The sequence below is a fragment of the Aeromonas sp. 5HA1 genome (genome assembly GCF_029237245.1).
Classification (GTDB): Bacteria; Pseudomonadota; Gammaproteobacteria; order Enterobacterales; family Aeromonadaceae; genus Aeromonas; species Aeromonas salmonicida.
This window is the reverse complement of the sequence record NZ_JAACFW010000001.1, coordinates 458,752-502,785: the sequence shown is the minus strand read 5'-3', so window position 1 is coordinate 502,785 and position 44,034 is coordinate 458,752. Positions and strand designations below refer to the sequence as shown.

Here is a 44,034-nt window from a genome sequence, read left to right as displayed (position 1 = left end):
GACCACCCAGGTCGTGACGCTGGGCACTGGCCAGCTGGGCTTTAGCACCAGTACCACCGCCGACAAACTGGTGGGTGGCAGCAGCGTGAAAGCCGAGATCAGCGTGACGGACGCGGCGGGCAACAGCGCCACCGCGACCGACAGCGAAGGCTACGGGGTCGACACCACGGCCACCGGCGCACCGACCGTCGTCATAGTGGATGACTCCAACAACGACCAGCTGCTGACCAAAGGAGAGATCGGCAATGATCAGATCCAGGTGCGGGCCGAGGTCAGCAATGGTGACCTGGTTGCGGGTGGCAAGGTCACCTTGACCATCAACAATGGTGGCACCGAGAGTACGGTCGAGCTGAAGCTGGTCAATGGTGTGCTGATGTTGGCAAGCGGGCAGCCGGCAAACGGCTTTGTTTACAACAATGGCACCATTGGCTGGACGGAGACGACCCCGGCCAATGGCAAGGCGTTGTCGGTGACAGCGACCCAGACCGACAAGGCCGGCAATGAATCCCTGCCGGGCAGCGACATGGCAACCATTTTGAATGAAGCCCCTGAGACGGCGGACATGCAAGCCAGTGGTCTGGAGGATGCTGTCAGCATCGCCATACCTGCGCTCTCTGGCAGTGACATCGATGGTACTGTCGTGAGCTTTACCATCAAGAACTTGCCGGCCAATGGTGTCTTGCTGCTTGATGGCGTGCCAGTGACGGAAAATCAGAGTGTTCAGGCTGTGGATGCCGGCAAACTGACCTTTGTACCGAGTGCCGACTGGAATGGTGACACCAGCTTCAGTTATGTGGCCGTTGACAATGAAGGGCTGGCCGACGCAACTCCCGCCACCGTGACCATCAGGGTAGAGGCGGTCAACGATCTGCCGACTCTGGGGATTTCCAATGGTGCGATTGTGTCCGAAGAGGGCTTGCCCAACGGGATCATCGACACCAACGGCAACCCGGATACCACGGATGCCAAGAGCATGTCCGGTACCATTTCAGTGGGTGATGTGGACAGCAGCACGCTGACTGTGTCACTGGATGGACCTGCAGGGCTGACCTCCGGTGGCTCCGAAGTCAAGTGGAGCTGGGATGCCGGCAGCAAGACGCTGGTTGGTTATACCGGCACTCTGGGAAGCGACGGCTACAAGGCTGTGGTCGAGGTCAAGCTCACTGCACCGAATGCCAGCGGCAAGGGTGATTGGGCCTATGATTTGACCCTCAAGGCGCCGCTCGACCATCCCGTCAAGGATCAGGAGGATTCCCTGTCGTTCCAACTGGACGTCAAGGTCTCCGATGGCAAGGGCACAACCACTGGCAAACTGGATGTCACCGTTGAGGATGACGCGCCAGTGGCGGGTGATGCTGCTGCCGTCTCCGTTACCAAGACAAATATTCCAGATGTGTTGACCGGGGTATTTGATCTGACCAAGTTCAGTGGCAACAAGGCCCTGGTGGATTTGGCTGGCTTTACCATCACAGCCAAGGGGTTCACCTCTGCATCCAACTCAACTCTGATTGATGCCAGTGTCAATGGTTCCAATGCAGGGCTGGGGGTGTCCAGCGTGGCCGGACCGTACCACAACATTGCCAACGAGATAGACTTCCGTCACTTCGCGAACGGAACCTCTGCCTCCGAGCAGTTAATTGTGAAGCTGGATCCGGGCACGGTTGCCTATGGTGCCAACATCAAGTTCAGCCAGATGTTCGGTGGTGAGCTGGAAAGTGGCGTGGTCGAGTTCTACCGTGCTGGTGTGCTGATCGGTACCCAGACTTTCAGCTCCAATGCGACCAGTGGCGACTACGCCGAGAACTTCCAGGTACAGCAAGGCGGCTTCGACACCATGGTGATCAAGGCTACCAATAACGGCAACACCAATACCTCGGACAACAGCGACCTGACGGTGAAGAGCATAGAGTTCATCGGCTCCTCTACCGCCCAGGCTATCGCTTACGGTTCAGGCACGGTGACACCGCAGTGGGGGGCTGATGGCAAGGGCCATATGCAGCTGCTCGGCTCCAACGAAACCGGGCTGACCACGGCAACCGGCAAGCTGATCACCACCTCCATGGAATCGGCCAATACCTTGATAGGTAAAGCCAGTGATGGCTCCCTGGTGTTCCGTCTGGAATTTACCCCGGCCACCGGCAAGTGGGAGTTCTTCCAGTACCAGAACATGTCCAGACCGCTTGGCGACGGTGATATCGACTTCCAGATCAAGGTAGTAGATGCGGATGGTGATTCCAGCCTGGGATCCTTTGCAACCAAGCCACTGGTGACGCCAGTCGTACAATCTGTCTCGAGCGGCAGCGCGGAGGAAGGCGGCAATCTCTCTCATACGGTGACCCTGTCTGACCAGACCCATGAGGCGACCCAGTATGACTTCGCCATTCAGGGCAGCGGTGCCAATCCGGCATCCAGCTATGATTGGGGAATTGCACAATTTAGCAACGGGGTGACCTACAACAGCGCCACAGGCAAGATCACTGTGCCTGCCGGGGTATCCGGCTTTACCGTGACGCTGCCGACCGTGAACGATCGACTGGTTGAAACGACCGAGACGCTGACGGTGACAGTGGGCGGTCAGAACGGCACGGGCACCATCATCGACAACGACCGCGCGCCTGTGACCACGGGTGGGCACGGTGTCGGGACGGAAGATACGCCACTGGTACTGAAGTGGTCCCAGTTTGGTGCCAGCGATGATCAGGCTGCGTCTGATCTGAGCGTCGTGATCGGCACGCTGCCACAAAATGGCAAGCTGGAGTATCTCAATGCCGCGGGTCAGTGGATTGCCGTCAAGGTTGGTGACCTCGTCTCTTACGATGACATCAATACTGGCCATCTGCGCTTTGTGCCAGGGCTCAACGAGTCCAGCACCAGTGCCGCCAATGGCAACGGCACGTCCATGGGCAACCAGCAAGGGGACTACGCCAGCTTCGGCTACCAGATCAGCGACGGTGCCAACCTGAGCAACTCAGGCAAGCTGGTGATCGACATCGCTGCCGTGGCTGACAAGCCGGTGGTGGATATCAGCCTGACCGGCAATGGCATACCGCTTTATACCCAGTACCCGTCGTCCGGCATCTCGACCGGCGCGTTCCAGAGCGGCAACTTCAACAAGGGCAGCTTCGGGATCACCAACAGCCTGACCGACAGCACTACCAGTCAGGACTCTGTGGTGGGCGGCAATGGCAACGACTACATCGTCAGCATGAAGGGCGGCGGCGACTATTTCGTCGGCGGTCTGGGCAATGACGTGCTGGTCGGTGGCAATTCTGTCTCGGGCGATACCCTCGACGGCGGCGTAGGTAACGACATTCTGGTTGCCGGACTGGGTGGTGACACCCTGTATGGTGGCGCAGGTACAGACCTTGCCGTGCTGATGGGGTCGCGTGCCAACTATGTCATCGAGCGCAGAAGTGATGGCGGCTTCAACTTCCTGGTGAAGGAGAATGGCACCACCATCAGCAAGTCGCTGTACGACATTGAACTGGTTCAGTTTGATGACGGCATCTACCAGTTCAATCAGACTGACGGAACCTTGACGGCGGTACCGCCCAGTGTGGTGGACTACCCCCTCGAGATCAGTGCATCCCTTACCGACAGGGATGGCAGTGAACAGCTAGACAGCCTGGAGCTGAGCGGCATGCCGAGTGGTGCGACCCTGTATCAGGGCGGTACAGTGCTGGGAACCGCAGGTGCCGATGGCAAGCTGACCCTCAGTGGCCTCTGGAACCAGGGCGCGCTGGACGTCAAGCTGACCGATCTGACCCTGCGGGTGCCGGGCAGCAATGCCGGTCAGTTCGACCTCAAGGTAGAGGCCATCGCCAAGGAGGTGGTGACCGACCAGACCAGTAGCGCATCGGATCAGGATTCGATCCGCATGAGCTACTTCCTCTCCACCGAAGGGGAGCCGGGTGATCAAAACCGCACCTACGGCAGCGAACACAATATAGTGGTGGGCGATCTCGACGGCAGCGTGGTATTGCCTGGCCAGAACTATAACCTCGCCTTTATGGTCGACAGCTCTGGCAGTATTGGTACCACGGCCATGAATACCATCAAGAGCCAGCTGGCACAGGTCTTTAATAGTCTCAAGACCAGCGCTGGCACCGATGGGGCCGGCAAGGTGAATGTCTTCCTGGTGGACTTCGACACCCTGGCCAACAAGTCGGTCAGCGTGAACCTGAAAGACAGCAATGCCCTTAGCCAGTTGCAGGCGATTCTCGACAGCATGGATGGCAGCTCGAACAACGGCGGCGGTACCAACTACGAAGACGTGTTCAAGACCACGGCCAACTGGTTCAACGGTTCGACCGCTCAGAGCAACACCAATGCCAAGAACCTGACCTACTTCATCACTGATGGTAAGCCGACTTACTATCTGGGCAGTGAAGGTAGCAACCCACTGATTGATGACTATCCGAACGATTCTCGTGATGTCTATCTCAATCAGCTGTTGCAGAACGGCTATGTTCCTGGTCAGGTTTACAAGAGCAGCGGATATACCATTATCGATGCTCAGGGTGTGGTTTATAAAGTTGATACAAAGGGGGATTCCTCCAAGATTGGCTACATGCGTCCTGATGGTCTGGGTGGTTACACCTATTCCACCTTGGCAGGTAACGGACAGGACTCCACGTCTACGACCATCAGTAATGCTGTGGCAGGTTTTGCCTTGCTGACTGGCATGGGCGTGACGGTGGAGGCGATCGGCCTGGGAGCCAACATCTCCTACAACGATCTCAAGTCCTATGATTCTGACGGTGTCATCATGACGGGCGTCAATGCCAACGATCTGGCCGGCGCCATTCTGGGGACCTCCATCAACAACAAGCCGGGCAGTGACCGGATCGATGGCGGTGCCGGCGACGATATCCTGTTCGGCGATGCGGTTCACTTCGCCGGTATCAACGGGGAAGGCTACGCGGCCGTCAAGCAGTATGTAGCCGGTAAGTTGGGTGCAGGTTCGGTGACGGATGCCCAGGTCCATGACTACATCAGCAGTCATGCCAGCGAGTTCGATCAATCCTCCGCCAACGACAAGGGCGATGTGCTGATCGGCGGGGAAGGCAACGACATACTGTTCGGTCAGGGTGGTGACGACTTCCTGTTCGGTGGTGCCGGCAACGACATACTGTTCGGCGGTAGTGGCAACGATATGCTGTATGGCGAGAGCGGCAATGATACCTTGTACGGCGGTAGCGGCAACGACACCCTGTATGGCGGTGCCGGCAACGACACCCTGAGCGGCGGTCTGGGCAATGACATTCTGGTCGGTGGCCTGGGCAACGATATCCTCAAGGGGGATGCCGGGGCTGACACCTTTACCTGGCTGCAGGGTGACACCACTGGCGGCACCATCGCCAAGGATTATGTGGTCGACTTCTCCAGGGCTGAAGGTGACAAGCTGGATCTGAGCGATCTGCTGGATCACGATAGTTCTCACAACCAGAACGATCTGAAGGGCTTGCTCTCTGTGTTCCAGGACAGCGAAGGGGTTCACTTGCAGGTCAAGGAGAACAGTTCGGCGTCCGTGACTCAGGAGATAGTGCTGATGAACCACACGTTCGACAGCCTCACCGGCAGCGCGGCGTCCACCTCTTCCCAGGTGATCGACTACATGCTGAGCAACAACATGCTGGATATCGACAAGTAATCCGGTTTGAAGTCAGTAAAAAGCGGCAGAGCAATCTGCCGCTTTTTTTATGTCTGGCCAACGGAAAGTGCATCCACTGGCGGTAATGGCAGGGGATTTGGCTGTGCATCGTAAAAGTCTGGCCCACACCCGAGGCCGAAAGGGCTGCGGGTCAGCCATTTGGCTGCTGACAAGTGTGAGGAGAGACCGGCTTTGGGCCGATTCTCGATTTTTTTCATCAAGTTCCGTCATCATCTGGCCGACATAGGATAAGAATACGGGTCGTGTTGGGATTCTGACCCTTCTATACTATGGCGAGACTCGGGCAACGGACGTAAGGGCTTTATATGGCGAGCATATTGGATTCAGTGGATCAACGTACCCAGCTGGTAGGGGAGAACCGTCTGGAGTTGTTGATGTTCCGTTTGGGATCCCGACAACTGTTTGCTATCAACGTCTTCAAGGTGAGGGAAGTGGTCAAGCTGCCCCATCTCAACAAAATGCCGGGGGCGCACCACAACATCAGCGGGGTGGCCAACATCCGTGGCACCTCTATCCCCGTGATCAATCTGCGCAGCGCCATTGGCATGCGCGCCATGCCCATCGACAGCGAGTCGAACCTCATCATCACCGAATACAACCGCACCATTCAGGGCTTTCTGGTGGGGCAGGTAGCCCACATCGTCAACATGACCTGGAAGGATATTTTGCCCCCCCCGCGCTCCGCCGGGCGGGCGAACTATCTGACGGCCATTACCCGGGTTCCCGAAGATGGCGTCGACCAGATTGTCGAGATCATCGATGTGGAGAAGGTGCTGGCCGAGATCATCACCTACGACATCCGCATCTCGGAAGAGGTGCTGGACCTGGCCATATTGCCGCAGATGAATGGTCGCAAGGTGCTCATCGTCGATGACTCCAGCACGGCCCGCAATCTGGTGCGTGAAACCCTGGCCCAGCTGGGCCTGGAGGTAATCGAATGCCAGGATGGCCTGGAGGCGCTCAATCTGCTCAAGGGCTGGTGCGATGCGGGCAAGAAGGTGACTGACGAAATCTTGCTGATGATCACGGATGCCGAGATGCCGGAGATGGATGGCTATCGCCTGACCCACGAGATCCGCAGCGATGCCCGCATGTCGGATCTCTTCATCACGCTCAATACCTCCCTGAGCGGCAATTTCAACGAGGCCATGGTCAAGAAGGTGGGGTGTGACCGCTTCATCTCCAAATTCCAGCCGGACCTGCTGGTCGGAGTGGCACAGGAGCGGCTGCGCCAGATACTGGAACGCTGATGGTCATGGAAACAAAGATCCCGCTTCGGCGGGATCTTTGTTTTGGGCCGACAGGGCCTGATAGTGCGTATAGGGGGATACTGGGGGCATTATTGGGTCAAGAGGGGCTCGATAAAGCTGGCCACACGGTCGCGGATCAGCGGCTGCGCCGCCGCCGTGGGGTGGATGCCATCGTTCATCATGAGTTCAGGGCGCAACGCAATATCATCCATGAAGAAGGGCATCAGTGGCAGCGCATTGGCGGCGGCCAGCTCCGGAAAGATCTGCTCGAACTGGCGCAGGTAGCGGGCCCCGTAATTGCGGGGCAGCTGGATTTGGGTCAGTACTGTCTTGACCTGCAGCTCCTTGGTCAAGGCCACCATCCTGGCCAGATTGTCACGGGTGATGGCGGGGGCGAACCCTCGCAAACCGTCGTTGCCACCCAGTTCAATCAGTACCCAGTCCGGTTTATGCTCCTTGAGCAGAGCGGGCAGGCGGGCCAGGGCACCTTGCGTTGTTTCACCACTGATGCTGGCATTGATAAGCTGATGCTCGCCCCCTTGCTGCTGCCATTTCTGGTTGAGCAGGGCAGGCCAGCTCTGGTCCGCCGGCATCTGATAACCTGCACTCAGGCTGTCACCCAATACCATCAGGGTCTGTGCCTGTACCGATGAAACCAGGCAACATAAGGCGAACAGGAAACGCGTCATGAATTCAACTCCCATTATTGTCGTCAAGGGCCTGGGCAAAACCGTTAGCCTGGGCCAGGAAAGCCTCACCATCCTTGAAGGGATCGACCTGCAAGTCAATACCGGCGAGACACTGGCGCTGGTCGGCGCCTCAGGCTCGGGCAAGTCTACCCTGCTGGGGCTGCTGGCCGGCCTGGATCTGCCGAGCGAGGGGGATATCGAGATCCTCGGGCAGTCGCTGGTGCAACTGGACGAGGAGGGCCGTGCCCGCCTGCGTGCCGAGCAGGTCGGCTTCATCTTCCAGTCCTTCCTGCTGTTGCCTACCCTGAGTGCGCTTGAGAATGTCATGTTGCCAGCCGAATTGCGTGGAGAGACCCGCTGCGAGCCCAGAGCCCGCGAGCTGCTGGCGGCGGTGGGGCTCAGCGAGCGTCTCCACCATCTGCCACCGCGCCTCTCCGGCGGTGAGCAGCAGCGGGTTGCCATAGCGCGCGCCTTCATGACCCGTCCCAGCCTGCTGCTGGCGGATGAACCGACCGGCAATCTCGACAGCAAGACCGGCGAGACAGTGATCGAACTCTTGTTCCAGCTCAATCGTGAATATGGCACCACCCTAGTGGTGGTCACCCATGATCACGACTTGGCCCAGCGTTGCCAGCGGCAACTGGTGATGGCGGCAGGACGACTGGAGGTCGAACAACATGAGGTGCAGCGTGCATAAGAGAATGCCTGGATATGACTGCAAGGTTGGCCGATTGAACGGGAGTGGTGACGCATGATGCAGTGGCGATTGGGATTGCGCCTGTTGCGGCGAGAAGGCTTCAACGGCGAGTTGCGCTGGTTCGTGCTGGCGCTGGCGCTGAGTGTGGCCTGCGTGCTGAGCGTGGCCCTGGTGGCGGACAGACTGGATGCCGGACTCAAGGCATCGGGGCGCGACTTTATCGGTGCCGACCGGGCGCTGCGCTCGGCCACACCTGCGCCAGCTGACTGGCTCAAGCAGGCAGAAAAAGCGGGCCTCTCCGTGCAGACGACGGTAAGCTTCAACAGCATGCTGTTTCATGGCGATGCGCTGCAGCTGGCCTCCATTCGCGCCGTGCCGAGCGAGTTTCCCTTCTATGGCAAGCTGGAGCTGACTCCCCAGCGAGCACCGGCCCCGGGCGAGATCTGGCTCTCGGCCCGGGTGATGCAATTGCTGGAGGCAAAAATTGGGGATGAGCTTGAGGTGGGCAATACCCACCTCAAGGTGGCAGGAGTGCTGGGTCAGGAGCCGGATCAGGGCTTCAGCCCCTTCCTGCTGGCGCCAAGGGCGCTGATCCACAGTGATGATATCGAGGCGACCGGCGCCCTGCTGCCGGGCAGCCGCCAGCAGTGGCGTTACCTGTTCAAAGGCGCGCGCGAGGACGTAGCCAGCTATGAGCGCTGGCTCAAACCCAAACTGAAAGCGGGACAAAAACTGATCAAGCCGGACGATCAGGGTTCCCAGGTGGGTCGCTCACTGGCCAATGCCGAGCGCTTTTTCCGGCTCGCCTCCCTGGCAGGGGTGCTGCTGGGGGCGCTGGCCATGGGCATAGCGGTGCGCCACTTCGCCGAGCGGCAGACCAATATGGTGGCACTGCTCAAGACGCTGGGGGCGTCCCGTCGTACGCTCTGGCAACTGATGGGCTCGCTGCTGCTGTCACTGACCCTGGTCGGTGCCCTGCTCGGTCTGGTGGCGGGCAGTGCCATGCAGTGGCTGACCCTGCATCTGCTGGGCAATCTGCTGCCGGCCGATCTGCCACCGCCGTCCTGGCGACCCTTTGCCCTCGGTCTGGCGGTCGCCTTCTTCATCACACTGCTGCTGGCCTTCGTGCCCTTCCTGCGCCTGCTGAAGGTACCGCCGCTGCGGGTGCTGCGTCGTGAGCTGGAGGCTGGGATCCCGCCTTGGCTGGCGTTGCCGGTCGGTTTGCTGGGGCTGTTTGGTCTGGTGTGGGGCTTTACCGCGGATGAGACCCTGGCGTTGGGGCTGATCGGTGGCATGGGCCTGCTGATGGGGCTGCTGGCGCTGATCGCTTCCCTGTTGCTGCGGCTTGGTCGTCGGGTCAAGGGGCCTCATGCGCTGCGCCTTGCCATCAATCACCTTTCCCGCGAGCGTGGCAGCGGCCTGTTCCAGCTGGCTGGCTTTGCGCTGGCGCTCATGCTGTTTGGTCTGCTGTGGGCGGCACGGGTCGACCTGCTCGACGAGTTTTCCGCCCGCTTGCCGGTGGATGCACCCAACCGCTTCCTGGTCAACGTGGCCGATCACGAGCGGGAGGGGATCCTCACCGAGTTGCGCCAGGCGGGTGCCCTGACCTCGGATTTCTATCCCATAGTACGGGGCCGGCTGGTCAGCATCGCCAGCGAGGCGGTGCGAGACAACGACGAGGATGGGCGGGAAGGGGTGAACCGTGAACTCAACTTCACCACCACGGCCAGCCTGCCGCCAGACAATCGTCTGACCGATGGACGCTGGCTGGATGGGCCCGGCCAGGTGTCGGTGGACCAGGACCTGGCCAAGCGACTCGACATAGCGCTCGGCGATACTCTGGGCTTCACCATAGAGGGGCGCAGCTTCAAGGCGCAGGTCACCAGTTTGCGGGCCATCAAGTGGGACAACATGCGGCCCAATTTCTACATGATCTTCTCCCCTGACATGCTGGCCTCTTTCTCCCAGACCTGGCTTGGCAGCTATCGGCTGCCGGAGCAGGGCAGAGCGGCAGAGGTGGAGATCATCCGTCGTCATCCCACCGTGAGTCTCATCGATGTAGACGATCTGATAGTGCGGCTGACGGCTGTGTCTGATCAGGTGAGCCGGGCGCTCGGTCTGATGCTGGGTCTGGTGACGGTGGCTGCCCTGCTGGTGTTGCTGACCCAGACCCAGGCCAGCATGGCCCACCGCCGTCGCGAGCTGTTGCTGATGCGCACCCTGGGGGCCAGCAGCGACCTGCTCAAGAAGATGCTGCGCTGGGAACTGGTTGCCAGTGGCCTGTTGGCGGGGCTGTGCGCCGCCATGGTGGTCGAGCTCTGCTCCTTTGGCCTGCAATGGTGGTGGTTTGAGGGGCAGTGGCAGTTCCACTGGGCCATCTGGGGCGGCTTGCCCTTGCTGGGCGCCCTGCTGGTGACGTTGGCGGGGCAGGGAATGCAGCGTCAATTGCTGGCGGGCACCCTGAGCGATCGTCTGCGCGGGCTCGGTCAGGGGCTGCTCTAGTCTCTTGCTTTTTGCGCAAAAATAACAAGCCCGGCCACATGGCCGGGCTTGTTATTTTCGGCAATCGTCTTGCCGGAACAGGTTCAGCGTGGCCGGTGCAGCAGGTTGGTGAGGGCCTGGGGCAGTTCGGGAAAGGTGAAGTGAAAACCGGCTTCTAGCAGGCGGGCCGGCAGCACTTTCTGGCCGGTGAGCAGCAGGTCGGCCGCCTCTCCCATCAGCAGTCGCAGCGCCAGTGCGGGGACGAAGAAAAGATGCGGTCGGTGCAGAGTAGTTGCAAGGGTTTGGCTGAACTCGCGATTGCTGACGGGGTGGGGGGCCGTACCATTGAAGATGCCGTCATACTCGTCGTGCTCCAGCAGGAACAGCATGGCGCGTACCAGATCCTGAATGTGGATCCAGCTCATGACCTGCTGGCCGGATCCCATGGGGCCGCCGAGGCCGAGCTGATAGGGGGGCAGCATCTTGGGCAGGGCGCCACCATCGGCGCCGAGCACCAGGCCGATACGCACTATGCAGACCCGGGTGTGGGCGCTGCGAGCCTCTTGCGCCAGGGTTTCCCATTGCTGACAGAGTTGATGGTTAAATTCGTCGTGGGGAGTCTTGCACTCTTCATCCAGCGGCGTCTCCCCCTGCCGCCCATACCAGCCGATGGCGGAGGCATTGATCAATACCTTGGGCGGCGTGCTGGAGAGCTTGATGAGGTCGACCAGTTGTTCGGTCAGCAGCCAGCGGCTGTCACACAGCAGCTGTTTGCGTTGCTCGCTCCAGCGCCCGGCGGCGATGGGCTCCCCCGCCAGATTGATAACCGCATCCACGTCGTTGAGGTCGTCGAGCCGATCCAGACTGTCGAGCAGCTTGATGTCATGGCCGAGCAGGTCGTAGGCGCGGCTGCCCTGACGGGTCAACACCACTACCTCATGCTGCACCTTGAGATGTGCCACCAGGCGGCGGCCGATAAAGCCGGTTCCTCCCGTGATCAATATTTTCATATCCATACTCCCTGACTCTGTTGGCTCTACTCTAGTGGGCCAGCACAACATGAACAAGCAACTGTTTTTGCAAAGATTATAATCGTCACACCCGCTCTGGTTGCCGAGGCATCAGCTGGTTCGATATGAGCCAGGGCCAGATTGGGGGGGATTGGGTGCGCTCCGGCCCGGATGCCTTGCAAGATGTGGCTGCGAGCCCTGTTTTGTTGGCGTATGGTGTCAATCAGGCCAAACCTGATTGCAGCCAATCGTATCAGAAGGGCTTGCTAGGTGAGCAGAGACCAGTAGACTTGCCCGCTTTTTTGTCGTTGCCGTGAGGATGATTATGCCTTTTCGTCGTTTGAGGTTGCGCCAGTTCTATACAAGGCTGGGAGTGTCCCTGCTGGCAGGCTTTCTGTCTGTGTTGCTGGGGGTGTTGATCATCTCATGGCAGACGTTTTCGGGGGTGAAGCAGGATGCCGAGGAGCGTCTCTTGCATGCACGACACATGTTTGATCGCACCCTGGACAATGCCCAGCAGGCGGCGTCCATGGTGCGAAGCAGCATGGATCGGCCTTGCGACGAAGTGGTGCAGGGGCTGCGGGATCAGGTGGCGACCGTGCCGGACATACGTACCGTCAACCTGGCCAGGGGGGAGCATATTTACTGCACCTCCCTCTACGGTTCCTACAGCGGTCTCTTCTCTCTGGCCGATTACGCAGAGGGTCAGCTCGACTTGCTGAGAGGCAACCCTGTGACGCCGGATCGCCCCCTTGTTGTCTATCGGCAGGCGGTGGGCGATAACAGCGTGCTGGTCGGGGTAGACGGCTACTATCTGCACAACATTCTCGACATGCTGAGTCGCAACTCGCCGCTGGCGCTGGTCATCGGCAGCCGGACCATGCAGGCCAACGGCCAGGTCAGCGAGGAGGTGCCACCCCGCACTGGCGGCTATCTGGAACAGGTGTCCTCGAAGTATCCATTCAGGGTGGTCACCGATCTGTCCCACAATGAGTACGGCAGCCATGTCTGGAGTTACTCCAGGGCCAGCCTCATCATCTATCCCTTGCTGGGCATATTGGTGGGGGTTGGCGTGTTCTGGCTGACGGGCCGCTCTACCTCTCCTTCACAAGAATTGCGGCGGGCGCTGGCCCAGCGGGAATTCATACCCTATCTGCAACCCGTGGTGACGGGGGACGATGGACACTGGTGTGGCTGCGAGGTGCTGATGCGCTGGCAGCATCCCCGTCAGGGCATGATATCGCCGGATCGCTTCATTCCGCTGGCGGAAGACAGCGGCCTCATAGTCCCCATGACCCGTCTGCTGATGGCGCAGGTGCGGGATCAGTTTGCCGGCAAGGCCCATACCCTGCCGAGGGGATTTCACTTTGGCTTCAACATCTGCGCCAGCCACTGCAAGGATCTGAGCCTGGTGGAGGATTGTCGCGACTTCATCGATGGGTTCAAGGCCAACCCCATCAAGCTGGTGCTGGAGCTGACCGAGCGGGAGCTGATAGTGGCGGATGAGGTGACCGACCGCTTGTTCGCCGAGCTGCACCAGCTCGGGGTCTTCATCGCCATCGACGATTTTGGTACCGGCCACTCCAGCCTGACCTACTTGCAGCAGTTCCAGGTGGATTTTCTCAAGATTGACCAGAGCTTCGTCGGCATGATCGGCTCGGATGCGCTCTCCAGTCATATCGTCGAGAACGTCATCGATCTGGCGACCCGGCTCGGCCTGATGCTGGTTGCCGAAGGGGTGGAAAACGAGGTTCAGGCCGCCTATCTGAGGGCGCGTCAGGTGACCTTCCTGCAGGGCTATTTCTATGGCAGGCCCATGCCGATGAAGGAGTTCGCCAAGCAACTGGCAGCCTGACAGGCCCGGTTTCTCCTGCGTGAGGAATAAAAAAACCAGCGACCTGGACAGATCGCTGGTTTTTCTTTATTCAGGCGGCAGCGCTGTCAGAGCATGCGGGCCAGGGCGCGGGTCAAGCGTTTGACCCCTTCCTCTATGGTAGCTTCATCCACGCAGGAGAAGCTCAGCCGCAAGGTGTTCTTGATCTCGGGGCGCACATAGAAGGGGGCGCCGGGTACGAAGGCGACCTTCTCCTTGATGGCTTCCTCGAACAGTGCCATGGCGCTGACACTGGCAGGCAGGGTCAGCCAGAGGAACATGCCCCCTTCCGGTCTGGTGTAGCTCACGCCGGGCGGGCAGTGACGAGCCAGTGCAGCCTCCATGGCGGCGCGCTGGCGGCCATAGACCTCCTTGATCTTCTCCAGATGGGCATCCAGCGAGTTGTCGATCAGGAAGCGGTGCAGCACCTGCTGGCTGAAGGCGTTGCTGTGCAGGTCGGTGGCCTGCTTGGCGATGGTGACCTTCTGGCGCAGCCAGTCCGGCACCAGCATCCAGCCCAGACGGAAGGCGGGCACCACCGTCTTGGAGAAGGAGCCGAGCAGCACAGTATTGTTCGGAGCCAGCTTGGCGATGGGTGGCAGGTGCTCCCCTTCGAAGCGCAGCTCGCCATAGGGGTCGTCTTCCACCATCAGCAGTTCGTGGCTGACCAGTCGCTCGGCCAGTGCTTCACGGTTGGCGCGGCTGTAGGAGATACCGCTCGGGTTCTGGAAGTTGGGCACGCCGTAGAGCAGTTTTGCGTTGGAGCCGCTGGCCAGCAGCGCATCCAGCGCCACCAGATCCAGACCCTCTTCCCCCAGCGTAATGGGCTGGAATGCCGGTTGATAGACGGAGAACGCCTGAATGGCGCCAAGGTAGCCCGGCTCTTCAATGATGAGATCCTGCCCCTCGTCGATCAGCACTTTGCCCAGCAGATCCAGCGCCTGCTGGGAGCCGCTGGTGATGAGGATATTGTCCGGGTTGACGCTCATGCCATGGCGCGCCAGATAGCGGTCTGCAATGTACTGGCGCAGCGGGGCGAAGCCCTCGGTGGCGGCATATTGCAGGGCGGCGGCGCCTTGCTCGCGCAGCACGTCCTGGCAGGCCTGATCGATGGCCTTGACCGGAAACAGGTGCGGATTGGGCAGGCCACCGGCAAAGGAGATGATCTCGGGATTGGCCGCGACCTTGAGGATCTCGCGGATAAATGAAGGCTCTACCTTCTCGAAGCGCTGGGCAAAAAACGGTTGCATAGGGTTCTCTCTGGCATGGTGAGCGGTCGCTCCATTCGACCGCCAAGTTATCCGTTTGTATCAGATTTAAAAAATGAGGCAATGGCTGCAACAAAAATCGATAAAAAAGGGCAGGTTTGGCACCTGCCCGAATTTTATCGGCCGGGGGCAGCCGTTGAGCGTAAAAAGCCCTGAATTGGTCCCTGGCCAGCGCGCGTCATTGACGGCTTGTTGGCGTTACAGACCCGGCTCCTTGAGGAAGCGGATCATCAGATCCGTGTTGGCGCTGAGCTGCTGCTCCACCCGGTCCGGGAACAGCTCGGCCATCTTGTCGAGACGGTCGTACTGGGTATGCCAGATCTTGCCCCACTGGGTCTCGCTGTCCCGGTCGCAGGCGCTCTTGGTAGCATCGTCGTAGCAGTCCCACAGCGCCGGGTTGGTGGTCTGGGAGTAGCCGTCATAGCCATCTGCCCCGTTGATGGTGAAGTTGGTGGCCTCCACGTAGGCGATGGGCACCCCCAGGCAGGCGAAGGGGGCGTGATCCGACCAACTGCCGGTCTCCCCTTCCGGATAGCCGGCGTAGCTGGGGTGGATGGCGAACGGGGTATCAGTCTGTTTGGAGATGGCCAGCAGACGGTCACGGATCTTGGGATCGAAGCTGTAGCGGCTTGGCTCGGCACAGTTGTATTCGGCCACATCCGAGTGAGCAGAGTGAACATAGACAATGTCGCCGCCAGCTATGGTGTCGTAGTTCACCATAGCCACCAATTGGGCGATGGCGGCGCTGTCGAGGCTGGCGACATAGGCCTTGGAGCCGTTGAGGCCGTTCTCCTCCGCGCCGAAGAAGGCGAAGCGTACCGTGTAGGGCAGGGTCTGCCCCTTGAGTGCCTCGGCGACCGCCAGCAGCGCCGCGACACCGGCGCCGTTGTCGGTGGCGCCTTCAGAGCCATGCTTGTCACCCGTGCTGTCGTAGTGGGCGCCGATCAGGATCACCTTGTCGCTCTGGCCCTTCAGCTCGGCGACAAGATTCTGGGAGGCCTTGTCGACCCCGCTCTTGGTGTAGGTGAACGGCTGCTTCTGCACACCGTAACCCCAGCCTGTCAGATGATCCTGGATCCAGGCTGCGGCGCGGGTCTCGGCCTCCGTACCCGTGGGTCTGGCCCCTATCCCCTCGGCGCTCGAGCTCAGTTGCACCAGATACTCATAGGCTTGCTCGGCGGCGCTGGGCGCCTGTGAATCATTGCTGGAGGTGTTGCACCCGGCCAGCAGGGCTGCGATGGCAAACGCCAATGCTTTGTGTTTCATACTGCAATCCTTTGTTGTGTATGGTTTTATTTTCGCAGGCAAGCATGCGCCCGACCCCACGCAGATTCTGTGAAGGGGGTGGCATTTGTCAATCGTGGTGGCGGAATTGGTCAGTGACGGGGGATTTGTTTCGCGAAACACTTGCGCCTTGGGCCTATCTTGGGATAATTCGCTACCCTGTTTCGCGGATTGATGAAATAACGCGCCATTCATCCATGTGATCCGTGACCCCGGGCAATGAAATAACGAGTAATCCATTCATGTCGTCTGTGACCCAGACCGATGCAATAACGAGCAATTTGATTATGTCTGTGACCCAAGATGTATTTAACGAAGACGGCAAGTTCATGCGCAAGATCCGCAGCTTTGTCCGTCGCGAAGGCCGCCTGACCAAAGGGCAGGAGAAGGCCCTGGAAGAACTCTGGCCGGTCATGGGTATCGATTTCGCGCCAGCACCGCTCGATCTGGTCGCCCTGTTTGGCCGCGAGGCTCCTGTGGTGCTGGAAATCGGCTTTGGCATGGGCGCCTCCCTGGTGGAGATGGCCAGGAATGCCCCCGAGAAAAATTTCATCGGCATAGAGGTACACTCACCGGGCGTGGGTGCCTGCCTCGGCACCGCCCAAGAAGCGGGCGTCACCAATCTCAAGGTCATCTGCCACGATGCGGTCGAGGTGCTGGAGCACATGATCCCGAACGGTTCGCTGGCCTGCCTGCAACTCTTCTTCCCGGATCCCTGGCACAAAAGTCGTCACCACAAACGCCGCATCGTGCAGCCGGCATTTGCCCAGGATATCCGCCAGAAGCTGGCCATAGGTGGCGTGTTCCACATGGCCACTGACTGGGAAAACTATGCCGAACACATGCTGGAAGTGATGAGCGTCGCCGAGGGTTACGAGAACACCTCCACCACCGGCAACTGGGTGCCTCGTCCCGACTGGCGTCCGCTGACCAAATTCGAACAACGGGGCCATCGTCTGGGCCACGGGGTTTGGGATCTGATTTTCAAACGCGTTAACTAATTTAACGAGTCAACTAACCTAAGGAGCTATCATGGCCAATCGTAGCCGCCGTCTGCGTAAGAAACTGCGAGTCGACGAATTCCAGGAAATGGGATTCGACATCAGTTTCAATTTCCCGGTCGGCACTGCCGAAGAGACCATCGATGCGGTAGTCGATGCGATGATCGATGAGGTTGTTGAACCCCGTAGACTGGCGTTCGCCGGTTCAGGCCACCTGGCCTGGGAAGGGATGATCTGCACTCAGCAACTGGGCAAATGTACCGAAGAAGACCGCGCCGTTCTCAAATCCTGGCTGGAAGGCAAGGGGATGGAAGCCGTGGTGGTCACCGAACTGTTTGACCTCTGGTACGGTGAACCGGCCTGATAACCGCTTGCCTGTTGTGGGCGACCTGTTACGGGTACCCTGTGTCGGGTACATAGACAAATCCCGCCATTGGCGGGATTTTTGTCAGTGGGGATGGGATCTCCACAGCCCCTAGTTATGGAATCGCTTATGGTGTTGTCATCCGAATTACTGGCCAGCATTCTGGCCGAGGTGCGCCCGCTGCTCGGGCAGGGCAAGGTGGCCGACTATATTCCGGCCCTGGCCCGGGTGCCGGCCGATCGGCTCGGCATGGCGGTCTGTACCGTGGAGGGGGAGCTGTTCACCGCCGGTGACGCCTTCGAGCCCTTCTCCATCCAGAGTATCTCCAAGGCCCTGAGCCTGACGCTGGCGCTCACCCTCTATCAGGAGGAGGAGATTTGGGCCCGGGTGGGCAAGGAGCCCTCCGGCCAGCCTTTCAACTCGCTGGTGCAGCTGGAGTTCGAGCAGGGCATACCACGCAATCCCTTTATCAACGCCGGTGCCCTAGTGGTGAGCGATCTGCTTGAGACCCGGCTCACGGCCCCGCGCCAACGTACTCTGGAGCTGGTGCGTCGCCTCAGTGGCAACCCTGCCATCATGGCGGATCAGGTGGTGGCCCGCTCCGAATATCAGCACTCCGCCCGCAACGCCGCCATCGCCTATCTGATGAAGGCTTATGGCAACTTCGAAAACGAAGTGGACAAGGTGCTGCAAAGCTACTTCAATGCCTGCGCCATCCGCATGAGCTGTGTCGATCTGGCGCGGGCATTCATCTATCTGGCCAACCGCGGCGTGCCGCTGGGGGCCGGTGAGCCGCTGCTGCCGGCCCGCACCACCAAGCAGGTCAATGCCCTGCTCGCCACCTGTGGTCTCTACGACGAGGCCGGTGATTTTGCCTATCGGGTCGGTATGCCGGGCAAATCCGGTGTCGGAGGGGGTATCATGGCGCTGATCCCAGGTGAGCTCTGTGTGTGTGTCTGGTCGCCCGAGCTCAACAAGGCTGGCAACTCGCTGGCGGGCACGGCGGCACTGGAGCTGCTGGCCGAGCGTCTGGGCCGTTCCATTTTTTAACCTTGTTTACCATGAATCGAGAAAACATCATGAAAGCATATATTGGTCTGTTGCGGACCGGTCTGACGGCCCTGTTGCTCTGGTGCGCGCTGCCCGCCTTTGCAGCCGAACTGCCACCCCTCTCGCTGGCGGATGCCAAGGCCAAACAGGCCGTTATTCTGGATACCCGTGCCAGCCACTTCTATCAGGGCTGGCCCATGGAAGGGGAGAAGCAGGGTGGCCACGTTGCTGGCGCCGAAAATCTCTCGGCCGACTGGAAATACAGCGATGACGAATGGCCCAAGGCGCTGGAGATCAAGGGATTGAAAGCCGATCGTCCGGTGGCGCTCTATGGCGAGCCGCGGGAAGTGGCCGAGGTGGCCCGTCTGCTGCGCAAGCAGGGCATCAAGCAGCTGTTCGAGCTGCAAGCGTGGAAAGCCGCGCCGCGCGAGTATCTGGCGCGCTGGCAGCAGCTGGTCTATCCGCGCTGGCTGGCGGACCTGCAGGAAGGCAAACCCGTGGTTGCCGCCCCCAAAGGGGAGTGGAAGCTGTTCGAAGTGGATTGGGGTTCACCCAAGGCCTATCTCATCAGTCACATACCCGGGGCTGGCTATATCGATACCAACCGCCTGGAAGAGGAGCCGTTGTGGAACAAGGTCTCTGACGAGGCGCTCAAGGCGCTGCTGCTGGAAAATGGCATCCGTCACGACACTACCGTCATCCTCTATGGTCGCAACACAATGGCGGCAGCCCGCGCGGCGCACCTGATGATGTATGCCGGCGTGGCCGATGTGCGCCTGCTGGATGGCGGCCTCGATGCCTGGTTCGTGCAGCACCTGCGCACAGAAACCGGCCTGCCCAACAAGTTCGAGCCGGTGAAAGAGTTTGGCGTGGCCATTCCGGCCCACCCCGAGTACTACACCACACTCGATCAGGCCAAGGCGTTGCTCAAGCAGCCCGACAGTGCCCTGGTCAGCGTGCGCACCTGGGACGAGTTTGTCGGCAATACCTCAGGTTACAGTTACATCAAGCCGAAAGGCGACATTCCGGGGGCCAAGTGGGGTCGTGGTGGCGTGGATGCCAACAGCATGAGCGACTTCCACAACCCGGACGGCACCATGAAACCGGCCCGCGAGATCCTCACCATGTGGGATGAGTGGAATATCGAGCCGACCCAGCAGGCCGCTTTCTACTGCGGTACCGGCTGGCGCGCCTCCGAAGCCTTCTTCTACGCTTGGTTGATGGACTGGAAGCGGATCAGCGTCTATGACGGTGGCTGGTACGAGTGGAGTGCAGACCCTGCTAACCCCACAGTGACCGGTGAGCGTCAGCCCGCCAAGTCATGAACAGGCAGTAACAAGAGGCCGGACAGATGTCCGGCCTTTTTCATATGTGCCGCTGGCATCACGTTCAACGTCGATGCCAAGTCACTGATTTTTGATGTAGATCCCGTTCTGTCAATCCACTCTGTGGGGGCGGTGAGGTTGCGCTAGGCTTCAGTCACCACCCTCGTGGTGAGGGTGAAGAGGGAGACGAGACAGGCGATGAAACAACTGATGATGATCCTGGTGTGTGCACTGGGACTCGTGGCGTGCAGCTCTCAATACATCATGAGTACCAAGGATGGGAAGATGATCACCACCGACAGCAAGCCCAAGCTGGATGAGAGCACCGGCATGTACCGCTATTACGATGCCGAAGGGCGGGAGGTGATGATCAAGCAGGATGATGTCACCCAAATCATGGAGCGTTGAGGCTCCACCAAAGAACAAGGGCTGCCTGCGGGCAGCCCTTGTTGTTTCTCGTGTCAGTTGATCTCGGCCACCTGGCGGTTGACCTGACCGACAAACAGCTGATGGAAGCGGGAGTGGGAGTTGGCCAGCAGGCTGACTGGTGAGCCCTGTTCCACCACGGTTCCCGCTTCCATTACCACCACCTTGTCCACCGACAGCAGCGGCTCCAGATGGTGGGCGATGACCAGATAAGTGGCCTCCGGCCGATAGCGATAGAGCAGCTCCGCCATCTTGCGCATGCCGCCGTGATCGAGATCCGAGGTGGCCTCGTCCAGCACTATGAGCGGGCGACGTGACAGCAGTATGCGGGCGATCACCAGCAGTTGGGTCTCGCCGGCCGAGAGTTGCAGCTTGTCGAGGTCCTCGTCCAGCCGGCCAGCGCAGCGCTCGGCCAGACCGACCCGTGCCAGTGCCAACTCCAGCGCCTCGTCATCCTGCTCGGTGAGCGGCGCCAGGTTGGCGCGCAAGGATCCGAAGAAGGTGAGGGGCGTCTGGGAGACGGTGTCGTAGAGATCCCGTACCGCCTCCGGTGCAAGCCGGGACAGAGGCTGATCGCCGTAGTAAATCTCTCCCTGTGAGGCCGGATACATGGCTTGCAGCACACCGAGCAGCGAGCTCTTGCCCGCACCGGTACGACCGCAGACCCCCACCTTCTCGCCGGGGGCCAACTCGAAGTTCACCTTGTGCAGGGCCCACTGGCTCGCCTCCGGATAGCGCAATCCCAGGTTGTCGAAGCGCACCCCGGGATGGGACGTGGCAAGGGCTTCCCCATGCTGGCGCTCGCTCTCGATTTCGCTGTATTCGCGCACCCGCTCCACCGCATTCATCACCTGCTCCACTTCGGCGAAGGTGCGAATGAGGGAGTTGAGCATGGCCGAGGCGGTAAAGGCGTAGGTGATGGCGACGGCCCCCAGCAGCGAGCTGTTGCCAAAGGCCACCATCAGCGCCACGGCGCCTACCAGCACGGCGGAGAGCAGAGTCTGGTGCATGCCGAGCCAGCGGTTGATGGAGGTGGTGGTGTACCAGCTGCGCAGGTTGTTGTCATAGTGCAGTAGCACCTGATCCAGCGCGAAGCGCTCGGCTCCGGCCAGACGCAGGGCGGGGGCACCGCGAATGGTCTCGCTGATGCTGATGTAGAGCGGCGAGCGCAGCACGGATGCCTGCCGCCGCAGCTTGAGCTGCACCGCCCGGTAGCGCCGTTGCAGCACATAGAGCGCCCAGCCCACCAGGGGGGCGATGAGCAGCAGCAGCGGCATGTTGACGCCTATCACCACCACCTGCAGCAGCACTGAGATGAGCATGCCGAACAGCCCCATCAGCATGGACAGCAGTATCTCCTGCGCCTCCCCCAGATCCCGATCGAAGCGGTTGAGGATGCGCCCCTGCGGCACCTTGTCGAAGAAGGCCATGGGGGCGCGGCTGATGCGACTCAGCATGCCGTCGAACAGGGTCCAGGCCAGCTTGAGCCCCAGCTTGTAGTTGATGACCCGCACCACCATGATACAGACCAGCGATCCAGCCCCCAGCAGCACATAGATGCCGAGCAGTGAACTCACCTCTGTGAGCCCGGCCTTGCCGCCGAGCCAGAGATCCGAGGCGATGCGCAGCCCCTCCTGCCCCAGGGTGAGCAGCAGGGCGATCAGGATGGCGCCAGGGGCGGCGAGACGCTGCCACATGAAGCCAAACAGCCCCCAATCCACCTTGCCTTCCACCACCTTCTCTTCGCTGAACTGTTCAGCCTCCTGCGGTGCCACCATGGGGGCGGGAAGCGGGTGCTGGATGAGATCCGCCAGCTGGCGGGCATCGAGCTCAACCAGTCGGCCCTGCTCTATGCGGATCACCCGATCGCAGTGGGCCAGCACGTCCGGGTCGTGGCTCACCAACAGTCGGGTCGGGCCCGGTTTGAAGGCGAGCCCTTGCTCCAGCACCTGGGCCGAGACGATGGGGTCCAGTGCCGAGAGAGGGTTGTCCAGCAGCAGAATATCGGCCTGGGCATAGAGGGCGCGGGCCAGAGCGACTCGCTGCTGCTGACCGCCGGAGAGGCGGGTACCCAGCTCCCCCACCAGGGTCTGATCGCCGTGGCTGAGCAGGTTGAGGTCGGCGCCGAGGGCGCAAGCCCCCAGTACCCAGCGATAGCGTTCACCGTGCCAGGGCTGACCGAACAGTATGTTGTTGCGAATGGTGGCGTTCATCAACCAGGGCTTGTGGCCCAGGTGGGCGACCCGGCCGTGACGGCGGATCTCCCCCTCGAAGCTGTCATCGAAGCCGGCGATGAGGTGCAGCAGGCAGCTCTTGCCCGCGCCGGTGGGGCCCGTGATCCCCACCAGTTCCCCCGGCTGTATGATGAGGCTGGCCCCTTGCAGTACCGGTTTTTGCTGGTGCAAGGCAGTGACCGCATCGACCCGCAGGCTGCCGACGGGCAGGCTGGCATCGGTGAGATCCCTGTGCTGCTCCGGGCTGTTGAGGAACTCGCACAGCCGGTTGAAGCCGGTGTTGAAGTTGATCAGGGTGCGGATGAGATAGGGCAGCCGCATCATGGGGATCCGCAGCACGGCGAACAGGGCTATGGTGGTGAACACCTGGGGCAGGGTCAGGCTCTGGCCCGATACCAGATAGGTGGTGAAGGTGGCCAGGGTCACCAGCAGTGGCGTGCTCAGCATCAGGCTGTCGTTGATGGCATCGAGCTTGAGCACCCGACCGAGTACCCCCAGCTCCTGCTGGCGCTTGGCGTTGGCAGCCCGGGTGAAGAAGGCGCCTAGCCCGTTCTGGCGCACCAGCCGCAGCTTCTTGATGTATTCCGCCAGTATGCCGTTGCGTTCGTCCTGCTGGCGCTTGAGCTGTTGCTCCTGCTGGTTCATCCGCCGCACCACCCGGGTGGAGATGAGCAGCAGCAGGGTGAGCACCGCAAAACCCACCAGGCCCGCGCTGCCCACTTGCCATACCAGCAGGGCTATGGTGCCGAGCAGTTGCAGTGCCATGGTGAGCGGCATGGCGGGGTCGGCCAGGATCCAGGTTATGTCCCACACATCCCGGTTGATGAGGTTCTGCACCCGACCGCCGGCCCTGTCGTCGAAGCTCTTTCCCCCCAGCTTCATCACCTTGGCCAGCAGGGCTTCGGCCAGTAGGCGGCGAATGGGGACGTGCATCTTGAGCGCCAGCTGCAACGAGTGCTCCGCCAGCATGCCGGCGGCGAGCACAGAGGCAAACAGGGCGAAAGCCAGCAGCAGTTTTTGCTCCGTGGGGGCGCCCGCACCGAGCTGGGTCATGCTGTGGTTGAGCAGCCAGGGGCTGGCCAGGGTCGCCAGCATGCCGAGCAGCTGCAACAGGGTGAGCAGGCCAATTCGCCCCTTGTAATGGCGCCAGATAAAGGCGGTGATGGGCCAGGGGCGTACCGGCCGGGTGGCGGTGAGCTGAAGGAAGGCATCGGCCCTGCCATCCCGTCTGTCTTCCGGCAGCAGGGGATAGAGATCGTCGAGGCCGACCTGGGGTTCGGTCAGCCCCTTGCGTTGCAGCGGGCCCGTCCAGTGATAGAAGAGGCGGCTCAGCCAGCCGGCCGAGATTTCCGGGTGATCCAATGGGTGTCCTTATTATTGTGCTGCTTCCAAAGGGTGGGGCGACTCATGGGTCGCCCTCGATATTATGTGTATCGCGACGGGCTCGTCGCCCGGCCGGGATCAGCGCTCCCGGTTCAGCCGGATGAGGCGGTCCAGTATCAGCTCGCCATCGACCCGCAGGCCGTTGTGTTCATATTCATTGGTGATCCAGGCGCGGCTGTTGCCGAGGCCCTTGAGGGTCTCGCGGCTGTAGTCGAACTCCACATACATGTCTTCGGCATAGACGGCGCAGGCAACGGGCACAGTGTTGCGGGCCAGCTGCGCCGGATCATAGAGGTGGCCCCAATCGGCCTTTTTGGCCAGCAGGTGGGCCGCTTCCTTGAGTGGTATCAGCTCACGGAACTGCTCGAACATCCAGGGGAAGATCATCTCGCCGGTGAAGGCGAAATCTTTGCCGGGTGCCCAGGCCAGGGCCGGATATTCGGCTCTGACCCGCTCGGCCGCCCAGTTGCTGGCGACCCCTTCGGCGTAGATGGACTCATGCAGTATGGCGAACACAGGGTTGGTGTTGAACGGCTGCATGGCTTGCAGCTGATAGAGGAAGGCGGGGTTGAGCCGCTCGCCGATGAAGGCATCTTCCAGCAGGTAGTAGAGCTCCTCGAAGGCACCGCTGGCGCCGAGATCCAGCCCCTGCTGCTGCAACTGCTCCACCGTCAGGCGCTGGCCGTTGGGCAGGCGCACCTCGTGGCTGTGCAGGTGGTTTGCCAGCCGGTTGGCGATGCCCTGGGCATGGGGGAAACGGGCGAAGAAGGCGCGGTTCTTGTCCGCGACCCGCTGATAGGTGGCGCGATAGACCTCATCTGCACTGCGACCTATGGGGGCCACGCCGCCTGTGAGGTAGACCTCGTGCAGACTGCCCGGGAACAGGGAGAGATAGGTAAGGCTGCAAAAGCCACCGAAGCTCTGGCCAAGCAGGCTCCAGGGGCGAGCAGGACTCAGGATGGCGCGAACATATTCCGCATCCCGCACTATGCTGTCGGCGCGAAACAGGCTGAGGTAGTCGGCCTGCTCCTGGGCGCTGCGCTGGGCCAGCGCATCGGCACTGATGGGGGTTGAGTGGCCGGTGCCACGCTGATCGAGCAGCAATACCCGAAACTCCTGCAGGGCCCGCTTGAGCCAGCCGCTATTGGCGGTCGGACGCGGGGCACCAAAACCGGGCCCCCCTTGCAGGAACAGCAGCCAGGGCAGCTCCTCGTGCAGCTTGTCCTGGCGGCAGAGGGTGCGACCAAACAGGATGAGCGTCTCCTCATCGTCCGGCTGCTGGTGATCAAGGGGCACGGTGAAGAAGTGTGGCTCGCAATGGATGCCGTCCAGCACGTAACGCAAGGGGCTGCTCATCTGACGTTCTCCCTGAACGAGGTGATTTTTTGGTGGGAGCCATATCATAACCATGGCCCCCGGCCCGGTCACGCCGGTTTTTGAAAGGGGTGGCAAGACGGGTAATTTCCCTCATGTTGCTCGCGATCCTGTGCCCGCAGTCAGCCCCCCGTCTTCTTGCTCATGAAATCTTCATCCTCTATGCCTATCGTTCCCCTTCTATCAAGGTGACATTCGGTGTCGGCATAGACAAAAAACCACCGCCACACCCTGTTTTTGTGACCTCCAGATGACCGTTTTCATGGTTGGGGGTGGGCAACTGATTGAAATGGATTTGGTTGTTTTTTGCTCTGTTCGGTAACCTTTTAGAAACAAATTGATTTAATATCTAAATTAAATTCACGCTTTTGATTATTGTTTATCTATTTGTTTTTTAATGGTTTTTTTGTTGATCTCTGCATTTTGTTTTTTGTTTCACTGATTTTTGTGTAGTTGATCATTTCTGCTCTAATCTTTATGGTTATTGCTGGTTGAACAATCAATTAACAAAAACATGCCCATAGTCGGAGTCTCTGAAAAGCGTCGTCAGCAACTGATCCAGGCCACCATCTCTTCGGTGGACGAGTTCGGTTTGCAACACACCACCATCCATCGCATCAGCACCCTGGCCGGCATGTCTTCCGGCATCATCAGCCACTATTTTGGTGGCAAACAGGGACTGATTGAAGCGGCCATGCGAGACCTGCAAGCCGCGCTTGGTCAGGCGCTGCGGGAGCGGCTCGTACCCGGTATGTCGCCACAAGCACGACTGATGGCGGTAGTGGAGGCCAATTTCACCCCTTTGCAGTGTTCCCGGGCCGTGGCGCGCACCTGGCTTGCTTTCTGGTCTCAGGCCAGCCATGAACCGGGCCTGGCCCGCCTTCAGCGGATCAATCAGCGGCGATTGCTGAGCAATCTGGCCTGCTCCTTCGGCTTGTGCCTGACCCGGCAAGAGGCACTGGCTGCCGCACAACAGAGCGCCGCCATGATAGATGGCTTCTGGCTACGCAGTGCTTTGAGCCCCAGCCCTGAACCCGATTTCAGCCGCGCCGAGCGGCTTTGCAAACTCTTTATCCAGCAACGACTGACCCCAGCGGAGTGAATTCATGTCTTTGAAGCGTTATCAGAATTTTGTCGACGGCCGTTATCTGGCCAATACCTCGGGCGAGTACTTCGAGGTGATCAATCCGGCTAGCGGGGCCGTCATCTACGAGGTCGAGGTGGCCGATGAGGCAGTGCAAACTGCGGCCATTGCGAGTGCCCAGAAGGGTTTTGCGCTCTGGTCGGCCATGAGTGGGGTCGAGCGTGGCCGGATCCTGTTGCGGGCCGTGGCTCTGTTGCGTGAGCGTAACGATATCCTTGCCGCCATCGAGGTAGCCGACACCGGCAAGCCCTGGCAGGAAGCCTCTGTGGTGGACGTGGTGACTGGCGCCGACAGCATAGAGTTCTTCGCCGGCCTGGCCGCTGCCATCGAGGGCAATCAGCAGCAGCTGGGGGCTGATTTTTACTACAGCCGCCGCGAACCCCTCGGCGTCTGTGCCGGGATCGGCGCCTGGAACTACCCGCTGCAAATTGCCTGCTGGAAGGCGGCCCCCGCGCTGGCCTGCGGCAACAGCATGATCTTCAAACCCTCGGAAGAGACGCCCCTCGGTGCCCTCAAGCTGGCGGAGATTTTCATCGAGGCGGGCATGCCCGCCGGCGTCTTCAATGTGGTGCAAGGGGATGGCCGGGTCGGTGCCTGGCTGAGTCAGGCGCCCGAGGTGGCCAAGATCTCCTTCACCGGCGAGGTGGGCACCGGCAAGAAGGTGATGCGCGCTGCTGCTGAGACCCTCAAGGGGGTGACCATGGAGCTGGGGGGCAAGTCCCCCCTCATCATCTTCGACGATGCGGATCTGGAAGAGGCGGTCAGCGCCGCCATGGTGGCGAACTTCTATACCCAGGGCGAGGTGTGCACCAATGGCACCCGCGTCTATGTGCAACAGGGGATCTACCCCGCCTTCATGGCGCGGCTGCTGGCCCGAACCCGGGACAATATCCGGATCGGCGACCCCATGGATCCCGCCACCAACTTCGGTGCCCTCATCTCTCGTGAGCATCAGCGCAAGGTGCTCGACTATATCCGCATCGGCCAGGAAGAGGGGGCCACCCTGCGCTGTGGCGGGGAGGCGCTGCGGCCAGCCATGGCACCGGATGGCTTCTTCGTCGCCCCCACCATCTTCAGCGAATGCCGGGACGAGATGCGGATCTGCCGGGAAGAGATCTTTGGTCCCGTTATGTCCGTGCTCAGTTTCGAGCAGGAAGAGGAGGTGGTACGGCGAGCCAATGACACTGCACTGGGGCTGGCGGCCGGGGTCTTCACCCGGGACATTCGTCGCGCCCATCGGGTGGTGCACCAGTTGCAGGCCGGGATCTGCTGGATCAACAGCTATGGCGCCTCCCCGGCCGAGATGCCGGTGGGCGGCTTCAAGCAGTCTGGCATAGGGCGGGAGAACGGCCTGGCGACTCTGCAGCACTACACCCAGCTCAAGTCAGTCTATGTTGGCATGCAAGCGATCCAGAGCCCGTTTTAAGGAGGCACCATGACGCAATTCGATTACATCATAGTGGGGGCGGGCAGCGCTGGCTGCGTGCTGGCCAACCGCCTGAGCGAGAATGGTCAGCACAGGGTGCTGCTGCTGGAGACGGGGGGCAGCGACAAGAGCATCTTCATCCAGATGCCGACCGCTCTCTCCATCCCCATGAACACCAAAAAGTATGCCTGGCAGTTCGAGACCGAGCCCGAGCCCCATCTGGACGGGCGGCGCATGCACTGCCCACGGGGCAAGGTGCTGGGAGGATCCTCCTCCATCAATGGCATGGTCTATGTGCGCGGCCACGCCGGAGACTTTGACGAGTGGCAGCAGGCGGGGGCGCAGGGCTGGGACTATATCCATTGCCTGCCCTACTTCAAGCGGGCCGAGCAGTGGGCCTTCGGTGGGGATGAGTATCGCGGCGCTGAGGGACCCCTTGGGGTCAACAACGGCAACCAGATGCAAAACCCCCTCTATCAGGCTTTCGTCGATGCCGGTGTGGAAGCTGGCTACGACGGGACGGCGGATTACAACGGCCGCCAGCAGGAGGGGTTCGGCCCCATGCACATGACGGTCAGGCAGGGGGTTCGCAGCTCCAGTGCCAATGCCTATCTCAGACCCGCCATGGAGCGGGCCAACCTCACAGTGCTGACCGGTGCTCTGGTCCACAAGGTGTTGCTCGAGGGCAAACACGCGGTCGGGGTGCGCTTCGAACGCAAGGGCAAGACGGAGGAGGTGAGGGCCGGCAAGGAGGTGATCCTGAGTGCAGGCCCTATCGGCTCACCTCATCTGCTGCAACTCTCCGGCATCGGCGATCCCGATACCCTGAGGGCGGCAGGGATAGGGGTACTGCACCCTCTGCCAGGGGTGGGCGAAAACCTGCAGGACCATCTGGAGTTCTATTTCCAGTTTCGCTGTCAGCAACCCATCACCCTCAATGGCAAACTGGGTCTGTGGGACAAATTCCTCATCGGCAGCCGCTGGTTGCTGCGCAAGGATGGTCTGGGGGCGACCAATCACTTCGAGTCTTGTGGCTTCATCCGCTCCAAGGCGGGGGTGCCCTGGCCGGATCTGCAATACCATTTCCTGCCTGCCGCCATGCGTTATGACGGCAAGGAGGCGTTTGCGGGCCATGGCTTCCAGGTTCACATAGGCCACAACAAGCCCCGCAGTCGCGGCCATGTGAAGGTGCGCTCGGCCGATCCCCGTCAGGCCCCCGCCATCCGCTTCAACTATCTCTCCCATCCGGATGATGTCGAAGGATTTCGCGCCTGCGTGCGACTGACCCGGGAGATCATCGGTCAACCGGCCCTGGATGCCTATCGGGGAGAGGAGATACAGCCAGGGGGGTCGGTACAAAGCGATGAGCAGATAGATGCCTTCGTGCGCAGTGCCGTGGAGAGCGCCTACCACCCCTCCTGCTCCTGCAAGATGGGGACGGACTCCCTGGCGGTGGTGGATCCCGAGACCCGGGTTCATGGCCTGCAGGGGCTGCGGGTGGTGGATTCTTCCATCTTCCCGACCATTCCCAATGGCAACCTCAATGCCCCCACCCTGATGGTGGCCGAGCGCGCCGCCGACCTGATCCTGGGCAAGGTGCCACTGACGGCGCACCCGGTCGAGGTGGGGCTGGCCGACCACTGGCAGGAGAAGCAGCGTCCGCGGGAGCCAGTGCGTTCCCTGGCTTGAGCCCGTTGGTTGAATAAAAAGAGATGCCACTACCCGGATGGCAGTTCGTCAGACCTTAGCTATCGCCCGATCGCACTTGATACCGGCGATAGCTAAGCCCTGATCCCGTGTCCATTTCCCCTCGCCACTGCGGGGTTGGGGGAGTCATGTCCGCAGGAAGCCGAACTGCCTCTTGAACATCACAATGCAATGACAAGGAGCACTTATGTTTAGTCACGAAAGGGATATCACAGGAGGTCAGTCATGACAGTCTGGCTCAGTGCAGGAATACTGTTTACCTTTGCCGCCATCGCCTTTGTGCTCTATCGCTGGGGCAATATTCGTTGTATCGGTACCACGCCGGTGCGCACCTTTACCTTCGTCGCCATCCTGTTCACCTCCGGGTTGGATGTGGGGCTCATCATGTTCCCGCTCACCGAGTTTGCCGGTTATGCCGATCTGCAGGCGAGCCCGGAATATGGCTTCACCAATCCGCTTGCCATTGAATTCGGTTACTGGGGATTTCTTATCTGGGGTTTCTACTTTCTGACCTGTTTCTATTTCTGCGTGATAGAACCCAGAGTGAAGTTCTTTGAGCTGGCGCCGGTGAAGTTCCTCAACAACATGGTGATCATTGGCACCTGTGCCTTCACCGCCTATCTGCTGCTGAGCAACCTGCCCTGGTATCTGCCCCAGATCGGGGATGGCGAGAGCCTGGTGGCGAGTTTTTACCTGATAGTGCTGCTGGTGATTGCGCTCTCCATCTATTCGAGCACCAGCCTGAAGTTCGTCAGGATCCTGAGCCTGGGCACGACGACCTGCTTCATCGCCCTGATCGCCCTGATGTGGGGCGCCGCCTTTCTCACGCCGGCGGGATCTCTCGCTGATTTTGCCGCGACGCTGGCGCTGGTGGGAGGATACTTTGGTCACATGGAGCGCTTCGTGTTGCCCCTCAATGATTACCACGCCTTTTATCTCTATTGGTGGTTCTCCTGGAGCATCATGATCGGTCAGTTCACCGCCCGCTTCGTCGGCGGCCTGCGCACCTGGCAACTGCTGGGGGCCATGCTGGTGTTCCCCTCCCTGGCTATCGCCGTCTGGTTCGCCGTGCTCTACTACTACCACGAGCAGGGACTCTCGACCGCCGGCTTCTTCAACTGGGCCATGGTCGCCGTGGGGATCACCATGGTGATCAACTCCCTCGACTCCCTGATCCGCCTCTATACCGACAACCTGGGGTTGACGACCCAGCGGCTCGGCCAGTGGCGTTACTTCGGACTCAACTTGCTGATGCTGGCCGGCTTGACCCTGCTGTTCAAACTCGACTTCCTGCAGATCCAGTGGGTCGGTGCTCTGGTGATCGGCCTCTTCTTCGCCTGTTTCGGCTACATCATCAGGTACAAGCTGAAGGCGGTGAGCAGCATAGAGGGCGCGCCAAAGGAGAATCGCCTCGACTACGGCAAGATAGAGCTGGCCGGATAAGAGGGGGAGCCAGGGGTGCAGAGTCGGTGTGCTTCAAGGCTGGATCCGCCGGTTAAACAGAGCCGAGACCTTGCTGCCTGTCACCTCCTTGTGAGCCAGGCATACGATCGCCCGCACATCCGCGCGTCAGCATGCTCATGAAACGGGACAGGAAGGGTCTCTTTGATGAATTTATTATCGAGGCAAAGGTTGACGATAAAGGGAGGCTGACACAAAGATGGCTCGCCTGCCGATGTGCGCAGGGATCAGTGCTGGAACAGGGTGAGGTGGACTTGGTGAAGCCATCGTGGATACGACGTCGGAAAAAAGAGAAAGGGGTGAACCCGGAAGGCGTGCTGCAAACAGGGCTCTTGCTGTTTAGCGCCGCCTGTGGGGCTACCCTGCTATTGGCAGCCTGCAACGGCAGCTGAAAGGCATAAAAAAAGCCCGCTCTATGAGCGGGCTCTTCAAATTTGGCTCCTCCTGCTGGACTTGAACCAGCGACATACGGATTAACAGTCCGCCGTTCTACCGACTGAACTAAGGAGGAATTATTGGTGCCCAGAGACGGAATCGAACCGCCGACACGGGGATTTTCAATCCCCTGCTCTACCGACTGAGCTATCTGGGCAACGGCGCGCATTAAACCCTTTATACGCAGATGTGTCAACCACAGGGGGCAGATTGAGGTACCGTTCGCTCGATAACCGAGCAATTTCCCCTCCTGTCAGCGGTTTTTACCCTCAATTCTGCCTTGTTGTGCTGTTTTTTCGTTGTGGGCAATGAAAAAGGGGGCTTGAGCCCCCTGGGTGCATTGGATGACTCAGTGACGGCTGACGATGATCCGCCCCGTGCTCATGTCGCGGGCCTGACCCGTGACGCTGATCTTGAGACCATGCTCGGGCAGCAGGCGACCCGCATCCGGGATCTCCTTGCTCTGGTAGCTGCGGGAATCCTTGAACACCCGGTTCGGGGTGACCCAGAAATCGCGCAGCAGGGAGCCGCTCGGGTGCTTGAGGTTGAGCGGTTGCTGGAAGCCCAGGCTGAAGGTGGCATCGTGGATCTGGTAGCGGGTGCCGGCGACGGCGCCGTCACTCCACTTCAGAGTGCGTTGGTCTGCATCAACGACGCCGAGGAAGCCCTCACCCGGGTGGACGCCTACCCAGTTGTTGTCCTGGCTGTTGTCCACGTACCAGAGCAACATGCCCGGCTCGTAGCGCATCAGCTGGTCAGACACATTGATGTGGGCCAGCCCCTTGTCGACCCCCGCATGGTTGCGCCACTCGGCCAGATAGTAGTGATCCTTGGCCTCGTTGCCGTTGCTCTTCACAAACCCGGCCAGGGTGAAAGCTGAGTTGCCTTCGGCCCCGTCGCTCACCAGCGTATCCCCGTCGGCCAGGATCAGGATCTCGTCCACGAACAGGCCGTTCTCGGCCACGCCGCCATCGCTCAGGTATTGCAGGGTGAGGGTTATCTTCTGACCGGCCCAGGGGCTCAAGTCAAATTCGGCATCGGTCCAGCCATTGGAGTTGCCCGTGATGCCGACGCCAAAGCCGATCCCGTTCGGATCGTCGCTGGTGGTCAGGTTGCCGGGGATGGGCTGGCCATTGACCAGCACCCGCCCATAGTCAAACCCCTCTTCAATCTGGTACCAGGCCTTGAACGCCAGACTGGCGCTCTGCTTGCCGGTCAAGTCCAGGGTGAGGTTCATGCGGTTGTCGAGGTTGTTGGCCTTGCCACCGTGGTATTCGTATTGGCCGGCATAAGGCGGATTGAGCGGGATCTGCTTGGCGGGCAGATTGATGCGTACCACGTCGTCGTTGCGGCCCTTGTCGTTGGCTTGATCCAGCATGTAGACGTTGCCGCGGGGGCTGAGGTCGGCGAGCTGCACATTGCTGCCGTGCAACCAGTTGCCGCCGAGGGAGGCCTGCAGGAACTCCTTGGCCCAGGCGGAGAAACCGGTCGGCTCTGTGCCGCCTATCACGCCGGCCCAGGAGCCGGATGACATGATGGACCAGGTGGCCACAGGTTCACCCTTGCCTGTGTACTTGGTGTCGTACTCGTCCGGCAGTCCCAGATCGTGGCCATATTCATGGGCACAGACCCCGGCCGCCGCATCGATGGGCTGGATGGTGTAGTCGTAGGCGGCAAACTGGCCGCCGAAGTTGCCGTTCGGGCTGCTGGTGCCGGGGATGGGGAAGGGGGCACCCAGGTTCCAGCGATGGGCCCAGATGGCATCCTCGCCAAGATCGCCACCACCGGCCTCTTCCCCCACGCTGGAGTGGAAGATCATCAGGTGGTCGATGAGACCGTCCGGCTCGTTCCGGTTGCCGTTGCCGTTGAGATCGTAACGATCCTCCTGGTCAAACTGGGCCAGATCGATGGAGGGGTCATTGGCAACCTGGATCAACGCCTCCTTCACCAGGTCCCGAATGGTGTTGGGGGTGGCATTGGCGCCGTAGTAGGCGGCATTCTTGTCGGCGGTATACCAGCCAGCCACCTGCCCGCGCACGCTGTAGCTCTTGCCGGATTGCTGCTCGTAGAACTGGCGCATGGAGATGAAGGTTTCACCGTTCGGGCCCTTGTAGCCCTTGCTGGAAAACAGCAGGTCGTTGTAGTGCTCAGGTGTGTAGTCCGGGTAGTACATCTTGGTGAGATCCGGGGTGACGCTGTTCTTCGGGTAGTCAGGAAAGTCCACCAGGATGGCGAGGATCTTGTCCTTGCGCATCTTGCCGTTGTAGTGCTCCTTTTCGATGGACTTGAGCAGCAGGGTGGGTACCCGGTCGCCAGGACGGGCCGTGCCGTTCAGGCGGATCTTCTTGAGGATGGTCTCCCGCATCTTGCCCTCTTTCACCGCCAGGGTGCCGCTGTGGCCCTGGTAGGCTCGCGACTTTTCGCGATAAAAACGGGCGAGGGCGGCCTGCTCCATCTCGGGGGAGGCCAGGGTGGGGATGCGGCCGCTTTTCTTCAGCATATCCAGCACCTTCACCTCGTCGGCCAGGGGGGCATCGAACGGGCCATGTACCGGGGTGGCCATGGCGTGGTTTCCAATCATAAGGGTTGAGCCGATGATCAGGCTCATTATTGTTTTTTTAGGCATTCTATGTGCTCCTTCACATGATAAAAGGGAGCCTTTCTGGCTCCTCTTTCCGTACGGGCCCTGTTGCGCCCGCGTCCCTTGATACACCCCTTGAGTGACCCTTGTCACTGAGTGAGAACTGGTGGATAGTGCTGATTTCACTGTGCTTTTCGATGGGGTTGTGCGTATCGTCAATCCAGATGTGAAGTTCCGTATGGGACATTTCACGAGAAGCGGCAGATTACACTTTATTAACCTTTTATGATGGCACCCCATTTGGGGTGGCCCCGGGCGAGCCGCTATCTTGGCTTGCGCATTGAGCCGGATGCACTCTGCGGGTATGCTTTGCCGCAACTATGCCGCGCTGGGTGAATGTGAGCCGAAGCAGGCACCCGATTGCCGACGGCATGTGACACTAACAAAGTAGTAGCTGGGGTTAATATGAGTCTTTATATGCAAGAGTGGCGTGCAGAGACCACCGCCATCGTCAACGAGTTGCTGGCTGATGGCAGCAACCCGGATCTGGAATATGACATTGAGCACCACTTCGCCTGTCAGGATTTCGATCAGCTGGAGAAAGCGGCCGTCGACCTGTTCAAGGCCGGTTTTGAAGTGACTGACGCGGAAGAGATGGAGCTGGATGACGGCGCCCCCATCTTCTGTTTCGATGCCACCATAGAGCGCAAGCTGGACATAGAGACCATAGTGGCTGACATCGAGAAAATGTTGCCGATCCTCAAAAAGTACGGCGTGGATTACGACGGCTGGGGCACTTACTTCCAGGAGTAAGGACAACCGCGGGTGTCGGCGCTATGCCGGACAACAAAAAGGCCACTTTCGAGTGGCCTTTGTTTTGTCTGCGGTCAGCTGCCGGGCAACTGATAGTTGCGGGCAAACTCGTCGGGTGGCAGCGGGCGGCTGAACAGGTAGCCTTGCAGCCGATCGCAACCGGCTTGTACCAGCCAGGCTTGCTGCTCGGGGGTTTCAACCCCTTCGGCTGTGATCCTGATCCCAAGCTCGTGGCCCAAGCCGATGACGGAGCGCACTATGGCGGTGGTGGCCTGGTTGGTGGCCAGCCCCTGGGTGAAGCTGCGGTCCAGCTTGAGGGTAGCCACCTGCAGCCTGGGCAGGTAGGCGAGCGAGCAGTAACCTGTGCCGAAGTCATCGATGGCGAGCTGGAACCCCGCCTCAATCAGATTGGCGAGGTTGCTCTCAATCTCGTCGGCGTTCTCCATCAGCACCCCTTCGGTGATCTCCAGCTCCAGTTGCCAGGGGGCGAGCCCGTGACGCTCTATGCAGGCGAAGATCTGCGGGCAGAGGTCGGGGTCACGAAATTGCAGCGGTGACAGATTGATTGAGAGCACCAGATCCGGCGCCGCACCCTGCCAGCGAGCCAGTTGGGCACAGCCTTGTTCCAGCATGCGCTGACCGAGCTGGCCGATGAGCCCCAGCTCCTCTGCCAGCGGGATGAATTCATCTGGCGAGATCATGCCGAGTTCGGGGTGGGGCCAGCGGCAGAGCAGTTCAGCCCCGTGCAACTGGTTGTTGCGGGTGCTGATGATGGGCTGATAGACGGCGGTGAGCTGCCCCGACTTGATGGCCAGCGGCAGCTGGGCCGCGATCAGCTGACGGCGTTTGAGTTTGGCGTCTAGCTCGGGATCGAACAGGGTACAGTGCTGCTGCTGACGCTTGCCCTGGGCCAGCGCGGCCTCGGCATGGCTCAATAGCCGTTCGGCATCGTTGGCCCTGCCGTGGGCGATGCCGAGGAACACAGGGATCTGGATCCTGTGTTCTTCGATCTGGTAGGGCACCATCAGCTCGTTTTGCAGGCGGCGACTCCAGTCCGCCAGCGGTTCGCTCAGCTCGGGCAGCAGCATGGCGAAGTCGTCGGCGGCGACCCGGCACACCAGTGACTGGGGCGGCGCCAGCTGTTGCAGACGACGAGCTACCTGGCTCAGCAGGCGATCGGCTACCCGGATGCCGAAGCGGTCATTGATCTCGCGAAAGTGTTGCAGGTCGACCAGCAGCAGGCTGGCCTTGCGGGCCCCGAGGTGGCGACTGGTCTGCAGAAAATGGGAGAGTTTGAGCAGGCCGGTCAGGCTGTCGTAGTGCTGCTCCTGCTGCAACTGGGCCTGGGTGGTCCGCAGTCCGGTGATGTCACGGCTCAAGGTCAGGATGCCGAGGGAGTTGCCCTCGTCGTCCGGCACATCGACCCGGGTTATCTCCAGGTGGCGGCCCTGACCGTTGGCATCCACCAGGCAGTATTCGCCCCGTCCCATGGGCAGCTCGGTTGAGAGTCTGTGTGCGACACGCTGGCCGAGCGCCTCGCTCGCCGCCATGCCCATGAAGTCGAGAAAGGCCTGGTTGCAGTCGATGAGCAGTCCCTGATGGTCTTCCAGCCGGATGGGATCCGGGATGGCGTCCAGCAGCCGGCGCTGCAGCAGTTGCTGCTGGCGAAAGGTCTGCTCCAGCTCCTTGCGCTGGCCAATCTCGTTGACCATGCCAAACAGCGCCACCGGCTTGCCCTGCTCGTCATAGAGGGGGATCTTGTGGATCTCCATCCAACGGGTGCTGTCGCCACTGTTGCAGTGCAGCTGCTGATAGAGCAGAGGATTGCCCTCTGCCAGCAGGCGATCATCCTCTTCCCGAAAGATGTTGCCCCATGGCATCTCTATGTCCGTCTTGCCGATGAGCTCTTCTGTTTGCTGCAGACCGGCCTGTTCCACAAACGTGCGGTTGGCAAACAGGTAGCGCCCGTCCGTATCCCGACAGAAGATATTCATGGGCAACTGATCGATGATCTGCTGTAACAGCGTCAGGGTGAGCAAGGAATTCACGCAGGCACTCACGGGGGGAATTTCGAGCAAATCTATGATAGCAGACGGGTTTTGTAAAGCTTGGGTTAACGAGGATGCATTTCTGCCGATCTCTGCTGACAGTCTGTGTCGTCAACGCCATAATAGCCGCCGGTTGGCCGATGGCCGAATAATATGGATGAGAGAAGCAGCATGAAAAAGATATTGGGGATCGCCCTGGCCCTGCTGATGGCCGGGTGTGCCAGCGACAACAATGGTGGTGAGCAGTACCGCTATAACCCGCCGGTTGCCAAGGCGACCAACAACACCCAGGAGATGCAGATCCCGGTGGATCTGGTGTGGGCGCGCGCCGAGAAGTGGTTTGCCGATCATGGTCTCAACATCGAGAACAGCCAGCGTGGATCGGGTCTGATGACGGCCAACGTCGAAAATTCCGCCGATGGTCTGGAGTGGCTGGATTGCGGCACCATGGGCTCCAAAGTGGCGCTGGGCAACCCCAATCTGCAGATCAATCTGATCATCACCCAGAGCGGCAACAACAGCGTGGCGACCGTCAACGTCAAGGGCAATACCCAGCTCTACTTCGTTGAGTCGTCCGGTGAGCGTGTCGCAGCTCCTTCCATCACGCCTGTCTGTGTCTCCCAGGGGCGCCTGGAACAGAGTCTGTTTGCCACTCTGGGCAACTGATCCGCCTCTGTCAGCCGCCTGCTTGTCTGGTGGCCAGCATCACCCCCCCCTTGCTTGCAGCGGGGTGTTTGTTTTTGGGTGGCCAGCGTGCCCTGAATAGAGGGTATATGCCGCCGTCAGCGCATTTCAGGTTCTGACACCCGGGTGCCCCTGTGTTGCCGCCAGACATAAAGAAAAACGCCCCCGGCAGGGGCCGGGGGCGTTCGGAGCGTCAGCACGACTGGCTGGCGACTAGAGGGCGCTGTCGCCGTGAAAGAGAGCCTGCTCGCCGGATTTGAGCACATAGCCTTTCCAGGGGAAGAGCTGGTAGGCACCTCCCTGCCAGGACCAGTTGCCCTCATCCCCTTGTCGGGTCAGCAAGGTCTGCTCACCGTTTGGCAGGGTCAATTCGGCCTTGCTCTGGTCGGTATTGAACAGCACGAAGGCGCTTCCGGTCTCATTCGCATCGAGCGATTGCAGCCGCACCGCCTGTTCGAACAGACGCACGCACTGGTTGGTCAACGCGGACCATTGATAACCGGCGCTGGCACGACAGCCGTGGATATCCTGATCATTGCCGACCATATGCTGGGTCGGGGTACTGCAAGCCGCCAGCAGCAGGGAGGCGGCCATCAGAGTCAGAGTGCGCATGCTTACTCCTGCTTGTCTTCGAGATTGTCCCGTTCGATGACGATGTTGGAGAAACCCAGCTCCTTGAAGTAGTTCTCCTGGTAATCCTTCACGCTCTTCTTGTCGCGGCGGCAGACTTGGGCCAGCTGGGCCTCCATGGCGTGGAAGCTGGAGAGATCCAGCCCTTCGGCGGCGGCAATGGCATCGTAGATGCTGCGAAACTTGTCGTTCGCATAGCCGAGCTCTTTGGTCTGCTTTTTGTAGGTGTAGGTAATCTTAAACGCCATCTGGCCCTTCCTTCTTCAATTTGGCTTGCTTGCGTTGGACATAGAGATAGAGGCTTTCGACCTTCTCCCGTGCCCAGGGGGTCTTGCGCAAGAACTTCAAGCTGGACTTGATACTGGGGTCGTCGGTGAAGCAGCGGATGTTTATCTGCTGTCCGAGCTCTGCCCAGCCATAGTGCTCGACCAGGGCGGTGACGATCGCCTCCAGGGTCAGCCCGTGCAGCGGGTTTTTTGCTTGCGAGGAGCCTGGCTGGTCACTCATGCGTCGGCCGCCAGCTTGGCAAAGGGTTGCCCCATGCGAGTGGTGACGCCATTGGCCAGATGGGGCTCAAAACCGGCAAGCATGCCAGGGCCAAACAGGCAGACCACTGTGCTACCGAGCTTGAACAGGCCCATCTCGGCCCCTTTTTGCAGTGTGATGGCTTCATCACCGCTGTAATCCCAACGCACCACTTCTTTCTGCCTGGTCGGCGCTATATTGCCGGCCCAGATGGTTTCGATACTGGCGACGATAGTGGCGCCGACCAGCACCAGCGCCATGGGGCCATGGGGGGTGCGGAAGGTGGCGACCACACGTTCGTTGCGAGCGAACAGGTTGGGCACATTCTCGGCGGTGAGCGGGTTGACGGAGAAGAGATCCCCCGGCACGAACACCATGCTTTCCAGCACGCCGTCCAGCGGCATATGGATGCGGTGGTAATCCTTGGGCGCCAGATAGATGGTGGCAAAGTCCCCATCCTTGAATGGTGCCACCAGATCCTCGAAGCCACCCAGCAGCTCGCGGGCGCTGTAGTCGTGGCCCTTGGCCTGGATGATGCGACCCTGATGGATGGGGCCGAGCTGGCTGACGGTGCCGTCCACCGGCAGGGCCAGGGTCATGGCATCCTCGACCAGCGGACGGATCCCCGGCTTGAGCTCGCGGGTGAAGAAGGCGTTGAAGCTCGCGTAGTGGGCCGGATCTTCGTGCAGCGCTTCGCTCATGTCGACGCCGTACTGCTTGATAAAGGCCTCTATCACCCTGGTGGTGAGGTTGCCCGCTTCTGCGGCAGCCAGCTTGCCCACCAGACGGGAGAGGGCGTGCTTGGGCAAACAGTATTGACCGGCAATTTTCAGGTTGTCAGTGATGCTCATGATCTTGATCTGGTCTTTATGGAAAGAGGGTTGAATAGGTCACGTCCGGGCTTGTTGCCGACCGTGGCGGGCTTCCTGCATGGTTTCCAGGATGCGGTGATAGTTGTGGAAGCGATCGGCACTGATGTCGCCACGGTCGACCGCCGCACGCAGGGCGCAGCCTGGGTCGTCCTTGTGGGTGCAGTCGCGGAATCGGCAACCACCCAGGTAGTCACGAAACTCGATGAAGCACCAGGTGATGCGATCGGCTTCCAGATGCCAGAGTGCGAACTCGCGGATCCCGGGGGAGTCGATGAGATCGCCGCCGCTCGGGAAGTGATAGAGTCGCGCTGTGGTAGTGGTGTGCGTACCTAGCCCCGAGTTTTCGGAGATCTCGCCGGTCAGCACATCCAGCCCCGGCATCAGGGCGTTGGTGAGCGACGATTTGCCCACCCCGGACTGGCCGACGAAGATGCTGATCTTGCCTTCGAACTGGGCCTTGAGCTCATCGAGGCCTTCGCCGCTCTCACAGCTCATCAGGATCACCTGGTAGCCCAGCTTGCGATAGGGGTCGAGTTGTCGTTCGACACGGATGCGGGCAGGCTCATCGAGCATGTCGACTTTGTTCAGCACTATGAGTGGCTGTATCTCCACATCCTCGGCGGCGACCAGATAGCGGTCGACAATGTTGGTGGAGAACTCGGGCATCACCGCCGAGACGATGATGATCTGGTCGATGTTGGCGGCGATGGGTTTGACCCCGTCGTAGAAATCCGGCCGGGTCAACACTGAGTGGCGCGGATGTACCGCCTCAATGACCCCTGCGGTCGCGGTATTGAGGCCGGGCCGCCAGACCACCTTGTCGCCGCACACCAGGCTGCTGATGCTGCTGCGACGCAGGTTGCTGCGGTGGATGGTGCCGTCAGTCGCTTCTACGTCAGCATGCTGACCGAAACGGCTGATCACCACTCCTTCAATGGCCGGGCCAAACAGGGTGTCATCCACGACAGTGGTGTGATCTTTTTGCAACCGCCGCTCGCGGTTGGCCTGGACGCGCCTTTGTTGACCCAGATTGAGTTTTGCTTTCTTTGCCACTCGATTCGCCAGTTTATGAACAGATTCAAAGCCAGTATGATACATGCAAATTGGCAAAATTCCGCCATTCCTCCCAATAGAGAGAATAATCATGACAGTCAGCGCGCAGAACCTGGTATGGATCGACATGGAGATGACGGGTCTGGACCCCGAAGAGAACGTGGTACTGGAGATCGCCACCATAGTCACCGACAAGGATCTGAACGTGTTGGCAGAAGGGCCTGTCATCGCCATCCACCAAAGCGATGAAGAGCTGGCCAAGATGGACGACTGGAACGTCAACACCCATACCAGGAGCGGACTGGTAGCCCGGGTCAAGGAGAGTCAGTACGACGAAACCAGGGCCGTGGCCGAGACCCTCGATTTCATTCGCCAGTGGGTACCTGAGCGCACCAGCCCGCTGTGCGGCAACAGCATAGGTCAGGATCGCCGCTTCATGGTCAAGCACATGAGCGAGCTGGAAGCCTTCTTCCATTACCGCAACGTTGACGTCAGCACCATCAAGGAGCTGGTACGTCGCTGGCAGCCCGAGCTGCTGGATCAGTTCACCAAGAGTGGCTCCCACATGGCGCTGGACGATATTCGTGAATCCATCGCCGAGCTGCGCTTCTATCGTAGTCACGTCTTCAAGATCTGATTGCCTGGCAGGGGGTTGCCATCGATTGGTTGCTAAAATCGACAGTTCGGCCAGCTTTTGAGCGAACACGCGCAACCAGACGAAAAAGCCCTTGCAATTGGAAAGACTGCTCTTATAATTCGGCTCCCGTGCAGTAGCGCAAGCAACCAAATGCTGCACGATTTGTTTTGATGCCATTTTATGGTGTGTGCGGGAATAGCTCAGTTGGTAGAGCACGACCTTGCCAAGGTCGGGGTCGCGAGTTCGAGTCTCGTTTCCCGCTCCAAATTGTGATGATGAAACTGGTTCAATCCAGCCCGATGCGGGAATAGCTCAGTTGGTAGAGCACGACCTTGCCAAGGTCGGGGTCGCGAGTTCGAGTCTCGTTTCCCGCTCCAATCATCTTCACAGACCAGATAATGACAACGCTGTTGCGGGAATAGCTCAGTTGGTAGAGCACGACCTTGCCAAGGTCGGGGTCGCGAGTTCGAGTCTCGTTTCCCGCTCCAAAATGTGATGATGAAACTGGTTCAATCCAGCCCGATGCGGGAATAGCTCAGTTGGTAGAGCACGACCTTGCCAAGGTCGGGGTCGCGAGTTCGAGTCTCGTTTCCCGCTCCAATCATCTTCACCAGCGCAAAACGACCATTTATGTTGCGGGAATAGCTCAGTTGGTAGAGCACGACCTTGCCAAGGTCGGGGTCGCGAGTTCGAGTCTCGTTTCCCGCTCCAATACATTTGCAATGTGACATCCTGTTGCGGGAATAGCTCAGTTGGTAGAGCACGACCTTGCCAAGGTCGGGGTCGCGAGTTCGAGTCTCGTTTCCCGCTCCAACACATTTGCAAGTGACATCCTGTTGCGGGAATAGCTCAGTTGGTAGAGCACGACCTTGCCAAGGTCGGGGTCGCGAGTTCGAGTCTCGTTTCCCGCTCCAATTTCTCTTCAAATACCCTCTCTGTACGTCATCGAGTACTGAACCAATCGCAGTCGGTAGAGCATTATCCATGCTTGCCAAGGCTGGGGTCAGGAGTTCGAGTCTCGTTTCCCGCTCCAATTTCTCTTCGTAGTACCAGTATTCCTTTTAATCCTCCCAAAATGACCTCCGTATCGCGCTGCGATGCGTTTGTGTTCCTGCTTTTAAGCTTTACCCCTCTGTTTGCCAAGTTCGCTTAGCCTGATAGCAAGACGCTGCCCAGGTCCGGGGTGAGCTGATACCCAGTGGTCGTGATGGCCTAATGGTTGAGGGGCGACAAGGGGGAAATGGCGGGCAAGCGCAGTCACAACCCGGAGAGGGTCTGGTCACCAGCGGGCGATGAACAATGGTGGAGTGGCAAAAGACAGGCAAAAAAATAGGAGGAGCAGGTCTCCTCCTACAGGCTCACTGGCGTGGCTTAGAGCAGAGTAACGTTCTCAGCCTGAGGACCTTTTTGGCCCTGAGTCACAGTGAACTGGACTTTTTGACCTTCAGCCAGGGTCTTGAAACCTGTGCTCTGGATGGAGGAGAAGTGAACGAAAACGTCCGGTCCCTGGGATTGCTCGATGAAGCCAAAACCCTTGGTTTCGTTAAACCATTTTACTTGGCCGGTGCGAATGTCAGACATGTGGTAAGTCCTATCTATAACGAAATGAAACTAAGCCTTGTTGGGCAGCATTTGCCTAGGAATCAGGGGTTGAAGCATGACTGACCACGTCAAGTTGTCCCAGTAGCATGTAGAACAATCCCTGTCTAAAGCACAAACGATTGTACGTGAGAGCAGATCCTTGTCAATTTTGCGCTTTTCATTTTTTGAGCAAGCTAAAAATATTGTGAAGTCAGCGGCTTATTTCACTGTGCTGGATCAAAAAGCGGGAGGCTCATGGCCTCCCGTTTTGTCACTCCTTGAGGGCGAACCCTTGGCCCTGCCGGTCATACCGATAGATGGCCTGACCGTAGGAGCGGATCTCCACCCGCTGGATGCGGCGGTTGTCATCCACCAGAATGAACACCGACTTGCCCGATTGCAGCCGGGTCAAAGGGCGGTCCGGCCCTTCGATGGCAATCAGGCGACTGAGCTCGGCGCCTGGCAGCTCGAACTTGCGCCAGATGGAGTAGAGGGTTTCACCGGCTTGCACATCGTGCTGTAGCCAGCTGCCATCTACTTTTTCTTCGACCGGTTTGGCGGCCGAGGTGCCATTGCCAGTAGTCAGCGCTTCGGCTGGCACGGCCAGCGGTACCTCGAGCGAACCGGACGGGGCGGTTGTCGGCATGGCAGGCGCAGGTTCCCAGGCCAGCAACAGCAGCCAGATGGGCACCAGCACCAGCAGGCCTATGGTGTGTTTGCGGGGCAGCGGGTTGGCCAGCTTGAATTTGCCTGCGTTGGCCTCCTGGCCGCGTTGGCCAAGGCCACGCATCCCTTGGCCGATGCGCTGGCGCAGGGGCAGGGTAGCGGCATTGATACGATGGAGCAGGGATCCTTGTGATTCGTCTTGTCGACGCTGCTGGGCTCGTCTGTTATGGCCACGTGGGCGACGGTCCGGGGTGGGCACGGCATTTACCTCTCACTACATTGCCTGCCATCAGGCAAATTCGTTGCCTATGGTAAACGGACTCGCCCCCGAGGGGGAGAGTCCGAGAGAGGAAAATTGTCAGCTGAGACGAAATTGTCCCAGTAATTG

Annotated in this window: 33 protein-coding genes and 9 tRNA genes (1 of these 42 only partly in view); 24 read left to right on the top strand and 18 right to left on the bottom strand. The window is 60.0% G+C overall.

Annotated features, from left to right (window positions below; translation table 11 throughout):
* Positions 1-13: 13 nt before the first annotated feature.
* A complete protein-coding gene (locus GWQ27_RS02250) occupies positions 14-5,653 on the top strand; it encodes a type I secretion C-terminal target domain-containing protein (RefSeq protein WP_275906568.1) in 5,640 nt (1,879 codons plus the stop codon).
* A gap of 326 nt (positions 5,654-5,979) precedes the next feature.
* Positions 5,980-6,924 (top strand): chemotaxis protein CheV, encoded by a 945-nt coding sequence (locus GWQ27_RS02245; protein ID WP_021139650.1) that lies wholly within the window; start codon positions 5,980-5,982, stop codon positions 6,922-6,924.
* A gap of 89 nt (positions 6,925-7,013) precedes the next feature.
* Here the strand turns inward: GWQ27_RS02245 and GWQ27_RS02240 are convergent, their stop codons facing one another.
* Entirely contained in the window at positions 7,014-7,613 is a 600-nt protein-coding gene (locus tag GWQ27_RS02240) for an arylesterase (RefSeq protein WP_021139651.1), read from the bottom strand.
* On the opposite strand from GWQ27_RS02240, the gene GWQ27_RS02235 reads away from it, so the two are divergent.
* Positions 7,612-8,310 carry an ABC transporter ATP-binding protein gene (locus tag GWQ27_RS02235; RefSeq protein WP_005318003.1) on the top strand — a complete coding sequence of 233 codons (699 nt, stop codon included), beginning with the start codon at positions 7,612-7,614 and terminating at the stop codon, positions 8,308-8,310. The genes GWQ27_RS02240 and GWQ27_RS02235 overlap by 2 nt on opposite strands.
* A 54-nt stretch (positions 8,311-8,364) precedes the next feature.
* Positions 8,365-10,812, top strand: coding sequence for an FtsX-like permease family protein (locus GWQ27_RS02230; protein ID WP_275906567.1), 2,448 nt, complete (start codon positions 8,365-8,367; stop codon positions 10,810-10,812).
* Positions 10,813-10,895: 83 nt separating this feature from the next.
* Here the strand turns inward: GWQ27_RS02230 and GWQ27_RS02225 are convergent, their stop codons facing one another.
* Positions 10,896-11,801: a TIGR01777 family oxidoreductase gene (locus tag GWQ27_RS02225; RefSeq protein WP_275906566.1), complete on the bottom strand. Its 906-nt coding sequence runs from the start codon at positions 11,799-11,801 to the stop codon at positions 10,896-10,898.
* 325 nt (positions 11,802-12,126) lie between these two features.
* On the opposite strand from GWQ27_RS02225, the gene GWQ27_RS02220 reads away from it, so the two are divergent.
* Complete coding sequence (locus GWQ27_RS02220) at positions 12,127-13,656, top strand: EAL domain-containing protein (RefSeq protein WP_275906565.1); 1,530 nt, start codon at positions 12,127-12,129, stop codon at positions 13,654-13,656.
* A gap of 86 nt (positions 13,657-13,742) precedes the next feature.
* Here GWQ27_RS02220 and GWQ27_RS02215 read toward each other — a convergent pair whose 3' ends face one another.
* Positions 13,743-14,924, bottom strand: a complete 1,182-nt coding sequence (locus GWQ27_RS02215) for a PLP-dependent aminotransferase family protein (RefSeq protein ID WP_275906564.1) — start codon at positions 14,922-14,924, stop codon at positions 13,743-13,745.
* A 216-nt stretch (positions 14,925-15,140) separates the two neighbouring features.
* Positions 15,141-16,208, bottom strand: coding sequence for a M20/M25/M40 family metallo-hydrolase (locus tag GWQ27_RS02210; protein ID WP_275906563.1), 1,068 nt, complete (start codon positions 16,206-16,208; stop codon positions 15,141-15,143).
* Positions 16,209-16,513: 305 nt separating this feature from the next.
* Here GWQ27_RS02210 and trmB point away from each other — a divergent pair, with 305 nt between their 5' ends.
* From trmB to GWQ27_RS02185, 5 genes are all read left to right on the top strand, one after another.
* Positions 16,514-17,227: a tRNA (guanosine(46)-N7)-methyltransferase TrmB gene (trmB, locus tag GWQ27_RS02205; protein WP_265452898.1), complete on the top strand. Its 714-nt coding sequence runs from the start codon at positions 16,514-16,516 to the stop codon at positions 17,225-17,227.
* A gap of 31 nt (positions 17,228-17,258) precedes the next feature.
* Positions 17,259-17,591 carry a YggL family protein gene (locus GWQ27_RS02200; protein ID WP_005317987.1) on the top strand — a complete coding sequence of 111 codons (333 nt, stop codon included), beginning with the start codon at positions 17,259-17,261 and terminating at the stop codon, positions 17,589-17,591.
* A 129-nt stretch (positions 17,592-17,720) separates the two neighbouring features.
* Positions 17,721-18,641: a glutaminase B gene (gene glsB / locus GWQ27_RS02195; RefSeq protein ID WP_219597747.1), complete on the top strand. Its 921-nt coding sequence runs from the start codon at positions 17,721-17,723 to the stop codon at positions 18,639-18,641.
* Between the two features lie 29 nt (positions 18,642-18,670).
* Positions 18,671-19,966: a sulfurtransferase gene (locus GWQ27_RS02190; protein ID WP_005317984.1), complete on the top strand. Its 1,296-nt coding sequence runs from the start codon at positions 18,671-18,673 to the stop codon at positions 19,964-19,966.
* A gap of 198 nt (positions 19,967-20,164) precedes the next feature.
* The gene (locus GWQ27_RS02185) at positions 20,165-20,374 is read left to right on the top strand and encodes a YgdI/YgdR family lipoprotein (protein ID WP_021139660.1); all 210 of its coding nucleotides are present in this window, start codon (positions 20,165-20,167) and stop codon (positions 20,372-20,374) included.
* A 53-nt stretch (positions 20,375-20,427) separates the two neighbouring features.
* On the opposite strand, the gene GWQ27_RS02180 is transcribed toward GWQ27_RS02185, so the two are convergent.
* Complete coding sequence (locus GWQ27_RS02180) at positions 20,428-23,988, bottom strand: ATP-binding cassette domain-containing protein (RefSeq protein ID WP_275906562.1); 3,561 nt, start codon at positions 23,986-23,988, stop codon at positions 20,428-20,430.
* Between the two features lie 99 nt (positions 23,989-24,087).
* Complete coding sequence (locus tag GWQ27_RS02175) at positions 24,088-25,365, bottom strand: alpha/beta hydrolase (RefSeq protein WP_275906561.1); 1,278 nt, start codon at positions 25,363-25,365, stop codon at positions 24,088-24,090.
* A gap of 532 nt (positions 25,366-25,897) precedes the next feature.
* Between GWQ27_RS02175 and betI the strand changes: the two genes are divergently transcribed.
* The 4 genes from betI (at position 25,898) to GWQ27_RS02155 (ending at position 31,103) form a co-directional block, all read left to right on the top strand.
* Positions 25,898-26,485 carry a transcriptional regulator BetI gene (gene betI, locus GWQ27_RS02170; protein ID WP_159167092.1) on the top strand — a complete coding sequence of 196 codons (588 nt, stop codon included), beginning with the start codon at positions 25,898-25,900 and terminating at the stop codon, positions 26,483-26,485.
* Positions 26,486-26,489: 4 nt separating this feature from the next.
* Positions 26,490-27,953, top strand: coding sequence for a betaine-aldehyde dehydrogenase (betB, locus tag GWQ27_RS02165; RefSeq protein ID WP_219591213.1), 1,464 nt, complete (start codon positions 26,490-26,492; stop codon positions 27,951-27,953).
* Between the two features lie 9 nt (positions 27,954-27,962).
* Complete coding sequence (gene betA / locus GWQ27_RS02160; protein WP_275906560.1) at positions 27,963-29,642, top strand: choline dehydrogenase; 1,680 nt, start codon at positions 27,963-27,965, stop codon at positions 29,640-29,642.
* 243 nt (positions 29,643-29,885) lie between these two features.
* A complete protein-coding gene (locus GWQ27_RS02155) occupies positions 29,886-31,103 on the top strand; it encodes a BCCT family transporter (RefSeq protein ID WP_275906559.1) in 1,218 nt (405 codons plus the stop codon).
* 453 nt (positions 31,104-31,556) lie between these two features.
* Here the strand turns inward: GWQ27_RS02155 and GWQ27_RS02150 are convergent.
* The 3 genes from GWQ27_RS02150 to GWQ27_RS02140 form a co-directional block, all read right to left on the bottom strand.
* Positions 31,557-31,632 (bottom strand) — tRNA-Asn (locus tag GWQ27_RS02150).
* A 5-nt stretch (positions 31,633-31,637) separates the two neighbouring features.
* Positions 31,638-31,713, bottom strand: a tRNA-Phe gene (locus tag GWQ27_RS02145).
* A gap of 192 nt (positions 31,714-31,905) precedes the next feature.
* Positions 31,906-34,182 carry an immune inhibitor A domain-containing protein gene (locus tag GWQ27_RS02140; protein ID WP_275906558.1) on the bottom strand — a complete coding sequence of 759 codons (2,277 nt, stop codon included), beginning with the start codon at positions 34,180-34,182 and terminating at the stop codon, positions 31,906-31,908.
* 420 nt (positions 34,183-34,602) lie between these two features.
* Here GWQ27_RS02140 and rraB point away from each other — a divergent pair, with 420 nt between their 5' ends.
* Positions 34,603-34,950 carry a ribonuclease E inhibitor RraB gene (gene rraB, locus GWQ27_RS02135; protein ID WP_275906557.1) on the top strand — a complete coding sequence of 116 codons (348 nt, stop codon included), beginning with the start codon at positions 34,603-34,605 and terminating at the stop codon, positions 34,948-34,950.
* 74 nt (positions 34,951-35,024) lie between these two features.
* Here the strand turns inward: rraB and GWQ27_RS02130 are convergent, their stop codons facing one another.
* Positions 35,025-36,998, bottom strand: coding sequence for an EAL domain-containing protein (locus GWQ27_RS02130; RefSeq protein ID WP_099994210.1), 1,974 nt, complete (start codon positions 36,996-36,998; stop codon positions 35,025-35,027).
* A gap of 171 nt (positions 36,999-37,169) precedes the next feature.
* On the opposite strand from GWQ27_RS02130, the gene GWQ27_RS02125 reads away from it, so the two are divergent.
* Positions 37,170-37,664 carry a hypothetical protein gene (locus GWQ27_RS02125; RefSeq protein ID WP_005317941.1) on the top strand — a complete coding sequence of 165 codons (495 nt, stop codon included), beginning with the start codon at positions 37,170-37,172 and terminating at the stop codon, positions 37,662-37,664.
* 231 nt (positions 37,665-37,895) lie between these two features.
* Here GWQ27_RS02125 and GWQ27_RS02120 read toward each other — a convergent pair whose 3' ends face one another.
* The 5 genes from GWQ27_RS02120 to rsgA are packed head-to-tail and all read right to left on the bottom strand — an operon-like array spanning position 37,896 to position 40,762.
* Positions 37,896-38,294 (bottom strand): hypothetical protein, encoded by a 399-nt coding sequence (locus GWQ27_RS02120; protein WP_059168175.1) that lies wholly within the window; start codon positions 38,292-38,294, stop codon positions 37,896-37,898.
* A gap of 2 nt (positions 38,295-38,296) precedes the next feature.
* A complete protein-coding gene (locus tag GWQ27_RS02115; RefSeq protein ID WP_005317932.1) occupies positions 38,297-38,560 on the bottom strand; it encodes a DUF2960 domain-containing protein in 264 nt (87 codons plus the stop codon).
* Positions 38,550-38,819 (bottom strand): VF530 family protein, encoded by a 270-nt coding sequence (locus GWQ27_RS02110; protein WP_005317929.1) that lies wholly within the window; start codon positions 38,817-38,819, stop codon positions 38,550-38,552. The genes GWQ27_RS02115 and GWQ27_RS02110 overlap by 11 nt, the downstream gene beginning before the upstream one ends.
* Positions 38,816-39,688, bottom strand: coding sequence for an archaetidylserine decarboxylase (gene asd, locus GWQ27_RS02105; RefSeq protein ID WP_021140743.1), 873 nt, complete (start codon positions 39,686-39,688; stop codon positions 38,816-38,818). The genes GWQ27_RS02110 and asd overlap by 4 nt, the downstream gene beginning before the upstream one ends.
* A gap of 39 nt (positions 39,689-39,727) precedes the next feature.
* A complete protein-coding gene (gene rsgA / locus GWQ27_RS02100; RefSeq protein ID WP_275906556.1) occupies positions 39,728-40,762 on the bottom strand; it encodes a small ribosomal subunit biogenesis GTPase RsgA in 1,035 nt (344 codons plus the stop codon).
* A gap of 91 nt (positions 40,763-40,853) precedes the next feature.
* Between rsgA and orn the strand changes: the two genes are divergently transcribed.
* From orn to GWQ27_RS02060, 8 genes are all read left to right on the top strand, one after another.
* Positions 40,854-41,399: an oligoribonuclease gene (orn, locus tag GWQ27_RS02095; protein ID WP_005317921.1), complete on the top strand. Its 546-nt coding sequence runs from the start codon at positions 40,854-40,856 to the stop codon at positions 41,397-41,399.
* A gap of 189 nt (positions 41,400-41,588) precedes the next feature.
* Positions 41,589-41,664 (top strand) — tRNA-Gly (locus GWQ27_RS02090).
* Positions 41,665-41,700: 36 nt separating this feature from the next.
* Positions 41,701-41,776 (top strand) — tRNA-Gly (locus GWQ27_RS02085).
* Positions 41,777-41,811: 35 nt separating this feature from the next.
* Positions 41,812-41,887 (top strand) — tRNA-Gly (locus tag GWQ27_RS02080).
* A gap of 36 nt (positions 41,888-41,923) precedes the next feature.
* Positions 41,924-41,999, top strand: a tRNA-Gly gene (locus GWQ27_RS02075).
* Between the two features lie 35 nt (positions 42,000-42,034).
* Positions 42,035-42,110: transfer RNA gene (locus GWQ27_RS02070), tRNA-Gly, on the top strand.
* A 26-nt stretch (positions 42,111-42,136) separates the two neighbouring features.
* Positions 42,137-42,212 (top strand) — tRNA-Gly (locus GWQ27_RS02065).
* A 25-nt stretch (positions 42,213-42,237) separates the two neighbouring features.
* Positions 42,238-42,313 (top strand) — tRNA-Gly (locus GWQ27_RS02060).
* 457 nt (positions 42,314-42,770) lie between these two features.
* Here GWQ27_RS02060 and GWQ27_RS02055 read toward each other — a convergent pair.
* From GWQ27_RS02055 to GWQ27_RS02045, 3 genes are all read right to left on the bottom strand, one after another.
* Positions 42,771-42,980, bottom strand: coding sequence for a cold-shock protein (locus GWQ27_RS02055; protein WP_005317918.1), 210 nt, complete (start codon positions 42,978-42,980; stop codon positions 42,771-42,773).
* Between the two features lie 271 nt (positions 42,981-43,251).
* Entirely contained in the window at positions 43,252-43,905 is a 654-nt protein-coding gene (locus GWQ27_RS02050) for a LysM-like peptidoglycan-binding domain-containing protein (protein WP_275906555.1), read from the bottom strand.
* 99 nt (positions 43,906-44,004) lie between these two features.
* A protein-coding gene (locus tag GWQ27_RS02045; protein WP_275906554.1) for a methyl-accepting chemotaxis protein crosses the window boundary here: on the bottom strand, positions 44,005-44,034 show its 3' portion. The gene runs 2,073 nt beyond the window's last position; the window shows 30 of its 2,103 coding nt (coding positions 2,074-2,103); its start codon lies beyond the right edge, outside the window; it ends in the stop codon at positions 44,005-44,007.

Excerpts from the sequence above, each read along its gene's own strand:
- GWQ27_RS02225 (WP_275906566.1), bottom strand. The coding sequence starts at position 11,801 with ATGAAAATATTGATCACGGGAGGAACCGGCTTTATCGGCCGCCGCCTG.
- GWQ27_RS02235 (WP_005318003.1), top strand. The coding sequence starts at position 7,612 with ATGAATTCAACTCCCATTATTGTCGTCAAGGGCCTGGGCAAAACCGTT.
- betB (WP_219591213.1), top strand. The coding sequence starts at position 26,490 with ATGTCTTTGAAGCGTTATCAGAATTTTGTCGACGGCCGTTATCTGGCC.
- betA (WP_275906560.1), top strand. The coding sequence starts at position 27,963 with ATGACGCAATTCGATTACATCATAGTGGGGGCGGGCAGCGCTGGCTGC.
- trmB (WP_265452898.1), top strand. The coding sequence starts at position 16,514 with ATGTCTGTGACCCAAGATGTATTTAACGAAGACGGCAAGTTCATGCGC.
- GWQ27_RS02210 (WP_275906563.1), bottom strand. The coding sequence starts at position 16,208 with ATGAAACACAAAGCATTGGCGTTTGCCATCGCAGCCCTGCTGGCCGGG.
- rraB (WP_275906557.1), top strand. The coding sequence starts at position 34,603 with ATGAGTCTTTATATGCAAGAGTGGCGTGCAGAGACCACCGCCATCGTC.
- GWQ27_RS02200 (WP_005317987.1), top strand. The coding sequence starts at position 17,259 with ATGGCCAATCGTAGCCGCCGTCTGCGTAAGAAACTGCGAGTCGACGAA.
- GWQ27_RS02055 (WP_005317918.1), bottom strand. The coding sequence starts at position 42,980 with ATGTCTGACATTCGCACCGGCCAAGTAAAATGGTTTAACGAAACCAAG.
- betI (WP_159167092.1), top strand. The coding sequence starts at position 25,898 with ATGCCCATAGTCGGAGTCTCTGAAAAGCGTCGTCAGCAACTGATCCAG.
- glsB (WP_219597747.1), top strand. The coding sequence starts at position 17,721 with ATGGTGTTGTCATCCGAATTACTGGCCAGCATTCTGGCCGAGGTGCGC.
- GWQ27_RS02120 (WP_059168175.1), bottom strand. The coding sequence starts at position 38,294 with ATGCGCACTCTGACTCTGATGGCCGCCTCCCTGCTGCTGGCGGCTTGC.
- GWQ27_RS02140 (WP_275906558.1), bottom strand. The coding sequence starts at position 34,182 with ATGCCTAAAAAAACAATAATGAGCCTGATCATCGGCTCAACCCTTATG.
- GWQ27_RS02175 (WP_275906561.1), bottom strand. The coding sequence starts at position 25,365 with ATGAGCAGCCCCTTGCGTTACGTGCTGGACGGCATCCATTGCGAGCCA.
- GWQ27_RS02245 (WP_021139650.1), top strand. The coding sequence starts at position 5,980 with ATGGCGAGCATATTGGATTCAGTGGATCAACGTACCCAGCTGGTAGGG.
- GWQ27_RS02240 (WP_021139651.1), bottom strand. The coding sequence starts at position 7,613 with ATGACGCGTTTCCTGTTCGCCTTATGTTGCCTGGTTTCATCGGTACAG.
- GWQ27_RS02190 (WP_005317984.1), top strand. The coding sequence starts at position 18,671 with ATGAAAGCATATATTGGTCTGTTGCGGACCGGTCTGACGGCCCTGTTG.
- orn (WP_005317921.1), top strand. The coding sequence starts at position 40,854 with ATGACAGTCAGCGCGCAGAACCTGGTATGGATCGACATGGAGATGACG.
- GWQ27_RS02110 (WP_005317929.1), bottom strand. The coding sequence starts at position 38,819 with ATGAGTGACCAGCCAGGCTCCTCGCAAGCAAAAAACCCGCTGCACGGG.
- GWQ27_RS02215 (WP_275906564.1), bottom strand. The coding sequence starts at position 14,924 with ATGCAACCGTTTTTTGCCCAGCGCTTCGAGAAGGTAGAGCCTTCATTT.
- asd (WP_021140743.1), bottom strand. The coding sequence starts at position 39,688 with ATGAGCATCACTGACAACCTGAAAATTGCCGGTCAATACTGTTTGCCC.
- GWQ27_RS02125 (WP_005317941.1), top strand. The coding sequence starts at position 37,170 with ATGAAAAAGATATTGGGGATCGCCCTGGCCCTGCTGATGGCCGGGTGT.
- GWQ27_RS02220 (WP_275906565.1), top strand. The coding sequence starts at position 12,127 with ATGCCTTTTCGTCGTTTGAGGTTGCGCCAGTTCTATACAAGGCTGGGA.
- GWQ27_RS02230 (WP_275906567.1), top strand. The coding sequence starts at position 8,365 with ATGATGCAGTGGCGATTGGGATTGCGCCTGTTGCGGCGAGAAGGCTTC.
- GWQ27_RS02185 (WP_021139660.1), top strand. The coding sequence starts at position 20,165 with ATGAAACAACTGATGATGATCCTGGTGTGTGCACTGGGACTCGTGGCG.
- GWQ27_RS02155 (WP_275906559.1), top strand. The coding sequence starts at position 29,886 with ATGACAGTCTGGCTCAGTGCAGGAATACTGTTTACCTTTGCCGCCATC.
- GWQ27_RS02115 (WP_005317932.1), bottom strand. The coding sequence starts at position 38,560 with ATGGCGTTTAAGATTACCTACACCTACAAAAAGCAGACCAAAGAGCTC.